Origin of the sequence: Plantactinospora solaniradicis (genome assembly GCF_042658085.1) — a bacterium.
In the GTDB taxonomy this organism is placed as follows: Bacteria; Actinomycetota; Actinomycetes; order Mycobacteriales; family Micromonosporaceae; genus Plantactinospora; species Plantactinospora solaniradicis.
In genome coordinates this window covers 67,348-123,993 of record NZ_JBHSPR010000068.1, presented here as the reverse complement: position 1 = coordinate 123,993, position 56,646 = coordinate 67,348, and the positions used below count along the sequence as shown (strand labels likewise).

Genomic DNA, 56,646 nt, shown 5'->3' with positions numbered 1-56,646 from the left:
TTCGGCCCCAGACGACGCACCGGTTCTCGCATCGCCGAACGGAGCTGGTCAGCGAACGATGCGTAAACGGTAAGACGTCGCAACGAGGCTCGAACGGAAGGAACTTCCGCGTCGGCCGTGGGTGCTGTGGCTTCAGGTGTGGCCGTGGTTCCGGCAGCGGTATCCCGCCGCACACCGGAGGATCGGCCGGCTGTACGTCTTCGGCGGCGTCCTGCCCGCCGGGGTCACCGGGCTGGGTGGTCGGCGCGATCAGTCCGTTCGGGCCGGCGGTCCGGGTGAGCAACGTGTTGCTGGCGCTGCTCTGGCTGGCCTGCACCGTCACCGGGTACCGGATGGCGCGGCAACGGCGGTTCGTCGACCACCGGCGCTGGATGATCCGCAGCTTCGCGCTCACCGCCTCGATCATCACCAACCGCATCTACGGCGCGATAACCGCCGTCGTCCTCTGGCCGCAGCTCTCCACCACCTTCGGCGGTGACGAGGACGCACTGGTGCGTACGGTCGCCACCATCGGCGCCTGGTCCGGCTGGGTCATCGCGCTGCTCGTCGCGCAGTGGTGGCTGGAACGCGGCGACATGGCCCGACGGCGAGCGGCCGCGCAGCGCGCCAACCGGCCTGTCCGAACCAACCGGTGACCTGCGAGACTTCCTGGTGCGCTCGGCCCGCTGCGCCGCCGCGACCGGCCGCCGGTCGTCGCCCCGCCGCCGGAACTCTCGTCGTTCCGCATAGCGGGTGAGCCCGGTCATCAGGCTGGATGGCCGTGACATGCTACGACGGATCGGGATCGAGATCTTGAGGAGGCAGCGTGAGCCAGGAAGTGCGCGGGGTCATCGCCCGGGCCAAGGGTGCGCCGGTCGAGGTGGCCACCATCGTCGTACCGGACCCGGGCCCGGGTGAGGCCGTGGTGCGGGTGCAGGCCTGCGGCGTCTGCCACACCGACCTGCACTACCGCGAGGGCGGTATCAACGACGACTTTCCGTTCCTGCTCGGTCACGAGGCCGCCGGGATCGTGGAGCAGGTCGGCGCCGGGGTGACCGACGTCGAGCCGGGCGACTTCGTGGTGCTCAACTGGCGGGCCGTCTGCGGAAACTGCCGGGCCTGTCGACGCGGTAAGCCGTGGTACTGCTTCGCCACTCACAACGCGGCGCAGAAGATGACGCTGACCGACGGCACCGAACTCTCCCCGGCGCTCGGCATCGGCGCGTTCGTGGAGAAGACGCTCGTACACGCCGGGCAGTGCACCAAGGTGGACCCGGCGGCCCGTCCGGCCGCTGTCGGTCTGCTGGGCTGCGGTGTGATGGCCGGGCTCGGCGCGGCGGTGAACACCGGTGGGGTGACCCGGGGCGACTCGGTCGCGGTCATCGGCTGCGGCGGCGTCGGTGACGGCGCGGTGGCCGGCGCGGCGCTGGCCGGAGCGACGACGATCATCGCGGTGGACACCGACCCCCGCAAGCTGGAGTGGGCCCGGGGATTCGGCGCGACGCACACCGTGAACGCCCGGGAGACCGACCCGGTCGAGGCGATCCGGGAACTGACCGGAGGCCACGGCGCCGATGTGGTGATCGAGGCGGTCGGCCGACCGGAGACCTGGAAGCAGGCCTTCTACGCCCGCGACCTCGCCGGCACCGTCGTCCTGGTCGGGGTGCCCACCCCGGAGATGAAGGTTCCCGACCTGCCGCTGCTCGACGTCTTCGGCCGGGGCGGTGCCCTCAAGTCGAGCTGGTACGGCGACTGCCTGCCGAGCCGGGACTTCCCGATGCTGACCTCGCTCTACCTCCAGGGCCGGCTGGACCTGGACGCCTTCGTCACCGAGGAGATCGCGCTCGACCAGGTGGAGGACGCGTTCGGCAAGATGCATCACGGCGACGTGCTGCGGTCGGTGGTGATCTTCTGATGGCGGCCCGGATCGACCACACGGTCACCTCCGGCACCTTCTCGCTCGACGGTCAGACCTTCGACGTCGACAACAACGTCTGGGTGGTCGGTGACGACGACGAGTGCGTGGTCATCGACGCCCCGCACGACGTGGACGCCATCGTGGCGGCGGTCGGTGGCCGACGGGTCCTGGCCATCCTGGCCACGCACGCGCACGACGACCACGTACGGGTGGCACCGGCGCTGGCCGACGTCACCGGTGCGGAGGTTTTGCTGCACCCCGCCGACCGGGTGCTGTGGGACATGGTCCACCCGGACGTGACACCGGGTGCGGAACTGCGGGACGGGCAGACGATCGAGGTGGCCGGCACCACGCTCCGCGTACTGCACACCCCGGGGCACAGCCCGGGGGCCTGCTCGTTCCACGCGCCCGAACTCGGCGCGGTCTTCACCGGTGACACGCTGTTCCAGGGTGGGCCCGGCGCCACCGGCCGCTCGTTCAGCGACTTCGGCACCATCGTCGACTCCATCCAGCAGCGCCTGTTGAGCCTGCCGGGGGAGACGGTGGTGCACACCGGGCACGGCGCGAGCACCACGATCGGGGACGAGGCGCCACATCTGGACGAGTGGCTGACCCGGGGTCACTGATCCCGGGCCACTGATCCTGGGCCCCTGACCCCGGGCCCCTGACCCCGGGGCGCCGCCTCGCCGGACCCCGGTCGCCATCCGGCGCGCCCGGTCGGACCTTCCCCGGCCCGACCGGGCGCGGTCGTCCCGCCGCCGACGGCCCCCGTCCCGCCGGCTGCCAGCGGCCGTACCGCCGGCTGACAATTGTCATGGTCAGGTCGTGACGGCCGGGCCGGTGGGGCGGGGCCGGCGTTCCGCAGCATTACCCGTATGCCGACAAGCACTCCCGCGGTCGAACTGACCGGTCTCACCAAGACGTACGGCGCGGTGACCGCCGTCGACGGCCTCAGCCTGCGTATCGAACCCGGTGAGGTGGTGGCCTTCCTCGGTCCGAACGGGGCAGGCAAGACCACCACCATCGACATGCTGCTCGGGCTGGCCCGGCCCACCACCGGCAGTGTCCGGGTCTACGGCGAGACGCCGACGGACGCGGTGGCACTCGGCCGGATCGCGGCCGTGATGCAGACCGGTGGCCTGTTGAAGGACATGACCGTCGCCGAAACCGTCCGGATGACCGCCAACCTCTATCCGCACGCCCGGCCGGTCGCCGAGGTGCTGGACCGGGCCGGCATCACCGACATCGCCGGCCGACGGGTGGCCAAGTGCTCCGGCGGACAGCAGCAGCGGCTGCGCTTCGCGATGGCCCTGTTGCCCGATCCGGACCTGATGGTGCTGGACGAGCCGACGACCGGGATGGACGTCGAGGGACGGCGCGACTTCTGGACGGCGATCCGCCGGGACGCCCGAGCCGGCCGTACCGTGCTCTTCGCCACCCACTACCTCGAGGAGGCGGACGCGTACGCCGACCGGATCGTGCTGATCCGGCAGGGCCGGATCGTGGCCGACGGCACCACCGCCGAGGTCAAGAGCCTGGCCGCCGGCCGGCTGGTCCGGGCCACCCTGCCCGGCGCCGACCAGGTCTCGCTGGCCGGACTGCCCGGCGTCGAATCGGTCGAGGTACGCGGGGACACCGTCCTCGTGCAGGCCGGCGACTCCGACGAGGTGGCCCGTTACCTGCTGAACCACACAGCGGCACGCGACCTGGAGATCACCTCCCGCAATCTCGAGGACGCCTTCCTCGCCCTGACCACCGGTACGGCCACCGACGAACTCCAGGGGAGCACCCGATGACCACGACAGTGATGCCCCGACAGCGCCCGGCGATGGGCGGGTTCAACCTGCCGAACCTGCTGCTGGAGATCCGCAGGGTGCTGCGCAACCGCCGTACCCTGTTCTTCATCCTGGTCATGCCGGCGGTGTTCTTCCTGCTCTTCGGCCTGCCCAACCAGGGACAGTCGCTGGACAACGGCGCCCCGGTGACCGGCTACATCATGATCAGCCTCGCCGTGTACGGCGCGATGGTCGCCACCACCAGCGGTGGCGGGATGGTCGCGGTCGAGCGGGCCCAGGGCTGGAGCCGACAACTGCGGTTGACCCCGCTACGCCCGGCCGCGTACGTCGCCACCAAGGTGCTCACCGCGATGACGCTCGGGCTGCTGGCGGTGCTGGTCGAGTTCGTGGTCGGCGCGGTCAGCGGGGTCAGCATGCCGGCCCACGTCTGGCTGCTCGCCGGGTTGGCGGCCTGGCTCGGGTCGCTGGTCTTCGCCGCGTTCGGTCTCTTCGTCGGCTACCTCGCCCCGGCCGAGAACGTGATGCAGTTCCTCGGCCCGATCCTGGCCATCCTGGCGATGTTCGGCGGGCTCTTCGTACCGCTGGAGGTGCTGCCGGACGTCATGCAGCAGATCGCCAAGTTCACCCCGGTGTACGGGGTGGGTGAACTCGCCCGGAGCCCGCTCACCGGCACCGGCGCCACCGTCGGCGCGGTCGTCAACGTGGTGCTCTGGACCGTGGCCTTCGGCTTCGGCGCGGCCCGGCTGTTCCGCCGGGACACCCAGCGGGTGTGACCGGGTTGCGGGTCGGGCGGATCGGGGCTGGCCGCTCGACCCGGCCGGTTAGCGTGGCCGGTGTGACGGATCCGCGCCGGAGCGTCGGCTTCGGTTCCAGGTTCGGCTGGCTGGTCGCCGTGGTGTGGCTGGTCTACCTCGGGCAGCCGGTGGGCACGATCTGGAACCACCCGCCCGGCCTGGCCCGGGACCTGGGGCTCGCCGCGATCGTGGTCTTCGGAGCCGGCTATCTGGCCCTGTTCCTCCGGTTCCGGGCGGCGATCTGGCGCCGTCGCTCGATCCCGACCGGCCAGTCGGCGGCGGTGCTCGGCGGACTGCTCGCGGTCGGCACGCTCACCATTCCGTCGGCCGGCGAGGACTGGATGGTCACCCTGGTCTACGTCTCGGCCTCCGCGGTGCTGATGCTGCCGACCCGTCCCGCCCTCGGGATCGTCGCCGTGCTGGCCGCGATCCCGGTGGTCGTGCCGCAGTTCGTTCCGACCTGGGAGCCGGAGTCCGGGGTGGCGTTCGCCGTGCTGCTCGCTGCGGTCGCGGTGTTCGGGTTCAGCCGGCTGGTCGAACGGCAGACCCAGCTGCTCGACGCCCAGCAGGAGATCCACCGGTTGGCGGTCGCCCAGGAACGGGCCCGGACCGCCCGGGACCTGCACGACATTCTCGGACACTCGCTTACCGTCATCGCGGTCAAGGCGGAGCTGGCTGGCCGGCTGCTCGAGGTCGATCCGGGTCGGGCCGGTGCCGAGGTGGCGGACCTGGAGCGGCTGGCCCGGGACGCGCTCGCCGACGTCCGGTCCACCGTCGGGGCGTACCGTGAGATCACCCTCGCCACCGAGTTGGCCAGCGCCCGAACGGCACTGCGGGCGGCGGGCGTGGCGGCGGAGCTGCCGACCTCGGACGTCGAACTGCCTCCGGCGCGCAGCGAGCTGTTCGGCTGGGCGGTCCGGGAAGGGGTGACCAACGTGGTACGGCACAGCGGTGCGCGGCGCTGCGTCATCCGGGTCCGACTGGACGAGGTCGAGGTGCTCGACGACGGTCGGGGGCCGCTGGTCGACGGAGCGGACGGACCGCACCCCGGTCACGGCCTGCTCGGGCTGCGGGAACGGGCGGAACAGTTGGGTGCCCGGGTCGTCGTCGGCCGTGGGCAGGGCGGACGCGGATTCCGGCTCCAGGTCACCTTCGCCGGGGGGACGCCGTGACCGTGCCGATTCGGCTGTTGCTCGCCGACGACCAGGCCCTGGTCCGGGGTGCCCTGGCCGCGCTGCTCTCCCTCGAACCCGACCTGACGGTGGTGGCCGAGGTCGGCCGCGGTGACGAGGTACTGGAGGCGGCCGGTCGGACCCGGCCGGATGTCGCGCTGCTCGACGTGGAGATGCCGGGCCTGGACGGGATCGCCGTGACCGCCGCACTGCGGGGGGAACTGCCCGACTGCCGGGTGCTGGTGGTCACCACCTTCGGGCGTCCGGGCTATCTGCGCCGGGCGATGGAGGCCGGCGCGGGCGGCTTCGTGGTGAAGGACACCCCGGCCCGGCAGCTCGCGGACGCGGTCCGGCGGGTGCACGCCGGGCTGCGGGTGGTCGACCCGACGCTGGCCGCGGAGACCCTGGCCAGTGGGCACAGCCCGCTCACCGATCGGGAGACCGAGGTGCTCCGGGCGGCCCGCGGCGGGGAGCCCGCCGGAGCGCTCGCCCGAGCGTTGCACCTGTCCGAGGGGACCGTACGCAACCACCTTTCCGCGGCGATCGGCAAGACCGGGGCGCGGACCCGGGCCGAGGCCGTCCGGATCGCCGAGGAGAACGGTTGGCTCCTCGGCGATCCGGAAGACTAGATCGGCCCTCGGCCCTCGGCCCTCGGCCCTCAGGCACGGAAGCGGGATGACGGCGACGGTCAGGCGAAATAGCGCAGCCAGACGTACAGCCAGGCGATTGCGGTGCTCAGGATCGTGACGATGATCCCGTACTTGGTGAACTGCCAGAACGAGATCCGGTGCCCCGTCCTGGCGGCGATGCCGATGGCCACCACGTTGGCGCTGGCGGCTACCGCGGTGCCGTTGCCGCCGAAGTCCGCACCGAGGGCGAAGGCCCACCACAGCGCCCGACCGGTTCCCGGATCCGGTGCCTCGGCCACCAGCCCCTCGACCACCGGTGCCATCGTGGCGACGTACGGGATGTTGTCGAAGAAGGCGCCCAGGATCGCGGAGCCGAAGAGCAGTGCGGTCGCCGCGGCGAAGAAGTCGCCGTCCACCTGGTCGATCACCCACTCGCCGAACGTGGTGATCACCCCGGTGTGCACCAGGCCGGAGACCATCACGAACAGGCCCATGAAGAAGACCAGGGTCGGCCACTCGACCTCGTGGAGTACGTCGGAGACGTCCAGCTTGGACACCAGCAGCATGGTTCCGGCGCCGACCATGGCCACCACGGACGGGTCGATGTGCAGCACGGAGTGCAGCCCGAAGCCGACGACGACCAGGCCGAGCACGATCAGGCAGCGGACCAGCAGGCGTACGTCGGTGATCGCCCGCCGCTCCTGCAACGCCATCACGGCGGCCACGTGCTCCGGGTTGTACTGGAAGGATTTCCGGAACAACACCCGGGTGAAGGCCACGAAGACCGCGAAGATCACGACCACGATCGGCGCCATGTGTACCAGGAAGTCCCCGAAGGTCAGCCCTCGGGAACCCGGTCGTCGCCGACCCAGGCGCTGTTCCGTCGGCTGTTCGTGCTGAACGGCCTGGTCTTCACGGTCGGCACGCTGGTGCTCGCGCTGTCTCCCGCCACCGTCTCGTCGCCGGTGCTGCTCGCCGAGATCCCGGTGCTGACGATCGGCCTGGCCCTGATTCTCGCGGTGAACGCATTCCTGCTCCGGGCCAGTCTGGCGCCGCTCGATGCGCTCACCACGCTGATGCGGCGGGTGGACCTGCTGCGCAGCGGCGATCGGCTGGTCGACAGCGGGAACGGTGACCTCACCAACCTGATCGAGACCTTCAACGCCATGCTCGACCGGCTGGAGGCGGAGCGCAGCGCGAGCAGCGGGCACGCGCTCGCCGCGCAGGAGGGCGAGCGGCAGCGCATCGCCCGGGAGCTGCACGACGAGATCGGGCAGAGCCTCACGGTGGTACTGCTCGGGCTGAAGCGGGCCGTGGACCGCGCGCCGGAGGAACTCCGCGAGGAGCTGCACGGCGTACAGGAGACGCTGCGGTCCAGCCTTGACGACGTGGGACGGGTCGCCCGCCGGCTCCGCCCGGACGTGCTGGAGGATCTCGGCCTACTCAGCGCCCTGAATGCCCTGGCGACCGAGTTTTCGCAGGTCAGCGGGATTCCGGTGGTGCGAAGATCGAAGCCGGACCTGCCGCTTCTCAGCGCCGAGAAGGAGCTGGTGATCTATAGGATCGCCCAGGAGAGCCTGACGAACGTCGCCCGGCACGCATCCGCCACGAAGGTCGAGTTGTCGCTGTTGGCCGAGGCCGGAACCGTGGTGTTGCGGGTCGCGGACGACGGCCGGGGCGAGGTACGCCAGGAGGGGGCGGGAATCCGCGGAATGCGGGAACGGGCGCTGCTCATCGGGGCGCGGTTGCACATCGCCGCCGTTCCCGGGACGGGCACCGACGTACGCCTGATCGTGCCGATGACGGCCGAGAGGAGTTGAGGGCGGTGTCCGTTGCCAAGACCAGGATCCTGCTGGCGGACGACCACGCACTGGTCCGCAGGGGGCTGCGGCTGATTCTCGATGCCGAACCCGACCTGATGGTCGTCGCCGAGGCGGCCGACGGCGCCGACGCGGTGGAGGCGGTGCGGAAGACAGAACTGGACCTGGCGATCCTGGACATCGCGATGCCCCGGATGACCGGGCTCCAGGCGGCCCGCGAAATCGCCCGGCGGGCGCCCGCCGTACGGATTCTGATGCTCTCGATGCACGACAACGAGCAGTACTTCTTCGAGGCGCTCCGGGCCGGGGCGTCCGGTTACGTACTCAAGTCGGTCGCCGACCGGGATCTCCTGGAGGCGTGCCGCGCGGCGATGCGCGGCGAACCCTTCCTCTATCCGGGCGCGATCACCGCATTGATCCGGGACTACCTGCACCGGGCCCGGCAGGGGGAGCGCCTTCCGGAGAGCATCCTGACGCCCCGGGAGGAGGAGATCATCAAGCTGATCGCCGAGGGGAACTCCGCGAAGGAGATCGCCGAGGCGCTGGTGATCAGCGTCAAGACGGTCGACCGGCACCGCGCCAACATCCTGCAGAAGCTGGGCATGCGGGACCGGATCGACCTCACCCGCTACGCGATCCGAGCCGGCCTCGTCGAGCCGTAGCGGTGTAAGGAAGGGCCCCTTCTTATCGTTTTCTGTATAGAAAGGGCCCCTTCTTAACACCTCAACCGCGCACCCGGACGACGGTACGCACGGTGGCCTGGTCGATGTCGGAGGTGCGTACGGTGAACCGCAGCTCCCAGTCCCCGGCGATCGGGAAGTTCACCGCACCGGCGGCGTGGTGAGGCTCGATCCCCAGCATCGGAACGGTCGCCGGCTCGACACCCTGCCCGGGAAGCGCGGTGGTCAGGCTCCACTCCACCGCCGGCAGCGGCTTGCCATCCAGCGTGTAGACGTACGCGTGCACGGTGTTGTTCTCGCCGAGCTGCACCGGATAGATGTCGAACTGCAGGGTGTAGAGCGGGGAGTTGAGCGTCTGCGCGAAGGTGTCCGAGGCGGCGACAGTGGCCTCGATCCCGGCGTTGCGGCCCGGAGTGGTTTGCACCAGTACGGCGCTCACGGCGAGCACCAGCAGCCCGACCGCCACCTCCAGCCCCACCATCCGGCGCAACCGACCCGCTGCCGGAGCCGCCGATGGGACTGCTGCCGGGGCCGCCGCCACAGCAACTGCTGGGGCCACTGCCGCAGCCGCCGATGGAGCAGGTGGAGCCGCCGCTGGAGCCGCCGCAGCGGCCGCTGGAGCTGCCAGCGGGGGCGCTGGGGCCGCTACCGGGCCGGCCGGGTCGGGTGCGGGCGCGGGCGGAGACTGTCGGAGCAGTCGGCGGGCCTGGGCGGCGGTGCCGAGCAGCACCGCGAGCAGCGCCACCTTCGCCAGGACGAGCCGGCCGTAACCGGTGCCGACCAGCGCGGCCAGCCCGCCGATTTCGATCACCGCCTGCACCACCCCACCGGCGACGAGCCAGAGTACGGCGATGGTCGCCCAGCGGGACCACACCGGCAGAATCACCGCCAGCGCCCGGGGATGGCCGGCCCGGAGCAGGTAGCCGAACAGGGTCACCAGGCCGCCGAGCCAGACCGACATGGCGGCGAGGTGTACGACACTCGCGATCCCACTCGCCAGCGGCGTAGGCGACGCAGCGGCATGACCGCTCATCGGCCAGGTCGCCAGTCCGGCAATCCCAAGCAGTATCAGCAGAGTGGTTAAGAGGGGGCCCTTCCTATACAGAATGCGATAAGAGGGGGCCCTTCCTTGCATCTGGGCCTGGAGCATCGGTGGGAGCAGCACGGCGAGCAGCAGCAGGATGCCGAGCCGGGCGGAGAGGGTCAGCCCGAAGTCCGAGCCGAGGACCTGCCACAGTTCGGCGGCCGAGACGTCGAGCAGTCCGGCGCCGCTGGTGTAGGGGGCCTGGACCCACAGCCCGGCCAGGGTGCTTGCCGCCACCAGTGTCAGGCCGGTGCGTACCAGTAGGATCGGGCCGCGCCGGGACAATCGGCGGGGCCAGAGCAGGGCCAGGAACAGCGTCGGGCCGATCAGCAGGACGAGTCCGGCGTAGCCGAGATATCTGGTCGCCGGTACGGCGATCCGGACGTCGGCCCGGACCGTTTCGTCGGCCGGCTCCGGAGCGGTCGCCGACTCGGCGCCGACGGCGAAGGTGAAGCTACCGGCGACCGGGTGACTGTCGGCGGAAATCACCCGGTAGCTCACCAGATAGGTGCCGAGTGGCCGGTCGGCGACCCGGATCGGAATCCGCAGGGTGGTGTCGCGGACCGAGGCGCTGCCGGTGCTGATCCGCTTGCCGTCCGGGGCGAGCACCTGGGCCCGACCCGGCACCAGGGCCACCGGCTCGCTGAAGGTCACCGTGACCTCGGTGGGGGAGAAGCCCAGCACGGCTTTCTGCTGTGGCACGGTGGAGACCACGGCCGCGTGTGCCGCCGCCGGGGTCGGCGGTCCGAGCACCACCGCCAGACCACCGAGCAGTACGGCGAGGGTCGCGAGCAGCACCGACGGTCCACCGGCCCGGGGCCGCCCCACCTGACAACGTTCCACCTCAATTAGATCGTTTCGTGAGGTCGAAAGGTTCAATCTGCCATCTGACTGAGCGGTAAGTTTGTTTACTGGATGTGGTAGGAACTTGCCCGTGTTACCGGATTTGGACGATGAATTTCGATGGCTTGAGGCGCTGTCCGGCGCCGATGCGACAGCCTGGGTACGGGCCCGGAACTCGGAGAGCCTCGCCGCGCTGACCGACGACCCCCTGTTCGCAGGGTTGACCGCCGCACTGCGTCAGGTGCTGGATTCCGCAGACCGAGTGCCGATTGTGCATTGGGATGGAACCTACCTCTACAACCTCTGGAAGGACGAGGCCCACCCCAGGGGGCTGTGGCGGCGGACCACCCTCGACGAGTACCGGCGGGCGAGTCCGTGCTGGCAGGTACTGCTCGACGTGGACGCGCTGGCGGCCGCCGAGCACGAGCCCTGGACCTGGCAGGGCGCGATCGTCGCGCGTCCCGGGCACGAACGCTGCCTGGTCCGGCTGGCCCGGGGTGGCGCCGACGCGAGCGTGGTGCGGGAGTTCGACCTGACCCGGTGCGAGTTCGTCGTCGACGGGTTTGTCCTGCCTGAGGCCAAGAGTGACGTCGGCTGGATCGACGCCGACCATATCTACGTGGGCACCGACTTCGGCCCCGGATCGCTGACCGCCTCCGGCTATCCCCGGATCGTCAAGCGCTGGCGCCGGGGTACGCCGCTGTCCGAGGCCACCGTCGTCTACCAGGGCAGGGACAACGACGTCGCCGTGTACGCGGTGCACGATCCCACCCCCGGCTTCGTCCGCGACTTCCTCGGCCGCCGGCTGGACTTCTTCCGGCGCGAGGAGTTCCTGCGTACGGTCGACGGCGAACTGGTCCGGATCGACGTGCCGGAGGACGCCGAGACGGACGTACACCGGGAGTGGTTGCTCGTCGCGCTCCGTTCCGACTGGACCGTCGCCGGTCGGACCTATCCCGCGGGTGCCGTCCTGGTCACCCGGCTGGACCGGTTCCTCGCCGGAGAGCGGAACCTGACCGTCGTCTTCGAGCCGGGCCCGGAGACGGCGCTGGGTCGGCACGCCTGGACCCGAAACCATCTGATCCTCAGCAGCCTGTCGGACGTACGGAGCCGGACCGAGGTGCTCACGCCGGACGAGGACGGTTGGCGGCGGGTGCCGCTTCTGGAGACCGTCGCTTCGGGGGAGGAGGAGCGGCACGTCGTCATCGTGGACACCAACCCGGAGCACAGCGACGAGTACCTGCTCGCCAGCACCGGTTTCCTCAAGCCCACCGCGCTGCACTACGGCGTCGTCGGCACGGCGGCAGAGACCCTGAAGCGGGACCCGGCGTTCTTCGACCCGACCGGGATGAACGTCCGGCAGTTCTTCGCCCGTTCCGCCGACGGCACCCGGGTTCCGTACTTCGTGGTCGCCCCGCCGGGTGAGCCGGCCGGCCCGACGTTGCTGACCGGGTACGGCGGCTTCGAGATGGCCTGGACCCCGAGCTACAGCGGCATCATCGGGCGGGGCTGGCTGGCCCGGGGCGGCAGTTACGTGGTGGCCAACATCCGGGGCGGCGGCGAGTACGGCCCGCGCTGGCACCGGGCCGCGCTGCGGGAGAACCGGCCCCGGGCGTACGAGGACTTCGCCGCCGTCGCCACCGACCTGGTCGAGCGGGGCATGACCGTACCGGCGCGGCTCGGCATCGAGGGCGGCAGCAACGGTGGCCTGCTGATGGGCGTGATGCTGACGCGCTATCCGGAGCTGTTCGGCGCGGTGGTCGCCCGGGTGCCACTGCTCGACATGCGGCGCTACCACCTGCTGCTGGCCGGTGCCTCCTGGATGGCCGAGTACGGCGACCCAGACGACGAGGACGATTGGGCCTTCCTGCGGGAGTATTCGCCGTACCACAACGTCCGCCCGGGGCGGTCGTACCCGCCGGTCCTGTTCGTCACCTCGACCCGCGACGACCGGGTGCATCCCGGCCATGCCCGGAAGATGGCCGCCCGGATGCGCGGGTACGGCTACGACGTCTCCTACTACGAGAACGTCGAGGGTGGGCACGGCGCGGCCGCCGACAACGCGCAACTGGCGTTCAAGTGGGCGCTGATGCTCCGCTTCCTCTGGCGCCGCCTCGCCGACTGACGGCTCAGGCGTCGTTCCCGAGCCGGCTTTGCCGGGTGTGGTGGTCGAGGACCCGGGTCAGCAGCCGGGTCAGTTGGTCGCGCTCGTCCGGGGCCAGTGGGGCGAGCAACTCGTCCTGGATCTGGGCCAGCCGCTTCGTCAGCCGGCGACGCTCGCGTCGGCCGGCCGGGGTGATGGTGATGACGTTGCGGCGCCGGTCCGCCGGATCCGGGGCGCGCTCGACCAGCTGCCGGTCAACGAGTTCGTTGACCGCCGCCACGACGTCGCTGAGGTGGATGCCGCTGCGTCGTCCCAGGTCGGCCTGGCTGACCGGACCGAACTCGTCCAGCGTCATCAGCAGCCGGTAGTGGTAGCCGCGCGAGCCGACGCTTCCCAGTCCTTCGCTGACCAGCCGGTGGGCGTGTCGGGAGGTCTGGTTGATCAGCCAGCTCGGTTGGCTGGTCAACCAGGCCGTGAGGCTGTCGTCGGTCGGCGTCTCCACCTGGCCAGCCTAACAAGTTCGTTGGTCCGACCAACGGTTCTTCCAGTCGTTCGCCTCACTAACGTTTGTCATACTAACGTTTGCTCCACTAACGTTAGGCGGGCTAACGTTAGTGGGCCTAAGAGACTCTTTCGAAGACCGTGGGGAGAAGATCATGATCAAACCGTTTCGCGTCGACATCCCGCAGGCCGACCTGACCGACCTGACCGACCGGCTGGGGCGTACCCGGTGGCCGGGCGAGTTGCCGGACGCCGGCTGGGACTACGGCATTCCGCTGGCGCGGGTCCGGGAACTGGCCGACCACTGGCGCACCGGGTACGACTGGCGCCGGCACGAGGCCGCGCTCAACGAACTGCCGCAGTACACCACCGAGATCGACGGGCAGAACGTGCACTTCCTGCACGTCCGGTGCGCCGACCCGGACGCCCTGCCGCTGATCCTCACGCACGGCTGGCCCGGCTCGATCGTGGAGTTCCTCGACGTGATCGGTCCGCTGTCCGAGTACTTCCACCTGGTGATCCCGTCGATCCCCGGCTACGGGTTCTCCGGACCGACCCGGGAACGGGGCTGGGACGTACACCGGATCGCCCGCGCCTGGGCCGAGCTGATGCACCGGCTCGGCTATCGGCGGTACGGCGCCCAGGGCGGCGACTGGGGCTCGGCGATCTCCCGGGCGCTCGGCGCGTACGTCCCCGACAACGTCGTCGGGGTGCATCTCAACTACCTGCCCACGCCGCCACCCCCGAACTGGACCGGCGACGACGAACTGTCCGAACAGGACCGCGAGCGGCTCGCGGGAATCCGGCGGTACGTCGCCCAACGCCCGGGGTACCAGGTGTTGCAGTCCACCCGGCCACAGACAGTGGCCTACGCGCTCACCGACTCGCCGGTCGGACAACTCGCCTGGATCGCCGAGAGGTTCACCGAGTGGACCGATCCGCGATCGACGATCCCGGTGGACCGGCTGCTCACCAACGTGATGCTCTACTGGCTCACCGGCACTGCGGGATCATCCGCGCGGCTGCACCGGGAGAGTCTCATCGGGCCGCTGCCCTGTCCGGTGCCGGTGGGCGTGGCCGTCTTCGCCCACGACATCACCCTGGCGGTCCGGCCCTTCGCCGAGCGGACGTACCCGATCGTCCGGTGGACCGAGTTCGACCGGGGTGGCCACTTCGCCGCCATGGAGATGCCGGCGGAGTTCGCCGACGACGTACGGGCGTTCTTCTGGGGTCTGCGCTGACCTATCGGCGTCCGCGCTGACTTACCGGCGTCCGCTCGGTCGATCACCGCCCCGTACGGCGCTCCCGGTCGCCGGGCCCTCGGACCCCGGCGACCGGGAGGTCGGCGGACCTGACATCATCCGCCGCCGCCACCCCCGCAGCCGCCCCCTCCTCCGCAACCGCTGCCGCCGCTGCTTCCCCCGCCGCAGCTACCAGCCCCGCCGGAGTCACCGGCCGGCCCGCCGCAGTACCCCCCACTCGAACTGCCGCCGTCGCCACCGCCACCGCCTGAAACGGACGATCCGCCGGAGTTGGCGCCGAGCCGCTGCTGGATCTCGGCCTCGGCGGCGAACTCGGGGTCCGCCGTCCAGAGTGCCGCAGGGCCGAACACCGCGACCCCCATCGCGGCGCCGGACGGTCCGTAGGTGCTCCAGGACGGCTCGTAGACCGGGGCGAGGTGGATGTGCTGCTGGCGCAGGTCGGCGAGCGCGCGGGTGCCGGCCCTGGTCCGTTCGGGGTGTTTCCGCAGCACGGTGCTGGCCACGGAGAACGGCACGAGGATGAGCATCCCCGGCAGCAGCGATCCGCCGTTCGCGAACCCCGCGAGCAACCAGAGCACGCCCAGGAGCAGCACGGCGAGCAGCGCCCGTGACCACATGCGGAGGCCCCGTCGGACCTCGTCGCCCGGCAGCAGCCCGGCCCGCTCCAGGTCGGCCCGCAACCGGGTCAGTTCGGCAGAGACCCCGCTGTCGTAGCCCACCTCGCGGACCGACAGCCGTTGACCGGCGGCCCGGTACACGGCCGTCTCAAGGGCGCTCGCGTCGATCGGCCGAGCGCCGGCGACCACCAGATGGCGGTCCGGTGCGGGGCCGATCGCGACCGCACCCGCCTGCCGCAGTGCGGCCAGCGCCGAGACGACGGCCAGTCGGGCACCGCCGCCGAGGTAGGCGGCCTGCGCGGCGCTGAGGTCCGCGACGCGTACGGTGGCCGGGCCGGCGAGCAGCCGACGGCGCTGTACGACGGCGAGCCCGAGGACCGCCACCGCCAGGGCGAGATAGAACGCCAGGAACGTCGTCCCCCCGACTCCCCACGTCGTACCTGCCGCATACAGGTTCATGACCCCTCCCCGTCCACTCGGGTCGCCGAACGTCCTTCGATTGTGCGACCGGGACGCCAGTCCACCGCCGTCGATCTGTCTTTCTTGACCGAAACTTGCGGCGCGACCGACGCCCCGGAGTTCGGCGCCGAGCCGGTCGTGGCACCGCGCTCGGCGGTACCCGCCGCTCGCCGATTCCCCCACGCGTCCGCTCGCCCGAGGTCCGTGGCGATGGGGATCCGTTGATCGTGGTCACGGGGGTTCGGGACGACGGGTTCCGTGGTTGCGTCGGAAGGGGAAGGTGGCGGCACGATCCGGGTGGCGAGCACCACCGCGAGCGGAATGGCGACGAGTACCGCGCCGGGTAGGAACGGCAGACCGTCGACCGGCCGGCCGTACCCGGCGGCACGCATCAGCGGCTCCCCGGCCGGCGACGCCAGGACGAACTGGGCGTACATCAGCGGCAGGCCGAACACGACGGCGCTGAACCCGACCACGGCCCAGCGCAGGACGGCCCGGGGGCGTCGTCTCATCGTCATGACGGCCAAGACGATGGCCGCCAGCACCGGGCCGAGGGCCGCGGCGTAGCCGATCTCCCAGGCGATCCCGCCGGTGAGCCCGCCGAGGGTGACCATCAGCAGCACGGGCGTGCCGACCACCGGTACGGCGATCGCGAGCGGCAACCGGCTTCCGCGTACGGCGAGCGCGGTCACCATGGCCAGGACGGCGAACATGCCGACCGTGATCGCGGTGACGGCCGGGTACCCGACCGGGGTCAGCGCTTCCGGCCCACTCGCCCGGCTCAGCAGCGCGGGTGCGCACAGGGCGGCCACCGCCGACACCCAGGCGAGCCGGCGCCGCGTCGCCGGATCCACGTCCCCGCCGGGCGTGGCCGGGTGACCGTCCCCGCCGGGAGTGGCCGGGTGACCGTCCCGGCCGGGAGTGGCCGGGTGACCGGTTGGGTCGGCGAGTGCGCCGCTGAGCCACCAGCCGATCGCCAGTACCGCGACGCCGATGCCGAAGGTGCCGGGCACCGTGCTCGGCCCGGTGAGGTCGGCGGCGTCGAGGAACGAGTCGAGCGGAAGCAGTGCGGCCCCCAGCAACCCCGGCAGGAGTACCGGCCCACGCCCGGCCGCCGCGACGAGCAGCCCGAGTACGGCGAGCACGACACCGCCCTGCCGCAACTCCTGCGCCCACAGGTGCAGTTCCCAGCTCTGCACCTCGTCGACGGCGGCCACCTCGGCCAGGCCCGGTGTGAGAACCGTCAAGCCGTACGTCCACAGTCCGAGTCCGATCGCCGCGACCGCCGCACCGAAGCGCTGGAGGCGTACCGCCGATGTTCCGTCGGCGGCCACCGCAGCCGGTGGTGCCGTCGGTGCCGGTCCCGGCGGGGATGCGGGTGCGGGTGCGGCTACCGGGGCCGGTGAAGGTGCCGGAGCCGTTGCGGGGTTGAGCCGGCGACCCGCCGACACGCCGTAGCAGAGCACGAAGGCGGTGGCGGCGAGGAGCGGATGCAGCGTGTTCGCGACGATCATCACGACGGTCTCCGACGCCACGTACCCCTGCTCGACGCGGCCGAAGCTGACTCCACTGCCCTCCCGGTCCAGCAGGGTCAGCGGGAACCACCACGGGGCCGTGCCGAAGGCGACGTTCTCGGCGACCGCCGCGTGCCAACCGGCCACGATCGCGGTCAGGTCGAGGGCGACCAGGCCGCCCACCACGGCGCCAGCGATCGCCAGCACCCGACGCCGTCCACGACGGACGAACCAGGCGACGGCGACGGCGCCGGCGAGCGGGGCGATCAGCACGACCCAGAGCAGCACCGGAAGCACCGGTTCGGACTCCAGGATGGTGACGCCCTCCTGCGGGCGCAGGTCCGACTGGGCCCGGCCAGCGGTGTACAGGGCCAGTGCACCGCTGGCCATCACGACCGGGGCGAGTACCGCCGAGCCGGCCACGCCCAGCCGGGTACGGTGCGCCCAGGCGACGGGCAGGCGACGGCCCAACCAGGCACCGAGCCAGCCGGCCGTACCGGCCGCGACCGCGAGACCGGCCAGGGAGACGGCGTTCGCGGCCCAGTCGACACCGGCTCCGCCGTCGGGGCCGTAGCCCGACGGGTAGCCCCGGGCCATCGACAGCACCGTCGAGCCGAGCATCGGGAAGACACCGGCCAGGATGCCGCAGAGCAGGGGCGCGCCGAGCAGCATCAGCAACGGTTGCAGCGCGCGGCCCGCACCGGGCAGGAACTCGCGCCAACCGCGCGGTACGCCGTACTCGTCCTCGACCGGGGGTGAGGCGGCCAGGCTGATCGCGAACCGTAGCTGCCGGACGGCCCGTACGACCGGGTTCCGGGTCGGGCCGGCGCCGATCGCCACCAGTTCGGCCTGCCATTCCTGGAGCATCTCGGTACGCAGTTCGGCTGGCCACCGGCGGCCGGCGATCCGCAGCAGCGCGGTGGCGAGCGGCGGAACGCCGCGGGCCCCGGTCACGCCGACCTGGCCGGAGTCGCCGCTGCCCAGTCGCCGAGCAGGGTGGACGGTGCGCTCATGGTCGCGGGCCGTGGTTTCGTGCCGCCGGGTCGGAACGCCGTGCCGGCGGCCCGGCCGAGTTGGTCGTAGAGGGCGGCCAGTTCGGTACGGGCCCGGACCAGGCCGTCCGGGGTGAGCCGGTAGTAGCGACGGGCCGGACGCCCGGCCGCGACCGGGTCGACGTCCTCCCAGGCCGAGTCGATCCAACCGGCGCGTTGCAGCCGGACCAGGATCGGGTAGAGGGTGCCGCTCGCCAGTCCCGTGCTGGCGATCAGGTCCAGACCGTAGCGGTCCGTCGCCGGATCTTCGAGAAACGCCGCGAGCACCCTCGCCACGGCCGTGGTGACCCGTACCTCGCTACCCATACTCTGAACTCTACATAGGGTCTGCCAGTCGGTCGTCGTCGGGAGGGAATCCGAGGCGTCGACGGCGTGCACCGGCCGGCCGAGCCCGCTGAGCTCGGCCGGCTGGTCCAGATCGCGCTCTGCCTGATGGACGATCAGGAGGAGTCCATCCGCAGGTCGTACGGGCCCACGGTGCTCAGCCCGTCGGCCGAGCCGGCCCGGCCCCGTCAGCCAACCTCCGTCCTCCCGTCGCAGAACACCTCCGTGACGAGCTTCTCCAGCTCCTTCGGGAACACCTGTGCCGGATCGATTGCGGCGTCTCCGGTGGTCACCGAGGCGGTCAGGGTCCTACTGCCGTCGGGTGTGCCGTACATCAGCGCCCCGTAGCCTCCGGGGGCACTGCCGTTGTGGTGAAAAATGGTGCCGACGCAGTTCGGGCCCGTGTCCTGCACGAACAGCCCGAGGCCGTAGCGGTAGTCGCCGCTCTTCGGGTGCGGCTTGCGCATCTCGGCCAGCAGCGGGCCCGGCAGGAGCTTGCCGCCCATCAGCGCGGAGAAGAACGTCTGGAGATCCTTGGTGGTCGAGATCATGTCACCGGCGGCGGACAGCAAGGAGGGGTTCTGGCGGGTGACGTCGACCGTCTTCCACTGGCCGGCGTCCTGGTAGCGGTAGTAGCCGTGGGCGTGCGGCCCGGGGAACCCCAGCCGGGCGCCCGGCACCACAGTGCCCGACAGCCCGAGCGGCCGCAGGATCCGCCGCTTCATCTCCTCGGCGTACGAGCGGCCGGTGACCTTCTCGATCAGCAGCCCGGCCAGCGTGTAGTTGGTGTTGGAGTAGCTCCAGTCCGTCCCCGGCTCGAACCGCGCCGGCTTGGACAACGCCAGCCGTACCAACTCCTCGGGCCGGTAGGTGTGGAACCGGTTGTCCACCCATTCCTTTCCCGCTGCGGGGATTCCCGGCGCGACCGTCCCGTCGGGGTAGTACTCGCCGGTGTAGTTGAACACCCCGCTGGTGTGCTGCAGCAGCATCCGCACCGTGATCCGCCGGTCCAGCCCGAACCGGGGCAGGTAGTCGACCACCGGGCTGTCCAGCCCGATCCTGCCCTCGGCCACCAGTTGCAGCACCAGGGTCGCGGTGAAGGTCTTGGTGACGCTGCCGACCCGGAACCGCCCGTTCGTCGGCGGCTTCGCGGCCTCGTCCAGCTTGCGCACCCCGGCGCTGCCGACCCAGTCGCCCAGCTGATCGTGCACGCGCAACTGCACCCCGGCGAAGCCGGAATCGACGAATGCCTGGATGGCCTTCTGTAGCTCCGGGCGATCCTGCCCGGCGGCAGCCTTCGGCAGGGCCACGCTGTTCGCGGTGGCTACCCCGGGTGCGGCCACCCCGGCCACCCCGGCCACCCCGGCCAGCAGCGTGACCGCAAGCGCCGTGACCCCCACTCGCCGGACGACCTGCGGCATCCGACCCTGTTGTTCCTGGTACCCCTGATTGTTCCTGGAACCTCCCGGTCGACGCCGCCGAGCACGGGCCTGTCCTGGGAAGCCTTGCGCAGCCCCGAGGCCGCGATCGCTGAACTGATCATGGCGATCACGATGACCCGGCGCCCTGACGCCGAACGGTCACCGCACTGACACCGCCCTGACACGGCTCGAACCGCTCCGCAAACGCGTGCTGCCTACATCGTGGACCAGTTCACGAGACCAGTGACGAAACCTCAACCGGCGGCGGTACGAATGCCGAGGCCGACCAGGATCGCGCCGGTCAGCCGGTCGAGCGCCCGCCGGACCCTGGCCGTACGCAGCAGCCGGGCGGCCGCGCCCGAGATGGCGGTCCAGCCGGCGAGCCAGCAGGTGTGCAGCGCCGCGTGTGCCGTGGCCAGCACCAGCATCGGGACCAGCACCGAACGGTGGGAGTCGAGGAACTGCGGGGCGAGGGTCAGGTAGACGGCGGCGGCCTTGGGATTGAGCACGTTGCCGAGTAGCCCCTGGAGATACGGATGGTGCCCCCGCCACGGCAACCGCCGAGGCCCGGACGCCGCCGGCTCGGTCCCCGCCGGCTCGGGCGGGTGGGAATGCCGGTGGCGGGTCGCCGACCAGAGCAGCCACAGCCCGAACCCGACCAGGTAGGCGGCGCCGACCAGCTTCACGGTCCAGAACGCCTGCGAGGAGCGCAGCACCAGCGCGGCGAGGCCGACGGCGGCGAGGGTCGCGTGCACGTAGATCCCGGTGACCGTACCCAGGATCACCCACCAGCCCTGCCGCCGTCCGCCGGCCGCGACCCGCGAGACGACCAGGGTCAGGCTGGTCCCCGGGGTCGTGGTGATCGGCGCGACGGCGACGAGGAAGCCGAGTACGGAGACGCCGTGCACGCTCAGACGACCACGCGGTAGTGGGTGGTCAGCAGTCCCGTGTCGTCGTAGACGTGGAACGCCACGCCGGGCGGCTGCCGGAAATCGAGCAGCGGCCCCTCGCCCTCCCACGGCATCCGGAGCGTGGAGGCGACGCCGGGCGCGATCAGCAGCGGCCGGCCGGCGAAGGTGCTCGCGGCGGCGGTGTGGAAGTGCCCGGTCAGCACCGCCACGACCTGCGGATGGGCGGCGAGCAGTTCGGCCAGGGGCTCGGCGGGCAGCAGCCGGATCGGGTCGGCGACGGGATGGTGCAGTTCGACCGGTGGGTGGTGGAAGGCGACGAAGACGGGCGCCCCGGCCGGCACCGAGCCGAGTTGGTCGGCGAGCCAGCCCATGGTCTCGTCGTCGAGGTGCCCGGCGTCCTCGCCGGGGATCGACGAGTCGGCGAGCAGGAAGACCGCGCCAGCCACGTCGTACCGGGTGTTGATCGGGCCGGTTCCGCCGCCGTCCTCACCGAGCAGACCCTTGCGGTACGCGTCGCGGACATCGTGGTTTCCGGGGCAGACCATGACCGGTAGTGGCGACGCGAAGAGCTTGGCCGCGGTCCGGTACTCGGCAACCTCGCCATGGTCGGCGATGTCCCCGCTGATCAGGATCGCGTCGACGGGACGCGGCAGGGCGTGCAGGTAGTCCATCACCCGGGCGGTCCGCTCGGCCGAGCGGGGATGGCTGTCGACATGTGTGTCGCTGAGGTGTGCGATGACGAGCACTGACGTCCCCCTAATGGCTTTTCCCGTCGTAGGCATTAGGGACGCTACACTTGGCTCAGTCGGCCGGACAAGCAGGTACCAGGTACCAGGAGGAGACCGGATGTCCCAGCAGCTCGTGCTCGCCCTGGCCAGCACCATTCGGCACGACGGCAACGGTGGCGTCGCCGACGACCTCGCCGACGTCGGCGGGCTGGCAACCTGGCTCCGGGAGCAGGCCGAGCCGCTGCGGGAGTACGCCGCCGAGCCGCTGCGGTTCACGTCCGAGTCCGAGTCGGAGTCCGACACGGCGACGCCCGACGAGCAGTTGCGGCTCGACGTGGTCGCGTTGCGGCATGCCGTGCGTACCCTCTTCGCGCGGGCGGTCCGGCCCGGACCGCCGAGTCGGGCCGACGCCTCGACGCTGCTGCCCGTGCCGGACGCGGTCGACCAGCTCAACCGGGCCGCCGGGCAACTGCCGGTCCGGCCCGTGCTGAGCTGGCCGGACGAGGCGACGCCGACGGTCAGTTGGCACGGCGAGGCGGCCGATGCCCGGCGGCGGCTCACCGCCGGACTGGCCCGGGCCGCGATCGAGTTCCTGGCCAGTCCGGCCCGCGACCAACTGCTCGCCTGCCCGGCGCCGCGCTGTGTGCGCTACTTCGTCAAGGACCATCCGCGCCAGGAGTGGTGCAAACCGTCCTGCGGCAACCGCGCCCGGGTCTCCCGCCACTACCAGCGCCACGCGGCGAACCGCTCGTAGCTCGGGTCACTGGTCGAGGTAGGCCAGTACGGCGAGTACCCGGCGGTGGCCACTGCCCGACGGCGGCAGGCCAAGCTTGGCGAAGAGCGTGTTGATGTGATTGCTGACCGACTTCTCGGTGATGACCATGTGTTCGGCGATCGCGGCGTTGGTGCGCCCCTCGGCCATCAGCCGGAGCACGTCCCGCTCCCGTGGCGTGAGCGTGTTTCCTGGTCTACCTCTTCTTCGTACTGGCCACCGCGGCGAGCGCCGTCGGACCCGTGCTGATCGGCCGGCCGGTAGCCTGGCTCGTCCTACAGTTCCTCGCCGTCGCGGCCGTCGTCGCCACCGTCGCGACCGCGCTGTCATGGCGACGTCACCGCCGCGACCTCACCTACTCCGATCGGCTCCGACTCGGCCTGCTCACCGTCGGCGGCCTGGTGTTCCTACCCTGGGCGACCTACTGGGGGCTGCTCATGCCGTGACGGCGACTGTCGGTACGGGGGCGACGCCGAGTCACCGGAGGATTCTGGGCGACTCGGCATTCGCCGTCGTCCGTATGCAGGAGATCGGAGCCTCTTGGCGCCGGATGAGACCCGTCGGTGGGGTCACGACGGCTGATCGGCATCACGAAGTGTCGCCACTTGACCACTATGGATGATCTAGTCCTGGGCCAAGACTGCGTCGGTGACCTATCAACCGAATGACCCGTCCGCGTACCCGCCGGGACAGTGGCGATCGATGCATCCACCGGCGGCCGGAGCGCCGTCTCAGGTCGGGGTATCCCGATCGCGAACGGGTCTGCTCGGTCGACTCGGTCCAGGGCAGAAGGCCGCGCTCTTCGTCGGTGGGCCGGTGCTCTCACTCCTGATCTGCTGCGGCGGGCTGGCGGCGATCGGGAACAGCGTTGATCCCGAGACCGATTCGGCAAGCACTTCCTCGTCGGCGGATTCGCCTGGTCCGGGCGCGCCGTCCTTGTCTTCGAGTGCCGAAGCGACTGACGCCTCGGGGGTCGCGAGTCCCGCGCCCACCTCGGCAAGCCCCACGGCTGAGAAGCGGAAGGTCACGGAGACTCGCAGTATCCCGTTCGGTGAGCGGACCGTGAAGGACTCTTCCCTGGCCAAGGGCAAACGCAAGATTCGGACTGCGGGAGTGAAGGGATCGAAGACCCTCACCTACGAGGTCACGTACGTCAACGGCGTGCAGACCGGCAAGAAGCTCGTCAACGAGGTGGTGACCAAGCAGCCCGTTACCCAGGTCGTGGCGGTCGGCACCAAGGAGAGCCGGCAGTGCGATCCGAACTACAGCGGCTGCGTGCCGATCGCCAGCGATGTCGACTGCGCGGGCGGTAGCGGCAATGGTCCCGCATACGTCAGCGGCCCGGTTAGGGTTATCGGTGACGACATCTACGACCTGGATCGTGATGGTGACGGTTACGGATGCGACGACTGAGGTCGACGCTGGATGACCAGCGTTGGAGATGTCGTTGCCGTCCTGACGGTGGGGCTCGGGCGAGTCCGTGACAGCCGTAACCTTCTCGTCAAAGCGGCTGAGTCTCTGGCCTAGGCGCATGCCCGGTTTGCCACAGCGGTAGGGAGGTCGAGCGACGCACGGGCCGACGCCGCCGTGAGTCTGCTCACCGACGCCCACGGTCGCCTGCAACGGGCCGACTCTGCCCTCAGCCAGGCCCTGGCGAGCGTGACGCTCTACATATCGGCAGTGGGCGCTGACCCTCCCGCCGTAGACGTCGGCCAGGTTGCCAACCGATCTTGGCCTTCCTTGGCCTCCTCGTCACCCGGCGGACCAGTTCCCGGTTTCGTTGCCCGGGCAGCCGAACAGCTACAAGAGTTGCTGCCACGCGGGGTGAAGACGGTCGGCATGTTGGCGACCTCGGATGGCGCTGTCCGGAGCAAGCCCGTCTGGAGCGGCGAGGAGGGCCCCGCGGCGGGGGCGCCGGGTCTGCGACGGGACTCGCCCCGGCGGTGGCATCAGAACGCCGCCGCGACCCAGCATGTCGAGGGGCATGTCGCAGCGATCATGCGGCGACCCGAGGGCCCACGACATGCCGTCCTCGTCGTGTCGAAGCGCCCGTGTCCCGGAGAGCTGGGTTGTCATCGGCTACTGCCTGAGCTGCTACCGAAGGGTGCGACACTGACGGTGTATGTAGCCGGAAAAGACGCCAGTCCCCGACTGTGGAAGACGTATCTCGGGACCGGGGAAGGGGTACCGACGTGAGCAGGTACATCGTCACGTGGGGCCTGGACGAACAGGCCGACGACACCTACCGCGTGATCGTCGGCAACGTTGACGAACTGGACCGGGTCCTCGACACCATCGAGCGAACCAGCGACGACGACAACGCGGCGTACGTCGTCACGATCCTCGCCGAGGACGACCCGGATGCGCACCGGGCCATCCAGATCGGTGTAGGGCGGTCAGACCGTGGCTTCCTGCTGTATCTCGGAGAAGACGGCGGCTACGGCTACGAGCCAGGGCTGTCACCATGGCCGGAGACCGTCGTGTTCGACTACAACGGCGAGGCCACCGAGTACAAGCCGGCGAGGACCAGGATCACGCCAGCCGTTGTACGGGCCGCAGCGCGCGGCTACCTTACCGCCACCCGCCCGCAAACGATCGCCATCGACCCGAACGCCTGATCCGATCCGTCGGCCAACGGCCCTGCCTCGACACAGTTGGCGTTGCCGTCGGCGCTTCGGCTGCTGATGTACCAGGCCACCGGCGGCAGGGTCTCGCTCATGGCAGTTCCTCCGCGATCGTCGCGATCAGCTTTGCCGACTCGCGCGGGTCGAGTGCGTCCTCCCGGACCTGATCTTACGCCTCCCGGAACCGCTCAGCTTTTGCCGATTCGAGGTACATCTGCCGGCTCGGCCCTCCTGACCGGACCCCGGCCGGAAGCTCGCCCGACCGGCCGGCTACACGCCTGATCCCGGTCACCCGCCCTCGCCGGGTATAACGAACCGGGCCTGGCCCTTCTCCCACTCGGCGGCGGGACTCGGCGCTCCGCTCCGGCCACCACGGGCGTCCGGATAGAACGCGGTGTCGCTCCAACCGATGACGATCTCGATCTCGGCATCCGGGCCCAGTTCGTGGCGCTCCAGTTCGACCTCGTCGGTAGGGATCTCGGAAACCCGCATCCGGACGATCTCCTTCGGGATGCGTAACGAGAGCACCGCCGTGCTGGCCGGGTCCACCTGGGCGAAGCGGGGCAGCGCCCCGGTCGTCGACGGGATCAATTCGCGGCCCTCGTCGGTGAGGCGTACCAGAAAACGCCCGGTGGCGTCGTCGAAGACGATGGCCCGGAGGTCCGAGATGTAGTGCACGGCGCGGTCCGGGCTGGGATTGCTAAGCTCCACCGCCAGCTCGATCACTCCCGTCCGCCGGGAGATTCCTGCCATCCTGGCCTCCAGGCGTGGTTCTCGTTCCCCGCCGCCCGAGGGCTCGGACTCGCTGTGAGTCATGTTGGCACTCCTTCGCTCCGTTCGGCGGCTCTACCTCGTTCGGCGGGTTCCCTCCGCCCGCCGGGTTCGCTTCGCTCGGCGACCGCTCTCGCGATCGCGGTCGCCGTCGGATGTCTCTCGGCGAGCCGGCGCAGGAAGACCCGCCGTGGCCCCGGGTTGCGCAGCAACGTGGACTCCAGAATGTCGAGTTCGCGTCGGGCGGTAGCGAGGTCGAACGCTCCCCAGCAGGTGTCGATGGGCAGGTTGCCGGCCCAGTCGTCGACGGCCTCGGTGAACCAGCGCCCGACCGCGGCCGACGGTGCGCCGGTGCGGACCAGCCGGAGAAGCAGGTGGTACAGCCGTACCGGCTCGATCAGCCCCCAGGAGACGTGCGGATCGGGTAATGCCCGACCGGCGAGCAGGCTGGCCACCGTCTGCTCTGCCGGACTCAACCCGGCGGAACCGTGATCCAGGATGATCGCGAGCGCACGGACCAGCGCGGAGCGCGCCGCGCTGGTCTCCGCCGGATCGTCGAACGCGGCGACGCAGCGCCGGCCAAGTTCGTCCGGATCGAGGCCGTCGATCGCGTGGTCGCGGACCAGGCGCAGGATCCGGATCAGCGGCCGGACGAACCCGTTCAGGGCTGTCGCGCGCACGTCCAGATCGGTGGCCATGATGCCGATGACCTGCGGGCTGAACCCGTAGTACGCGTAGTGCAGCGAGTCGAAGAAGGCGTGGCCCACCTCGCTCCGCCGGAGGAACTGGTCCCGCAGCGTACGGAGTTCGGCCACCTCGACCGAGAGCGGTGAGCCGGACGAGACCGACGCGACGATGCAACAGTTCCCGTTACCGCCTCCGCCGCAACTCCGGCCGCAGTGAATGCCGGGATCCCTGAGCACCACCGGTTCGCCGTTGATGGCCGCGAGTTGGATGCGCATGTCGTTCTCGTCCGTGATCGCCGCTCGCTCCTCTGGCGACGACGGATTGCAGGCGGGGGTCAACTGCCGGACGGTGCCGGTGACGATCCGGAACGCGTGCGACAGCTCGTGGTACGCCATCACCGGCAGCGACAGTCGCAGGTCAAGCGTGCCGCGGCTGCCGGCCCTGGCCAGGCAGTATCCCTCGCCGTCCTTGTCGCTGGTGTCGTAGATGACCACGCACGAGACAGTGCCGTTGAGCGGGGCGCCCGGTCCGGTCGTACCGGCGGGTGCCAGGGCCGTACCACCAACGGTGGTGATCAGCGTGCCGTCTCTGAGTGTGAAGTTGGGGCCGACGGCCAGGACGATGATGTCGATCCCGGCCGGGTTGACGGCGAAGTTCGTGTTGACCAGAGCGGCCAACCGGGTCGGCGGGATTCCCGGATCGGTTCGCGCGTACGTGACCTGTTGGAGATTGCCGGTCGCGGGGGCGAGGCCGATGCCGGTGTCGAGGTTCGCGATCACCGTCAGGTTCGCCATCGCCAACTCCGGCTGTACGGTGCCGGCACCGACACCGGCCGCGTCGTTCTGGATGAACAGCGTCACCGCGGTCCCCCGTTCGAGTCGGGCGGATCGGCCGGCGTCCAGTCCTGACCGTCCGGCTCGTACGGCTCCAGCGTCGGCACCGGGCACGCCTCGGGGCACGCCTCCGGCTCCTCGGGATCCGGCGGGCAGCACCTGGCGAGATCGTTCCTGACGTCCCGCAGCCGGTCGAAGTCACCGGCCGCGGCCGGCTGGATCCGCTCGGCGATTCCCTCGACGCGTTCCGCGATCCTGGCCACGGCCTGCCCGATCCTGATCTGGGTGGTCATCTTGCGGGTGATTCCGCAGAGCAGTTCGTTGGTGTTCTCCAGCAGGCAGATTACGGTGTCGTGCTGCTGGCTGTGGTGTTCCGCCTGGACCAGCGCCGCCTTCTGGACCTGCCAGATCGCGAACAGCCCACCGGCGAGGTTGGCAAATCCCTCCCGTAGGTGGAGGTCGAGAGTGGACACCGCGCCGTTCAGGGTGACCAGCTCGGTCCGGATCGCACCGCAGGCGTTGGCCGTCGCGGCGGTGTTGACGTTGATCTCGTCGAGCTTGGCGTTGATCTGGTCGGCCACGTCCTGGAGTGACGGCACGGCCCCTCCTCGGTTAACGCCGGCCCGGTCGTGTCACGGGCGCGGCTTGTCCCCCCAGTAAAGGCCGACGATTGGCCGTACAAAATGCGTAAACCATGACGGATCAACGACCCGAAATGGGCTCTCTTCGGGCGGTCGGGCCGCAGCGGCTATCGGATCTGAGACAACCCCGACCGGAGGGCCCGAAGACCTGTGAACAGCGTCAGCGGCGGCGACGCATGACGGCGTAGACATTCGAGGTGTTGAAGCTGGACATCGTCACCAACTCCCAGCCGGCCGCTTCGAGCGCCTCGGCCGCGGCCATCGCGTACGTCGCCGGGTCGAACCGGAACCGGGGCTGGGCGACGATCGCGAGGTACCGATGGGGGTACGTCGTCAGGTCGAGCCGGCCATCGAAGACCGCGGAGGCCCTGACGGAACGCGTACTGGCAATCGCCTCGGGACTGTCGGGTGCGGCCACTCGGAAAGGATAGGTGAGGGCTCCGGGAGCGGTGACGAGCGAGGCGGGCCCGAACGGGGGGACGTCGTGCGGGTCCTGACCCCCACGATGTCCCCCGTTCACGGCGTGTCCGGGCCTACTGCTGGAAATTGCCGGGGCCGAGGATCTGCCAGGTCGGGGTCTTCGGGTCGGTGATCGAACGGTGCGGCACGGTGAAGCTCAACGCCTGCTTGCTGGAGCGCTTGATCGCCCAGAGCTTGGACCGGTCGCCCGAGTGTTCCCAGGCGATGCCCTGACCCTCGACGGCGGGCAGGGTGACGGTGCCGACCCACTCCAGCTCCGCACCACCGGACGGAAGCCTCATCACGTACGCCTCGCCGAGGTCGTGGCCGGTGAGCCAGAGCCGGCCGTCGGGGCCCCACGATCCACCGGAGTTGCTCATCGGCGTGAACCGGTCGAGGATCCGCTTCGGGATCGTCCAGGCCTCGACGACCCGGAACTGGTCGTCCAGCTTGACGACCTGGGTGTTGTACGTCCCGCCGTACGGCTCGGTTTCGCCGTCCGCGATCTCGTCGTAGTTGGCGAACCCGGCCCACCACGCGCCGTCGTGCCGGTCCAGCCAGGTCAGCGAGCCCCGGAAGATCCCGAAGCTGTACGTGTCGAGGTGTCGCATCGTCCTGGTGTCGAAGACCTCGATCGAGCTTTCCATCGGCGACTCGTCGTAGTTGGAGTGCCCGGCGTACAGCTTTCCGTTGACGACGACGCCGCTGTCCAGGTGGATGATCGGACCGTCGGGGTTGGACACGAACTGCAACAGCGCCCGGCCGGTTGCCTTGTCGTGCTTGGTGATGCTGCGATTGTCGACGACGTAGAAGTACTTGTCGTCGACGGCGATGCCCTGGTTCGCGTCGAACGCGTCGTAGCTGCGGGCGAGGGTGGCGGTGTACACCGGCGGTTCGGCCGCTGCCGCGCTCACGCCCGCCTCGGGCACCCGGTTGACGGGCGTCGGTCCGGACGCCTGGGCCGGCACGAGGCCGGCGGCCAGGGCCACCGCGCCGGCGGCAACCGAGGCACCCAGCCCGGTCACGATCCTGGTACGGGTCGGCATGATCTTCCTCCAGCGAAGTCGGACGTACGGCTGACGCCGGCCGGGGCGCGTCGTCGTGCCGGTACCGGTCCGGCCCGGCGACGACGGGCACCCGGCGTGGCCCCGGGGAGAGCTTCGGTGGCGGACTCATCGGTCACCCGAACCAGCTCGGGCGATCCGATGAATTGATCATGAAGGGCGGCCCGAAGGGATCAGGAGGGGAGGCCGGACGGCGCCTCCGGCGGAAGGATCCGCTCGACGAGATCGGCGATCAGTTCCTCGCGCGGAAACGGTGCCAGTACCTCCGGCACGGTGAGGTCGTCGACCAGCAGGCCGCTCATGGCGAGATAGAGCACGAGCACCGTGGTCTGGTCGCCGGGCAGTTCCGCGTCGAGATGGAACCGGATGCTGTCCTGGAGGTTCGCGCTGAACACCTCGGTCAGTGCGGCCTGGAGTTCGGGCCGCCGGGTGGCTTCGAGTCGTAGTTCCAGCATGGCGAGGTAACTGCTCCGGTCCCGGAGCATGCGCCCGTGCAGTTCCCGCATCAGTTGGGTGACCAGGGCGCGGTTCCGTGGTGCCCGCATGGTGGCGGCCACCTCCGCCTCGACCGGGGTGAGGCGTTCCCGGGTCCGCCCGGTCACCTGGCCGAGCAGGTCGTCCCGGTTGGTGAAGTAGTTCGACGTGGTGCCGCCCGGCACCGCCGCCTCCGCGTCGACGGCCCGGAAGGTCAGCCCGCGTGAGCCGTCGCGGGCGAGCACCTCGATGGCGGCGTCGAGTAACGCCCTACGTCGAGCCGGGTTCTGCCGCATGAGGTCCCCTCGTCGTCTCGGGTTGACACCACTTCGAGTGTAGTACTACGGTCAAATCACTCCATCTGGAGTACTTTAACAAGAGTGGTTTGAGGGGAACAGGCAACAGATGCGCAAGCTCAGTTATTACGTCGCCACCACGATCGACGGGTTCATCGCCGGTCCCGACGGACAGTTCGACTTCTTCCCGCTTGAGCCGGACATCCTGGCCATGATGAACGCCGAACTGCCCGAGACCGTACCCACGCACTTCCGGCCGGCGGTCGGGCTGACCGACGCCCCGAACCTGCGGTTCGACACGGTCCTGATGGGCCGTGGCACGTACGAACCCGCCCTGCAGGAGGGGATCACCAGCCCGTACGCCCACCTGCGGCAGTACGTGTTCTCCCGCACCCTGAGCAGTTCCGATCCGGAGGTGGAGATCGTCTCTGTCGACCCGGTGCCCTTCGTCCGGCAGCTCAAGCAGCAGGCCGGGCTGGACATCTGGCTCTGCGGCGGCGGCAACCTGGCCAGCCAGTTGCGCGGCGAGATCGACGAGATGGTGATCAAGCGGTATCCGCTGGTCATCGGTGCGGGCATCCCGCTGTTCGACGGTCCGTTCGACCCGACCGGCTTCACCGTCACCGGCACCCGGACCTTCGAGTCCGGCACGTCCGTCACCACCTTCACGCGGACGTGAACCGGATCGGTGCGGCGATGGGCCTGCCGGGCCGATCGGGAAAACGCTGTGGCCATGCCTTGGACGCTGCGGGGAAGATGGCCCGGTGCGGATTCGAACGGCTCGGCCGGCGGAACTTTCCGCGCTGCGCGACATCGAGCGGGCCGCCGGGCAGATGTTCCGGGATCTCGACATGCCGGAGATCGCCGATGACGAGCCGCTGCCCGTCGACGAACTCGCCACCTACCAACGTGCCGGCCGGGCCTGGGTCGCGGTCGACGCCACGGACGCGCCGGTCGGGTACCTGCTCGCCGATCTCGTCGACGGCGGTCTGCACGTCGAGCAGGTGACGGTTCATCCCCGCTTCGCGCGGCGGGGAATCGGCCGACTGCTTCTCGAACACCTCGCCGGGTACGCGAGGACGGTCGGCGTACCGGCGCTGACCCTCACCACCTTCGCCGACGTGCCGTGGAACGCCCCGTACTACGTGCGGTGCGGGTTCGTGGCGCTGGACGACGACGACCTCACCCCCGGACTGCGCGCGATCCGGGCCCGGGAGGCGGCGCATGGCCTGGAGCGGTGGCCCCGGGTGTGCATGCGCCGCTGGCTGTAGCGATCTGTTCGGGCGAGCACGGCAATGGGGTTGGTCTCCGGCCGAGGGGGTACTTGCCGCCGTGGAGTCCCGGCCAGATCCCCGCTACCAGGCACCCCTTGCTGCGCTGGGTAAGCACGTGCGTAGCGCGGTGACCGGCGGGCGGCAACGGGGCGACCGGGCGGGGAAGTTGCGGATCCGTCAGTTGGAGGTCATGGCGGTGATCGCGGTGCAGGCCGGTGTCGCCGCGGCGCTGGCCGCGTGGCTGGCGCGTGATCTCCTGGGTAATCCCAACCCGGTCTTCGCTCCCACCGCCGCGGTCGGCACGATCGTCGCCGCCATCGGCCAACGAACCCGCCGCACCATCGAACTGTTGATCGGCGTGGGGCTGGGACTTGTCGTCGGGGATGGCCTGATGTTCCTGATCGGGACCGGGCCATGGCAGACGGGCGTGATCGTGACCCTGGCCGTCGGCATCGCCCTGGGCCTGGTGGGACACGGTGGGACCGTCGTCGGCCAGGTGGGCGGCACGGCGGTGCTGATCGCGACGCTGTCCCCCGTCGAACGCAACCTGGAGATACCCCGTGTCGTGGACGCGGTGACCGGCGGCGTCGTGGGCCTCGCCGTGGTTTCGCTGCTGCTGCCCCTCAACCCGATACGGATCGTGAACCGTGCGGCCGGTCCCGTCCTGCACACCCTGACGACGCAGCTCCGCGAGACCGGGAGGGCGCTGCGCGACCAGGATTCGGACCGGGCGTGGCGCGCGCTGACGGCGCTGAGGTCGATGTCGCCGGACGTGGAACGGTTGGGGGAGGCGATCAGCGGCGCACAGGAGGTCGTGACGATCGCTCCCGCGCGTTGGAGCCGGCGGCGGGACTTCGAGTACTACGCCCAGGGAATCGAGCACCTGAAGCGGCTGATCAACGACTGCCGGGGGGTGGCACGGCGGGCGGCAGTCTCCATGCGGTACCGGGAGCCACTGCCCGACTGTCTGTCCGACGCCGTCGAGGTGCTGGCCGATGCGGTGTGGCGCCTGCATCGGCAACCGGGCAGCGGACGTACCCGGGAGATGGTCCGTCGCCGGGCGTTGAAAGCGGCGGAACTCGTCGGCCGAGCCCGCCGTGAGGGGGTGGGAGCCTACGGTGACGCCATCGTGACGCAGGTTCGGATCGCGGCCAGCGATCTGATTCGGGTGACCGGCCATCCCGCCGACGATGCCGGCCGGTTGGTGGGGAACGCCGCCCAGCGAGGTGAGTCGAACGGCCAGGCCAACGAGGACCGCGATCCGTGAACAGGCCGGTTCCGGTTCCTGACCGGAACCGCGAGGGCAAGGACAGCGGTCAGCCTGCCGGCGCGGGGATCGGGCCCGGACCGGGCAGCCGGTTCGGCGCGGGGAACTCGTCGAGAACCAGCAGTTCGGTGCCGGGTGGCACCTCGGCGAGCAGGAGTTGCTGGCCCTTCCTGGTCAGCCGGATGCAGCCGTTGGTGGTGTTCCGGCCCAGTTCCCGGTCGTGGTACCAGGTGTGCAGTCCGATGTGGGCGCCGCGCAGGCTGGAAGGGACGGATTCCGCGTCGTGCGGTACGGCGCCGAGGGCGAAGACCTCGGTGTCCGCGTACACCTTGCCGGGCAGGGCCGATCTGCCGAGGATGAAGGTGCGGCCCAACGGGGTGGGAGTGACCCTCGTGCCGAGGCTGACCGGCCACGACCGGACCAGTGTGTCGTCCCGGTACCAGTGCAGCCGGTGGGTCCGGCGGACGACGACGATCAGGTCCCGTAACGCCGTGGTGGTCCACGGTCCGGGTGGTATCCACGCGATGCTCCGGTTCACGGAGGGGAGTAGTACGGCGACCCAGCCCGACCGGCGGGCGACGATCGGCATCGTCAGCTCGACTCCGCTGATGGTGGGGGCGAGGAAGGCCCGGGGCCGGCCGCCGGGCGCGTCGTACGCGGCGACCCGGCGGATCGGTCGCAGGCCCTCGCCGAGTCGTACGGCCGACATCGGGGCAGGGTCCCGGGGAAATCCGCGCGGCGCCGGTCCGTAGTCGACCACCGGCAGGTCGGCCGGTGGCGGCGGCACGGTCAGCGGCGGCTCGGGCTGCGTGGTGAACCCGGTCGGTTGGATCGGCTCCGCGCCGGCGGGCGGCTGTTCGGTCGACCGCCGTGGCGGGGGCGAGTCGCTGAGCACCACCGTCAGGACGAGGGCGCCACCGAGTACGGCGAGCGCGGCGCCGGTCCAGCGGCGTGCCCGTCCCGGGGCTAACGGGTTTATGCGGACAAAAGCCACCCAACCACTGTAGGTGATCGACTGCTCTCGCCCGGTGACCCGGGGCCCGCGTGTCCGGGCGGCCGTCATCCGGCGCGGACCACCGCAGCCGGTCGCGTGCCAGACTGGCGTGATGGATGATCATCCTCAGGTCCGCCAGCTCCGGCTGGTGGTCACCGCCGACGACTACGACGAGGCACTCCGGTTCTACCGCGACGTGCTGGGTCTGCCGGAACGGGCCGCCTTCTCCTCACCGGACGGCCGGGTCAGCATCCTGGAGGCCGGTCTGGCCACGCTGGAGATCGCGGATCCCGGGCATGCCGAGTACGTCGACGAGGTCGAGGTCGGCCAGCGGGTCGCCGGACACATCCGGGTCGCCTTCGAGGTCGACGACGCGCCGGCGGTCACCGCCACCCTGGCCGATGCCGGTGCGACGGTGATCGCCGAACCGCGCCGTACCCCGTGGAACTCGTTGAACTCCCGGTTGACGGCGCCGGGGCATCTGCAACTGACCCTCTTCACCGAACTGGGGGAGTGAGCCGGCTGGACTGTCGCCGGGGTGGTCAGAGCCGGATCGGCATCAGGATCGAGAAGGCCCGGTCGTCGTCGAGTCGGCGTACCGCCAGCGGTCTGATCGGGCCGTCGAGTTCCAGGACCAGTTGTCCCGAGCCAGCCGCGTCCAGCGCGTCGAGCAGGAATTCCCGGTCCACCCCGACCCGCACCACGTCCGGATCGATCGGAGCGCCGGCACCGGCGACCGTCAACGCGTTCCCGGCGTCGACCGTGAGCACGCTGACCGCGCACTGCGCGCCGTCCTGCTCGCGTACCACCGTCCGGGTCTCGGCGGCGGCCAGCCGCTCGCGCAGCCCGGCCACGTCGACGGTCACCCGGCGTCGACCCGGACCGCCGGTCGTCTCCCGCAGCAGCCGGCGGTGGTCCGGGAAGTCGTGGTCCAACGGGGTGCCGGTCACCCGCCGATCGCGGAACCGCAGGCTGATGCCGTCGGCGCCGAGGGCGAGCGTGGCCGGCCCGACCCCGGTCAGCAGTGCGCGTGCCTCGTCGACGAACCCGACCGGAGCGAAGACGGCGGCGGGGCCGCACCCGTCGGCCGTGCCCTCCAGGTCGGCCGGGTCACCCCCTACCTCGGAGAAAGCCATCCGGTACCGGTCCGTCGCGACGAGCCGCAGGATGCTCCCGTCGACCTCGAATTGGATGCCGCCGAGCATCGGCAGCTCGGGATCGTCCCCGACCGCGAAGCGGACGGCGTCGACCGCCGCCGCCAGGTCCCGACCGGGTACGGTCAACCGCCTCCGAGCCCCGGTAGTCGTCCCCGCCGACGGGTCGAAGAGTGCCCGGAGCCGGTGGACCTCCCGGCGGGCGTCGGTGAGACCGTCCTCCAGCCGGCGTAGATGCGCGTCCAGCAGTTCGGGTACGGCGGCCGGATTCGACGCGCGGAGATCGAGCAGTCGGGTGATCTCGGCCAGTGGCATGCCGACCCGGCGCAGCCCGGCCACCAGTCGGGCGGCCGGAACCTGCTGCTGGGCGTACCGCCGGTAGCCGCTCCCGGGGTCCACCAGCGCGGGCGCCAGTACGCCGGCCCCGTCGTAGAACCGCAGCGCGCTGACGCTCAGCCCGCTGGCCCGGGCCATCTCGCCGATGCTGAGCAGCTCAGTTCGCACGTCCACGTCGGGGAATTCTGCCGCCTCGACCAGGTCGAGGGTCAACCCGCTCCGTCCACCCGTCACCGGGGTGCGTCCGGCACCCCGGCGCCCTGCCGCCGGACAAGGGTACGAGAAACGCGTACGCCGCAATCCCCGTCGCCGTAACGTGCATGCTCCTCGGACGTTACCGATCAGTTGCGATAATCCCCCGGATTCGTGCTGGCAGGAACTGGTTGTGAGCGGCATCCGTGCGTGTTACGGTATCGGCACACTTCGATGGCTTGGCAATGCGAATCCTGTTTCTCCACCAGAGACCACGTACGGGGGCGTCGTGCGTGTGAGAAAGTCGCTGTTCGGCGCCGCACAAAGATGTGCCGCAGGGGAACCCGACCGATGATTCGCTGAGATGTCGCGGACCACGGCCACCGCCGTTCCGGTCCGCAGTGCCGTTGCCGATCAATGGACCGGCGACCGCCCAACTGTCACGAGCTGTCTCCGCCTCCAGAGCGCCATCAGCGCCGGCCGGAGTCGCGCACCGTCCGCGACCGTAGGTTCTCCCTGGTCAGGTGGGGTGACTACGAATCGCGACGCCCTGCTTCCGCCATCGGGTATACCCAGCGCCTCCGGCCGCCGCCGTCACGCTGTCATTCGTCAGAAAGGGAGAGAAAACACCATGCGCGGATTCCGAGTCAACCACAGTAAATCGCTACGGATTCTGGTGGCGCTGAGTTCGGCGGCGATTATGGCCGCCGCGTACGCCGGCGCTGCCGCAGCCGCTCAAACGGCACCGAACACGGCGCCGGAAGCCGGACAGTGTGAGTTCTCTCAGACATTGTGTCTATTCGAGGGAACTTCGTACGCAGGCGCCCGGTTCACCGTCTCGGCGCTGAATCCCACCGTCGGCGTCTGTGTCGACCTGGTCGCCCACGGCTGGGCAGACCGTGCCCGTTCGGGGATCAACACGAACAGCCGCGCCGCCCGCCTCTACTCCGACGACGACTGCACCGGCAGTTCAATCTCGATCTCCGGCAGCAACCCCGGCTTCACGTTCGGGGCGGAGAGCGTGTACGTCTACTGATCGCCTGGTCAGCCAGCCGCGCCGACTCCTCGGCAGTCGTGCTGACGCCACCGGTCCGGCCAGGCCGGCGTGGGCCGGACCGGTGGCGGTCGGTCGTTCCGCGGCTTCGTCGGACGCCGCGGGGTCGGAGTCCAGGTGCTACGGGGTCAAGACGACCCGGACGCAGCCGTCCGTCCGGTCCCGGAACAGGGTGTAGCCGCGCGCCGCGTCGTCCAGCGACAGCCGGTGCGTGGCCAGGTACTCGGGCCGCAACTGCGCCCGTCGCATCCGGTCCAGCAACGTCGGGACGTAGCGCTGGCCGTGTTGCCGGGCGCCCCGCACCGCCAGCCCCTTGTTCAGCACCGCGCCGAGCGGAAAGGCGTCGACGAATCCGGCGAAGGCGCCGAGGACCACGACGCTGCCGCCCTTGCGAACGGCGTACACCGCCTCGCGTACCGTGATCGGCTGGTCCGCCCCGGGTCGCGCCGGTCGGTGGAGCGGGCCCGCTGCCGGATCCTCCGCCCCGATCCCGACCGCCTCGATGCAGACGTCCGGTCCCCGGCCGCCGGTTCGCTCGCGTAGCTCCGCGCCGACGTCGACCCGCTCGTAGTTCAGCGTCTCCGCCCCGGTGTGCCGTTCGACCAGGGCGAGCCGGTCGTCGATGCGGTCGACACAGATGACCCGATCCGCCCCGAGCGTCACCGCTGCCCAGGCTGCCAACTGACCCACCGCGCCACAGCCCCAGATCGCGACCACGTCACCTGGGCGTACGCCGCCCAGGTCGGCACCCATCCAGCCGGCCGGCGCCGAGTCCGAGGCGAACACCGCACGCTCGTCGGTCACCTCGTCCGGCACCCGGAACGCACCGTGGTCGGCGTAGGGCACCCGCACGTATTCGGCATGGCTGCCGGCGAAGCCGCCGAGTGCGTGGGAGGAGCCGAAGCATCCGGCCGGGACCGCCCCCCAGGCCAGCTCCGCCGTTCCCGGATCGGTGTTGCTGTTGTCGCAGCAGGAGAAGAGTCCCTGCTGGCAGTACCAGCACCGGCCGCAGGCGATGACCGAGCAGACCACGACACGGTCGCCGACCGAATGCCGACGTACCTCCGGCCCGACCTCCACCACCTCACCCAGGAACTCGTGGCCGAGTACGTCGCCGGCCCGCATCCCCGGAAAACGGCCACCGATCAGGTGCAGGTCGGAGCCGCAGGTCATGCTCTGCCGTACCCGCACGATCGCGTCCTGGGCGTTCACGATCCGCGGATCCGGCAGCCGCTCCACGGAGATCTCGTCGGGGCCCTGCCAGCAGAGGGCCCTCATCGCTCATCACGCTCCTCGGCTGCGATCCGCCCGTCCTCGCCCGTCCTCGCCCGACCCCGCCGGTTCTCGCCCAGTCCCGGCTGATCCGGCTGGTCCCGCCCGCGTCCCGAGCCGTCATCTTCCGGAATCGGCGGGTGAACCCGGCTCGTCCGCAAGGGGTGAACCGCGACGGTCGGGGTATCCGCGCCTCGGGCAATGACCTGGGTGGGCCGGAGGGGGGACCGTTGTCGACGGAACGGATCGAGGATGTCGCGACCGCGCCACCGCCAACCGGCGCGACGGTGCTGACCCGCCCGGACGCCGGTCCGACGGCGCCGTTGCTCACCGCGAAACTGGCCGTCGTCGCGCAGCCCGGTGCGGTTCTGCTGCCCCGGCCCAGACTGTTCGACCTGCTCGACGCGGGGGTGGCCGGTCCGCTGACCCTGGTGTCGGCGTCCGCGGGGTGGGGCAAGACGGTGTTGCTGAGTTCCTGGTACCGGGCCCGCGGCGCAACGGAGAACCGAACCCTGGCATCGGCGGATCCTCCCCGGCTGGGCTGGCTCTCGCTGGAGCCGGGAGACGGCGGGGACCGGCTCTGGTCATATCTGGCCGCGGCGTTGGGATCGGCCACGAGCGGACAGGAACCGGATGCCGGGAACCAACCGGCTTCCGGGTACGGACTGGAGCAGCTCGCCGACGAATTGACCCGACGGGCCGAACCGGTCACCGTGGTCCTCGACGACCTGCACCAGGTGGACGACCCCGAGGTGTCGAGCGGGTTGGAATTCCTGCTCCGGCACACGGCCGGCCGGCTCAGGCTGGTGGTCGGCTGCCGCAAGGACCCGGGGCTCGCCCTGCACCGCTGGCGGCTCAGCGGCGAGTTGACCGAGATCCGCGCCGCCGACCTGGCGTTCCGCCCCGAGGAGGTCGCGGACCTGTTCTCCGCGTACGCGGTTCCCCTGCCGGCGGAACAGATCCGGGGGCTGCACGGTCGTACCGAGGGGTGGCCCGCCGGCCTGCGGTTCGCCGCTCTCGCCATGCCGGGACACCCCGATCCGGCCCGGTTCGTCGACGAGTTCACCGGAGAACATCCGGCGGTCGCCGACTACCTGACCGAGGAGGTGCTCGCCGGTCTGTCCACGCAGGCCCGTGACGCGCTGTGCCGGGCCTCGCTGGTGGCGGGGTTCTCGGCGGACCTGCTCGACGCGTTGACCGACCGCGCCGATGGCGATCGGCTGCTGACCGAGCTCGACCGGCACGGTGGGTTCGTGCTCCCGCTCGGCGGCCGACCGGCGGCGTACCGCTGTCATCCGATGCTCGGCGAACTGCTCAGGGCCGAGTTGACCCGGCGTCCTGTGGAGCAGGTGGCGCGGCTGCACCGTCGGGCAGCTACCTGGTTCGCCGCCAACGACCTGCCGGGCGAGGCCCTCCGGCACGCGCTCGCCGCCCACGACCGGGCGTACGCGATCACCGTGCTGCTCCGGCACTGGCCGGACCTCGTCCCGTACGGCCAGTGCGGTCCGGTCCGGCCGGTTCCGCCGGCACCTGTCGCCGAGCCGGCCCGGACCGATCCCGAACTCGGCCTGGCGTACGCGGCCGAGCGGCTGGACGGACAGGATCCGATCGCCGCGACCGGTCACCTGGACCGGGCGTCCGAGTACGCGGAGCTGCTCGACGACGCGCGCCGGGGCCGGTTCCGGCGGATCGCCGCAGCACTGCGGCTGGCCGTCGCCCACGCGGCGCCCGACGAACCGGCGGTCCGGGCCGGCGTCGTCGACCTGCTCCGGCCGGCCGGAACCGGGCCGGCCGGAACCGAGCCCGACGGAATTGGGCCCAATGGAACCGGGCCCGACGGAACCGGGCCCGATGGAACCGATCTGGAACTGTGGGGGCGGACCGTGGCGCGGATCGTCCCCGCCGCGCTGCGGTTCGGAACCGGGCAGGTGGCCGCCGCCGAGGTGGACATCGCCGACGGGATGGCCGAAGCGAGCCGCGCCGGGCTGGCCCGGACCGCGCGGCTGTGTCTCGGGCGGCTGGCACTGGCCAGGGCGATCCGGGGCGAGTTGACCGCCGCCGAGCAGGCGGCCCGGGCGACGCTGGGCGCGACGCCGTTCGGTGGACTGGTCCGGCCCGCCGATGACGTACATGCCCACCTGGCCCAGGCCCTCGTCGCGTTGCACCGGGACCGGCCCGACGACGCCGAGTCCAACGTGGTGCGGGGCACGAGGGCCGCCGAGGACACCGACGAACCGTTGGTCATCGGGCTGATCGGCATGCTCCAGGCGGAGTTGCTGCGCGATCGGGGCGACCTGACCGGGGCTCACCAGGCGTTGACGGACAGTCGGCGGCGGCTGGGCGACCGGGCGGAGGCCCCACCGCTGGCGCACTGGCTGTCGGCCGCCGAGGCCGGGCTACGAATCGCGCACGGCGATGTCGAACTGGCCCGTGAACTGCTGACCCCGGCCCTGACCCGGGGCGCCGCGCCGGTGGTCGTCGCGCTCTCCCGGACGTACCTGCGGGCCGGGGATCCGCGCGGCGCGGCGCGTACGCTGCCGGACTGGGATTCCCCGGACGGAGCCGACTGGCCGTTGCCGGTCCGGCTGGAGGCCGGCCTGCTCGACGCGGAGGCGGCCCGGCTGACCGGCGACCGCCGTCGGGCCGCGCGGGTCCTGGAACGGGTACTCCAGTTGGCGGAGCCGGAAGGCTTCCGGCGGGTCTTCACCAGGGCCGATCCGCCGGTACGGGAGCTGCTCGCCGCCCATCTCGACGCGGGAACGGCGTTCTGGCCCCTGGTCAGCGAACTGGTCGGCGCCATCGACCGTGCGGGCAGACCGTTGCCGACGCCTGCGCCGCTGCTCGGCGAGCCGCTCACCGAGCGGGAACTGACCGTGCTCCGCTACCTCCAGAGCATCCTGTCGAACGTCGAGATAGCGGCTGAGATGTCGCTCTCGGTGAACACCATCAAGACGCACGTCCGCAACATCTACCGCAAGCTCGACGCGACCCGACGCCGGGACGCCGTACGCCGGGCCCGCGAGCTGAACCTGCTCTGAGAACGGCCGGGCGAGCCGTCACAGCCGTACGGTGATGTGGTTGTCCACGGTGGTCACACCGGGAGCGGACCAGGCGACCCGCTCGGCCTCCTCGCGTTCCAGCCAGGATCGGACGGTGCCGGCCAGGATCACCGAATCGCCCTCGATCTGGATGTCGATCCGGGCCGCATCGGTCTCCACGCTGCGCAGCAGGGCACTGCGGATCCGTTCGGAGATCTCGTCCGACGCCGGCTCCTCGCTCGGCCGTACCGAGATGCCGTTGGTCAACCCGCGTACCCCGGACAGTCGGCGTACGGCCTGCTCGGCGGCGCGCCGCTGGTACTCCCACTCGACCTCGCCCCGCAGTACGACCCAGCCGTTGGAGACGGTCACGTCGATGGCCGCCACCGGGACGAAGGCGTCCCACTCCAGTGCCCGGGTGGCGGCCGCCGCGATCTCCGGGTCGGTGCGCTCCGCGGAGGTCGGCAGTCGTACCTCGATGTCGTTGGCGATCGCCCGTACCCGGTTGACCCGGTGCGCCGCACGCTCCGCCGACCACTTCTTGGCGTAGTTGTCCACCCAGCCGCTGAGAGTCACCACGCCGTCCCGGACCGCGACGCCGATCTCGTTCGGTTGCACCCGGGGCTCCCAGCCCAGTTCCTCCAGTACGTCGCGCTGGATCTCCTCGTCGCTGCGGATCGTCGTCCGGGTGGCCATGGTCGTTCCTTCCCACGGTCGAGGTTCCAGGTGGCGGGCGATATCGGGGCACCGTGCCGGGAGCGCGACCCGATCGGATCCCGCGCCCGGTAGGCTGCGGCGCGCCGGTCACGCCCGTCGACTCGACCCTCGCTCGTGCTCGGGTGAGGTCTCCTCACCCGTGCCGGATGAGCCGGGGGGAGCGGGAGTGACAGCCTGAACCACATCAGGAATCATCAATGCCGGTGTGCTGCGGGTGGACAGGGCCCGAGCCGGAAGGACATGGCGGATGACGATCGAGCGGCAGACAGCGCCGGCCGGGCAGGACGAGCGGACCGGTAGCGGGTCGGAGGCGTCGGCCGGGCCGGACGCGTCGGCTGGGCAGGACGCGTCGGCCGGGCAGGACGCGACGGCCGGGCAGGACGGGGCCGGTACCGGACGGACCGGGTCAGGACGCCGGGTCCGGGCGGCTTTCGTACGCCTGGTCAGGCACGAGTGGGTGCTCGCCGTGCTCGGTGGGCTGCTGCTCGCCGTACTGCTGACCTGGCCGACGCTGCGGGACATCACCTCGACGATCCCCCAGGACATCGGTGACCCGACCCTCCAGGCGTGGCAGATCGCCTGGGGCGGGCACGCGCTGCTGCACGATCCAACGCAGTTGTGGCATTCGAATACGTTCTATCCGGAGCCGTACACCTACGCCTACTCCGACACCCTGCTCGGTTACGCCCCGGCGGGCATGATCGGCGAGGGTCCGGTCGCGGGCGTGGTGCGCTACAACATCCTGTACGTCCTGGTGCACGCACTCGCCTTCGTCGGGGCGTACGCCCTGGTTCGGCAGCTCGGCGCGGGCCGGATCGGCGCCGCGGCGGCCGGGGTCGCCTTCGGGTACGCCCCGTGGAAGCTGGCCCAGGCCGGCCACCTGCACGTGTTGTCGATCGGCGGCATCGCGCTGGCCCTGGCGATGTTGGCCCGGGGACACGGCTGGTCGCTGCGCCACGGGTACCGGCCGGACCGGCGACGCCCCGGTTGGGCCTTTGCCGGCTGGTTGGTGGCGGCGTGGCAGATGACGTTGGGCTTCGGCATCGGGCTGCCCTTCGGCTACGTCCTGGCGCTGGTCTGCCTGGCGGCGGGTGCCGGTTTCGGCTGGTCCTGGTGGCGTCGTCGGAACCGTCCGGTGTTCGGGCGCCGGCTGCTCACCGCCGACCTGGCCGGTGGGGCGGTGTTCACCGGGGTCACGCTCTTCATGGCGTTGCCGTACCTGGAGGTGGTGGCCCTGCACCCGGCGGGCCGGCGGACGCTGGCGCACGTGGCGCAGTTCTCGCCGCCGATGCGGGGCTTCCTGACCGCGCCGCCGGAGAACTGGCTCTGGGGCGAGCGGCACGCCGCCGCCCGGGAGGGGCTCAGCTTCGCTGGCGAGATGACCCTGCTGCCGGGGGTCGTGCTGATCGGGCTCGCGTTCGCCGGACTCTTCTTCTCGGTGTGGCGGCTGCGGCACCGGGTCCTGCTCGGCGTCGGGGTACTGGTCAGCGTCGCCCTGGCCAGCGGCACCAACTTCGGTGGCGACGGTAACCCCGGGTACGCCACCCTGGTGCTGCACGCTCCCGGCTGGGACGCGATCCGTACCTCGGGTCGGCTGGTGATCTGGACCACGCTGCTGCTCGGCATTCTGGCCGCCGGGGCGCTCACCGCGATGACCGCCCGCCCGCCGGCCGCCGACCCCGACGCTCCCGCCGGATCCGAGGCTGGATCCGACGCCGCCCACGCGCCGGATGCTGCCCACGCGCCGGATGCCGCCCACGCGGCGGCCGCTGGCGGCGCGGTGGATGCTGGCGACGCGGCGGCCGGGGACGCTCCGTCCGGCCCCGACGATCCAGCGGTCCCGGCATCGTCGAACGTTCCGGCACAGTCGCGCGCGGTGGTGACGGAGACGGTCCCGGCCGGACCGGCAGCGCCGGTGGACGGGCCGGTGCCGCTGCTGCGTCCGGCCGCGTACCAGCCGCCGCCGGACCTCGTGGAAGCCGACCGGAAGGCGCCGGCCGAGCGGGCCGCAGACTTCAGGAAGACCCTGGTACGGCTTCTCGCGCTGGTGCCACTCGCCCTGATCCTCCTGGAGGGCGTCAACACCACTCCGCACGCACCGGTGCTGCCCCAGCCGGCGGCAATGCGTACGGCCGAGGGACCGCTGCTGGTACTGCCGGCCAGCGGAACGCTGGAGTTCAGCGTGATGCTCTGGTCCACCGACAACTTCCCGAAGATGGTGAACGGGCTGGCCGCCTTCACCCCGGAGTCCCAGGCGCGGACCCACGCCATGACGGCGGCTTTCCCCGACCAGGGCAGCGTCGCCTATCTGCGTGACCTGGGCATTCGTACCGTCGTGGTGCTGCCGGAATATCTGTCGGGTACGCCGTGGCAGGACGCGTTGATCCGGCCGGTGGACGGGCTGGGCATCTCCCGCGAGGAGGTCTCCGGCTCGGTGGTGTTCCGGCTCGGCTGACCGCCGAGAAGCGGCGCCTGTCGCGAGCGGGCGGCAGCTGTCGCGAGCGGGCGGCAGCGGTCGACGGCGCCGTCCGAAGTGGAGTCGGGACGACCGGACCCTCCCGATTAGTTTGGGTGCGCAACTATTGACAGTGAGCGCAGGCGTGTGTGAACGTCTGCACGAGGCCGTCGAGGGAGCCAGGACGACGCCACGGGAGCCCAGGGCAGCTCCTGATCGCAAATCTCACGTCCACGCACGCGACCGGCGGGACCGGACGGCTCGCACCGTCTCCGGCGACACCTGCGGAACGCTCGCCGTGCCTGGCGGTTGTCCTCTCCGGCGTGCCGTTCCCCCGGGCACGCCGATTAGCGCAAGCTCTTCGACACAGGGAGCCGTACATGCGTAGAAGTCTCGCCAGTGCGCTCGCGGCCGTACTGGCCGCCGGCGCGGTGGCCGTGGTGGCCCAGGTCGCCGTCAGCCCGTCCGCCGCACCGGCCTCGGCGGCCGCGTCCGAGCCGTACTCGTGGCGGAACGTCCGGATCGACGGCGGCGGCTTCGTCCCGGGCATCGTCTTCAACCCCACCGAGCGGAACCTGATCTATGCCCGTACCGACATCGGCGGCGCCTACCGTTGGGAGCAGTCCAGCCAGTCCTGGACCCCGCTGCTGGACTGGGTGGGCTGGGACCGGTGGGGCTGGAACGGCGTGCTCAGCATGGCCACGGATCCGGTGCAGACCAACCGGGTGTACGCGGCCGTCGGGATGTACACCAACGACTGGGACCCGAACAACGGCGCGATCCTCCGCTCCACCGACAAGGGCAACACCTGGCAGGCGTACCAGTTGCCGTTCAAGGTCGGCGGCAACATGCCGGGGCGGGGCCAGGGCGAGCGGCTCGCGGTCGATCCCAACCGGAACAGCACGATCTACTACGGCGCCGAGGGCGGAAACGGGCTCTGGCGCAGCACCGACTACGGGGCGACCTGGGCCAAGGTGACGAACTTTCCGAACGCCGGCAACTACGCCCAGGACCCGAACGACCCCAACAACTACCTGAACGGCAACCAGGGGGTCACCTGGGTGAGCTTCGACAAGAGCACCGGCACCGCCGGCAACGCCACCCAGACCATCTACGTCGGGGTCGCCGACAAGGCCAACCCGGTCTACCGCAGCACCAACGGCGGTACGAGCTGGGAGCGGATCGCCGGGCAGCCGACCGGCTACCTGGCGCACAAGGGCGTCGTCGACCACGTCGGCGGGTTCCTCTACATCGCCACCAGCGACACCGGCGGCCCGTACGACGGGGCCAAGGGCGACGTCTGGAAGTTCAACCGGGCCACCGGCGCCTGGACCCAGATCAGCCCGATCCCGTCGAGCAGCGCCGACGCGTACTTCGGGTACAGCGGGTTGACCATCGACCGGCAGAACCCGAACACCATCATGGTCGCCACCCAGATCTCCTGGTGGCCGGACGCGATCTTCTGGCGCAGCACGGACGGCGGCGCGACCTGGACCCGGATCTGGGACTTCGGGGCGTACCCGAACCGGACCAAGCGCTACACCATGGACATCAGCTCGGTGCCGTGGCTCTCGCTCGGGGCGAACCCCGCCCCGCCGGAGGAGTCGCCGAAGCTGGGCTGGATGAACGAGTCCCTGGAGATCGACCCGTTCGACGGCAACCGGATGATGTACGGCACCGGCGCCACCATCTACGGCACCACCAACCTGCGCAACTGGGACAGCGGCGGGACGCTCACCATCCGGCCGATGGTCCGGGGGCTGGAGGAGACCGCCGTCCTCGACCTGATCAGCCCGCCCTCCGGCGCCCCGCTGGTCAGCGGGCTCGGCGACATCGGCGGTTTCCGGCACGCCAACATCGACGCCGTACCGCCGATGATGTTCCAGCAGCCGTACTTCACCAGCACCACCAGCCTGGACTTCGCCGAACTGAACCCGGGCATCATGGTCCGGACCGGCAACTTCGCGGACTCCGAGCGGCCGAACGACAGCCACGTCGCCTTCTCCACCGACGGCGGGGCGAACTGGTTCCAGGCCCAGGAGCCGGGCGGGATCAACAACGGCGGTACGGTCGCCACGGCGGCCGACGGCAGCCGGTTCGTCTGGGCGCCCGGCGACTCGGGGCAGCAGGTGGTCTACTCGGTGGGCTACGGCAACTCGTGGAGCCAGTCCAGCGGCATCCCGGCCAACGCCCGGATCGAGTCCGACCGGGTGAACCCGAACAAGTTCTACGGCTACTCGGCCGGCCGGTTCTACGTCAGCACCAACGGCGGGCAGAGCTTCACCGCCACCGCCGCCACCGGACTGCCCACCGACGCCAAGTTCAAGGCGGTGGCCGGCGCCGAGGGCGACATCTGGCTGGCCGGGGACACCGGGCTGTTCCGGTCGACCGACTCCGGTGCCAGCTTCACCAGGGCATCGAACGTGAGCAGTGCGGTCAACGTCGGCTTCGGCCGGGCGGCACCGGGGCAGACGTACCCGGCGGTCTTCCTGGTCGGCACGGTCGACGGCGTGCGCGGGGTGTACCGGTCGGACAACGCCGGCGCGGTATGGGTCCGGATCAACGACGACCAGCACCAGTACGGCAACATGGGCGAGGCGCTGACCGGTGACCCGAGGGTCTACGGCCGGGTCTACCTGGGCACGAACGGCCGGGGAATCCTGGTCGCCGACCGGCTGGGCGGGCCGACCGGCACGCCGACCACGCGCCCGCCGACGACGCCGCCCACCACCCGGCCGCCGACCACGCCACCCACCACCCGGCCGCCGACCACGCCACCCACCTCGGCACCGCCGAGCGGTGGCTGCTCGGCCACCTACCGGGTGACCGGCTCCTGGCAGGGCGGCTTCCAGGCCGAGGTGACGGTCCAGAACACCGGCACGTCGGCGATGACCGGCTGGACGGTGAGCTGGAGTTTCGCGAACGGACAGACGATCAGTCAGATCTGGGGTGGCGCACACACCCAGACCGGTTCGTCCGTCTCGGTGCGCAACGCGGCGTACAACGGCAACCTGGCCGCGAACACGTCCACCACGTTCGGCTTCCTCGGAAGTTGGACCGGCACGAACGCCGTACCGGCGACGGTCGGCTGCGCGCGGAGCTGACCGCACACGAACCGGGGTCCGCCGCGAACGCGGCGGGCCCCGGTTGGCGTACCACCGTCGGCCGGGCGAGCCGGTCGACGGGTCGGAACGGATCAGGTGGTGTCGACCCGGATCGGTGAGTCGGCCCGGTCGACGTCCACGTACTCCAGCCGGTCGCTGGCGGGCAGTTCCCGCTCGGCCCGGGCCAGGGCGGCCCGGGACGCGGTGGTGGCGGCCCAGGCCAGCGCGGCCCCGACCAGTCCGGCCCCGATCAGCCAGGCCCAGGGCACTCCCGGGCGGCGGCCGGCGAGGGCGTCGTACGCCCGGTTGGCCCGCTGCCATGCCTCGTCGGTGACGGCACCGACCCGGTCCCCGGCCTGTCCGGTGAGGTGGGAGCTGGTCCGTCGTGCCGAGCGGGCGGTGTCGCGAGCGACGTGCCGCACCGAGTCACCGGCCGAGTTGACGACGTTGGTCAGGTGTTCCCACGCCTGGTCGGCGACCCGCTCGGGCTTGCTCTGGTGTTTCAGCAGGTTGGTTCCGAGCATCGTGCTACCTCCTCGGTTGCCGAAATCAGCGGCCACTTCGGACAGAGGCGTCTGTTCGGCGCGGTTGCGGCTTGCTACACGGGAGGTGCCCAGGCGTCTTTCCTGGCAAACCCGGGATCACGCTTCGAAGTGTGCCGGAACCGGACGGCGCCCGCTGCCGATACGACCCAAGTGCTCAGCGGATCAGGACAATCGACGCAGGCTTGGCGAAATCGTCGTCGTCATCGTCGTCGTCATCGCCCCCGCCGCCGAACCCGCACGCCAGTACCAGAGCCAGCAGCGCGCCGACGCCGGCCAGTCCGATCAGTTTCCTCAGCATCAGGTGTCCCTTCCCGAACGTGGAGGGCCGTCCTGCGCGCGACGGCGCTACGCCTCATGCTAAGTGCTCCGCGACACACCCGCCCGTCTCGTCGCATCCGCACCAGCCGCTGGCGAAGGTTCGCAAACGTCCCCGGCGCACGGTGGGCCCCTGGAGTGTGCGGGATCACCACCGTCGGCGAAGGGGCGGGTGAGCGAGCGGGAGCGGTGGACCGGATGGCCGTTCGCCTGCTCGTAGTGCGGGTCGGCACGGAGCCCGAGCGGCACGGGAAGCCTCGGGGCGGTCCCCGCGGCCCGAGCGGGCCACGACACAGTGTGCTGGTGGAGCGACGCTGCCCCGTCGACGGCTAGGCTGACGGCTGTGGGTGGCGAGGGTAGTTATGATCCCGGTACGGGCAGGAAAATTTAGCGTAGTTTGCCCCGTTACCGGGCTGGTTTGTCGGCTCGTTGAATAGATTGCCCGTCCGGAAGGGTGGCGATCGGGGCCGTCAGAGGAATACTCTCGGTCGCGGCCCGCGTACTGATTAGGCGCCCGGACATGGGCGAGTGGAGGTGCTCGCGTGAGCCTGTCGATCGTCAAGTCGGTCCTGCCCGGTGGAGTAGTGGAGATCGCCCCTCGTGGAGAAATCGACGTCGATACGGCGTACGAGGTTCGTGAGGCGATCGCCGGGGTGTTGACCAAGGGGCGGCCGTCACGGATCGAGCTCAACATGCGACTGGTCAGCTTCATCGACTCGGTCGGCATCAGCGCCATGGTCGCCGGCTTCCAGACCGCAGAGGTCAGCGGCGTCAAGCTCGTGGTCACCGAACCGAGTCGGTTCGTCCACCGGCAACTCTGGGTCACCGGGCTGCTCGGCCTGTTCGGCGCGCCGGAACCCTACTTCGCGGGTGCCGCGTCCGCCGCCGAGGAAGTAAAGGTCCCCGGCGCCTGACCGCGATCCGGTCAGCGACCCAGCGTCGTCTACCGGACCACCCACCAACCTCTCACCGTGGATCGTCCAGGCCGGACAGATCCACGTCGGACGCCTCGGTGACCGCCCGGATCGCCGTCACCGAGGCGTAACCCTCCGCCAGCCAGGCCACGTCGGTGCCCGGCACGACGCGCTCGCCGGACTCCTCCAGGGCCGTACGCACGAACCCCTTGCCCGCCTCCGCCACGGTCATCTGCACCTGCCCGAACCCGGCCAGTGAGCCCCGCCGGACCCCGCGCAGTCGCTCGTACGGCACGTCGGGGGCGTTCACGTTCAGCACGGTCTCGGTAGGCCCGGCGGTCAACCGGGGCAGGAGATCCAGGGCCACCCGGGCCGGCGTCGCCCAGTGCCGTCGCTGGTCCCGGTCCGGATGCGGAACCGCTATCGCGGCACCCCCGCTGCCGGCGCTCGCCTCGACCGGGGAGAGCACGTCGAGCGAGACCGCCATCCCGTGGCAGCCGTTGGCGGCGGCGGTGAACGCCGCACCGACCGTCCCGGAGTGCAACACCGCCCGGCCGGCGTTGGCGCCCCGGTTGACCCCGGAGAGCACCACCGCCGGTGCCGGGCCGAACGCCCCGTGCAGGGCGATCAGGGTGATGAGCCCGGGTGAGCCGGCGACCCCGTACGCCCGTACGCCCGGCAGTTCCTCGATCGAGTGTTCCTCGACGACCACCCGGCCGTCCCGCTCGACCGCGCTCATCGCGGCGCTGGCCCCGCTGGCCTCCTCGCTGGGCGCCGCGACCACCACGTCCAGCCCCCGGGCCGCTGCCGTCCGGGCCAGCCAGCGGAGTCCAGGGGCTGCGATGCCGTCGTCGTTGGTGATCAGTACGCGGAGTGTCATGGGTTGGTCGTCCGGTGCGCCAGTTCGTCGGGTGTCATCCGATCCTGCCGGTCGGTGCCGATCGGTGCCAGTCGAACCCGGTCGACCAGGCCCGCGATCGCGTCCGGTCGGCCGGTGCCGAGCCCGTGCCGGGTGACGTTCAGCGCCCCCGCCGCGGCCCCGGTGCGGACCGCCAGCCGTACGTCGCCGCCCTGGGCCAGCACCGCCGCCACCCCCGCGGTCATCGAGTCGCCGGCACCGCGTGGGTCCGCCACCTCCAGCCGGGGCATGTCGAGTTCGGAAACCTCGCCGTCGATCAGGACGAGTGCGGGACTCTCGGCCCGGCTGAGCACCACCGACTCGGCGCCGTTGGCATGCAGCGCCCGGGCGACCCGGACGAGTTCCGCCCTGCTGTCGTCGGCGGCCCAGCCGTCCCGGATCAGCTCCTCGTGGCTGACCTTCAGCACCGACACGCCGCTGTCCAGCACCGCGGCCAGGTGCGCCCCGGAGAGGTCGGCGATCACCCGGCTGCCGTTGCGGCCCAGGTCGGCGGCGAGCCGGCGGTAGATGTCCGGTGCGACCAGGTTCGGGTGGCCGGGGCCGCTGAGGATGCTCACCTCGGCGCCCAGCCCTTCGCCCAGGGCCAGGTTGTAGAGCTCGTCCAACTCGTGCCGGTTGAGCGGATGGCCGGGCACCGAGGCGATCTCCTGGCGGGCCCCATCGCGCCGGTCGTGCACGTAGCCACCGCTGCTGGACTCCCGGTGGATCACCCGGAGGTCGACTCCCTCGCCGGACAGCAGGGGTTCGAGGACCTGCCCGATCTCACCGCCGAGCCCCGCGCAGAGCACCACGGACGTACCCAGACACTTGATCATCCTGGCCTGCCAGACGCCCTGGCCGCCCGGATGCAGGTGGATCTCGGTCTCGTCCGCCGGTTGGTCGATGGTGACCGTGAGCTGCGGGTCGGGGGCGAAGACCATGACATGTCCACTCATGCCCGTTAGATACCCTATTGGCCGCTATTCATGCAATCAAACAAGGCAGAAGCCCCACTTATGCCGTCAAACCAACGGATCGACATCGACCGGCGGACCGTCGGCATCGACGGACGGACCATCGGCATCGAGTCGCGCCCGGAGCGCCACGGCCAACTCGTCCCGGCGATCGTCGTCGAGCAGCTCGTCGACCGGCGGATGCAGATATCCGAAGATCCGGGGCCCGCGCCGTTCGGCGGGAAGGTCCGGCATCCGGGGTACGACGTGGAAGTGGACGTGGTGGAAGCCGTCCTGCTCGGCGAACTGGATCACGTACGTCTTCGCGCAGCCGGTGACCGCCTCCAACGCCCGGGCGAGCCGAACCTGCCACAGGCCGAGCGTCGCCGCCTCCGCGTCGGTCAGCTCGGCGATCGAGGTCACGTGGCGGCGGGGGACCAGCACCAGCCAACCGGGCAGCGACGTGTCGAACGCGTGCGCCACCCGCCAGTGCGGATCCTCGGCCACCCGCTCCCGGGGCGGCAGCACCGAAGACAGATCATTGTTCCGGCAGGCGAGGCAGTCCACGATGGGAGTCTATTTTCCTCACGGATCCGGCGCCGACCACTGTCGCGGGTCCGACGACCCGGGGAGGCGACGGGTGCCACGAACAGGCTCGTTCCGGTACAGCGCGCGGGCCCGGTGCGAACTGGCCGACGCCGTACGGCTGCTCGGCGACGTGGAGCGGCAGGCCGAGCTGCATCCGCTGATCGTCCGGGTCCGCTCCCGGCCGTCCGGGCCGGGGATCCTCCGCAGCCAGCTCGTCACCGACCGACTGACCTGGGGACCCCTCCGGTTCCGGATCACCTACCAGACCGACACCCTTCGGGTCGGCCCGGAGGAGGTGGAGATGGTGGCTCGGCAGTGGCCGCGTACCACCGTGCACAACCACACCCGGCTGACCCGGGAACCCGACGGACTGGTCCGGGTCGACGTCGAGATCACCCTCTCCGCGCCCGCACCGCTGTTCCCGTACGCCCTCCGGCAGGCCCGCGCCGCCCACCTGGCGCTGGCTGCCCGGCTCCCCGCCGCGCTGGAGAGGTAAGGAAGGGCCCCTTCTTATCGTTTTCTGTAGAAGAAGGGCCCCCTATTAACCGCTGACCCCGGCGTAGCCGGCCCCATGGCTTGTATGTGGAGAGGATGGTGGCGATCGTCAGCAGGGTGGTGGAGACGATGGGTGCCATCAGCAGCCCCGTTCGAGCATCGGCGGGGGTTGCCGCGCCCAGTTCGGCGGCGGTACGCAGATTCGGCAGCAGGGCGAAGAGGACGGCGCCGAGCATCACGGTGGTGATGATCAGTTTGACCGCCACCCATCGGTGCCGCAGCAGCCCCCACGGAGTGCACAGCGCGCTGACGATGCCGACCAGCCAGGCCAGCACGCTGAGCGGGACGAAGAGGATCATGCCGATCAGGCCGATGGCCGGATAGACCACGTCCGGGGCGGCGCCGCGCGCCCCGGCCACGCCGAGCGTCAACAGCACCACGTCGACACCCAACCAGCCGACGGCGGTGACGACGTGCAGGGTGAGAAGGGCCTTTCGCCAGGGCGGAGAGAGCTTCATACGGGCAATGCTCCCGAGCGAACGCCGACGACGCGTCGTGCGAGTGTGTACGACCCGGATACGTCACCGGGCGTACGCGCGGGCGCCGCCGGCTGACCGGCGGCGCCCGTTCGGCAGTTGACCGGCGGCGCCCGTTCGGCAGTTGACCGGCGGCGCCCGTTCGGCGGTCGCGGAGCACCCGTCACGCGGTTCTGCGGTTCCGGATGCCGGCTCAGCGCCAGGTGTCGGTCCAGGTCGTGGCGCAGGGAGCGGTGGACGGCGTGTTCCGGGACCGGTTCGGGTCGCTCTCCCAGATCACCTGACCGCCGTTCCGCTTGACGTACTTGTACTGCACGGCCGCTCCGCCGGGCAGGCCGACGGTGGCCCGCCAGACCGGGTAGCTCGCCGAAGAGAGCGGAACAGCGTTCGTCGGGTCCCAGTTGCCGAGTGCCGGGACGTTGCCGACGACGTAGACGTTCTGCCCCCACACCGTGCTGGCGTCGACCTCGAAGGTGGTGGCGACCGTACCGCACGGTCCGCCGGTCGGCGGCGGTGTCGTGGTCGGCGTCGGGCCGGGGGTGCCCGAGGTGCGGGCGTTCACGTGCAGCGCCAGCGCGCCGTTCGCCGGAACCGTCGCGGTGACCTGGCCGGCGCTGTTGACCGGGTACGTCGTACCGGTGCAGGCGCCGCCGGTGAAGTCACCGTTCATGACGTCGCAGTACGTGCCGGCCGGCAGGCTGGTCTGGAAGGTACGGGTCAGCGCGCTGCCGTTGCGGTTGAACGCGGCGTACCCGGCACTGCCCCGCCCGAAGGCGACCTGGTTGGAGCCGTTGCTCCACCAGTTCGTCACGCCCGCCCCGGCGGCGGCGTTGCGCAGCCCGACCATGTTGGCGGTGGTCCGCCAGCGGTGCTCGCACGCCCAGCCGCTGGCGCAGTTGACCGCGCTGGTGGTGCCGTTGCCGTTCCTGGGCGGCCCGGCCTCCGGGTCGCTGAACGTGAAGCTCGACATCACCTGCGGTACACCGTACGGCCAGGCGATCATGAACGCCTCGGCGAGCGCGTACGCCGAACCGTTCTTGTACGTCAGCCGGGCCCGCCCGTTGCGCTGGGTGTCGTGGTTGTCGACGAACGCCACCGCGTCGCCGGAGCCGAGCCGCATGGACGAGGCGAGGTTGTTCAGGTTCGTCAGGTTGCCGCCGGAGAAGGCGTTGCCCACCACGTCGCCGTAGCGGAACTCGGTGACGTCACCGATCCCCGCGTACTCCACCGGGGTCGGCTCGCCGGAGCCGCCCTCGATCACCTCGGAGAAGACGTACGGGCTGCCGGTCACCGGGTCGACGATCGCGGCCAGGTCGGCGGCGGAGAGGTGCTTGGCGGCGTCCACCCGGAAGCCGTCCACGCCGAGCGAGACCAGGTCGTTCAGGTACGCGGTGAGCCTGCCGCGCACGTACGACGCCTCGGTCCGCAGGTCGGAGAGGTCGACCAGTTCGCAGTTCTGGATCTCCCAGCGGTCACTCCAGTTGGCGATGTCGTCGTTGCCGTTGCGTCCACAGTGGTGGAAGTCGTCGTTGCCGTACGGCACCGCCGGATAGCTGTACTGGCTGTACGTCGAGCCGCCGCTGCCCGAGCCGGTCGACGCGCCGCCGGCCATGTGGTTGACGATCGCGTCCACGTAGATCTTCACGCCCGCGTTGTGACAGGTCTGGACCATGCCGGCGAACGCGGCCCGGTCGCCGCGCCGGGTGATCAACTGGTAGCTGACCGGCTGGTAGTCCTGCCACCACGGGTAGCCCCGGCCGGGCAGTACGACGTGTTCCTGTGGTGGCGACACCTGCACCCCGCCGAAGCCCTTCGGGCCGAGGACGGTGGTGCACTCGGTGGCGATCGAGGCCCAGGGCCACTGGAACAGGTGGACGATCACGTCCTTGGCGCCTGGACTGGCCGGGCTGGCGATGGCCGGCTCGGCCTGCCGGGCGGCGACGCCACCGGCCACGGTCACGGCGACGGCGAGTACGGCGGTCAGGATGGCGGCGAGGGTACTTCGGGTACGCATCGGAACCTCCTCTGCGCGGAGCGAGCGGGGCGGGGTTGCCGGGCGTGGAGCGCCGTCGGCCGGGTGGGGGCGGCTGGGCGGTGCAACGGCCTCGGCCTGCAAGTTCTTGCAAATGTTGCCGGGAAGCTATCACCGCCTTGCGAGGCCGTAAAGCATCACTCTGCTTGGATGTCTGTGCGGGGTTGTCGCCATTTGTTGGCTTATCACTTGCAGAGAACCGGCCGCTGCGTTGGTCACCGCTGGACATCGCCGCAGGTCCCGGCCGAACGCCTCGGGTACGCATCTTGCAGAACTTTCAGGTGTGGTAGCCGCGGGACGTCGATCAGCCGCGCGGGGCGTACATGATGATCGCGACGCCGAGCAGGCAGACGGCGGCGCCGGTCAGGTCGTAGCGGTCCGGACGGAACCGGTCCACCAGTACGGCCCAGCCGAGCGAGCCGGCCACGAATACCCCGCCGTAGGCGGCGAGCACCCGACCGAAGTTCGGATCCGGCTGGAACGCCGCGACAAACCCGTACCCGGCCAGTGCCAGCATGCCGGCGGCCACGAACAGCAGGCCGCGCTGCTCTCGGATGCCCTGCCAGACCAGCCAGGCCCCGCCGATCTCGGCGACGGCGGCGAGCAGGAACAGCAGCAGCGAGCGGGCCACGGTCATCCGGTCATTGTGGCCGCCGACCGGGGTGGACCCCGCCCGGCCGGCTCACCGGCTCGGACCTCCCGGCTCACCCGGTCGAACCTCGCGCGGCCCGACCGGACGGCCGATCAGTTGCAGGCATTGATATCGGTCTCTAAGCTGAGCCGGGCGTTCGGCACTGGACGATCCGGGCCCGGGCTGGCCGGAGATGTCGTGTCCGAACTCGTTCGATCGCGGGAGCCGATCGCGGGAGGCGTAGGGCGGCCGTACACGGGGTGTCGTGTGCCGGCCGACCGTCGACCCAGCAGCAGCACTGCCGGCCCGCGTTCGGCGGCCCGGCAGTTGTCGAGAGGAATCCCATGAGGGTCTCCGCACCGTACCGCCGCGTGTCCCTGGCTGTCGCCCTGGTGACCGCACTCGCCGCGAGCGTCGTCGCCGTGGTCAGCCTGACCCTGGTGCCATCCGCCCAGGCCGCCGCCGGATGTCTGGTCGGCTACCAGGCGAATCAGTGGACCGGTGGCTTCACCGCCGCCATCCGGGTGACCGCGGGGGACACCGCGGTCAACGGCTGGACCGTCACCTGGACCTATGGTGGCGACCAGCGGATCACCAGCAGTTGGAACGCAGAGGTCAGCCAGTCCGGCACGGCCGTGACCGCCCGGAACGTGGCATGGAACGGCTCACTTCCGGCCGGCGGGTCGACCGAGTTCGGCGTGCAGGGTACCTACGCCAGCAGCGCGGCGGCCCCGACCGGGTTCACGCTCAACGGCGTACCGTGCAACGGCGCCGAACCGACCACCCCACCGCCGACCACGGTCCCGCCCACCACGGCCCCGCCGACGACCGCCCCGCCGACCACGGCTCCACCCACCACGGCTCCGCCGACCACCAGGCCGCCGACCACCGGGCCGCCGACCGGCTGTGGCGGCGCCGCACTCTGCGACGGCTTCGAGAACCAGACCGGGTCCGCGCCGTCCGGCGACTGGAGCCTGAACTACCCGGACTGCCAGGGGACCGGGACCGCCACCATCGACACCGCGGTCGCGCACCAGGGCAGCCGATCGGTACGGGTCAACGGCACCGCCGGCTACTGCAACCACGTGTTCGTCCGGTCCAACCGGGACCTCAGCGGGCTCGGCGCGGTGCGGTACGCCCGGCTCTGGGTCCGGCACACCACCGCGCTGCCGGCCCAGCACGTGACGTTCCTGGCCATGCGGGACGCCAACGACGGCAACCGTGACCTGCGGATGGGCGGCCAGAACGGTGCCCTGCAATGGAACCGGGCCTCGGACGACGCCACCCTGCCCGAGCAGAGCCCGAACGGTGTCGCGCTCAGCGTTCCGTTGCCGGTCAACCGCTGGACCTGTGTCGAGTTCATGGTCGACGGCACCCAGGGCCGGTTGTCGACCTGGGTCGACGGCTCGGCGGTGACGGGGCTGACCGCCGACGGCACCCCGACCCACGACGTCGACGGACAGTGGCTCAACCGGGCGAACTGGCGGCCGAACCTGACCGACCTGCGGTTGGGCTGGGAGAGCTACGGCGAGGGCTCGGACACGCTGTGGTTCGACGACGTCGCGCTGGGCTCGTCCAGGATCGGCTGCTGACCGGCACCGACGCCGGGACTTACGGTTCGGCGTCCGTCGCCCGGAGAAACACCGGGCGACG

55 protein-coding genes are annotated in these 56,646 nt (G+C 70.8%); 27 read left to right on the top strand and 28 right to left on the bottom strand.

Translation table 11 applies throughout. The annotated features are described in order from the left end of the window. Positions 1-275: 275 nt before the first annotated feature. From ACFP2T_RS42585 to ACFP2T_RS42555, 7 genes are all read left to right on the top strand, one after another. Positions 276-635 carry a DUF2306 domain-containing protein gene (locus ACFP2T_RS42585; RefSeq protein ID WP_377432648.1) on the top strand — a complete coding sequence of 120 codons (360 nt, stop codon included), beginning with the start codon at positions 276-278 and terminating at the stop codon, positions 633-635. A 170-nt stretch (positions 636-805) separates the two neighbouring features. After that, entirely contained in the window at positions 806-1,894 is a 1,089-nt protein-coding gene (locus tag ACFP2T_RS42580; RefSeq protein ID WP_377432646.1) for an S-(hydroxymethyl)mycothiol dehydrogenase, read from the top strand. Then, positions 1,894-2,523: an MBL fold metallo-hydrolase gene (locus tag ACFP2T_RS42575; protein WP_377432644.1), complete on the top strand. Its 630-nt coding sequence runs from the start codon at positions 1,894-1,896 to the stop codon at positions 2,521-2,523. Before ACFP2T_RS42580 ends, ACFP2T_RS42575 begins: the two co-directional genes overlap by 1 nt. 249 nt (positions 2,524-2,772) lie before the next feature. Beyond that, positions 2,773-3,693 carry an ABC transporter ATP-binding protein gene (locus ACFP2T_RS42570; RefSeq protein ID WP_377432642.1) on the top strand — a complete coding sequence of 307 codons (921 nt, stop codon included), beginning with the start codon at positions 2,773-2,775 and terminating at the stop codon, positions 3,691-3,693. Then, positions 3,690-4,466, top strand: a complete 777-nt coding sequence (locus tag ACFP2T_RS42565) for an ABC transporter permease (protein WP_377432640.1) — start codon at positions 3,690-3,692, stop codon at positions 4,464-4,466. Before ACFP2T_RS42570 ends, ACFP2T_RS42565 begins: the two co-directional genes overlap by 4 nt. A gap of 62 nt (positions 4,467-4,528) precedes the next feature. Continuing rightward, positions 4,529-5,659, top strand: a complete 1,131-nt coding sequence (locus ACFP2T_RS42560) for a sensor histidine kinase (protein ID WP_377432638.1) — start codon at positions 4,529-4,531, stop codon at positions 5,657-5,659. Continuing rightward, entirely contained in the window at positions 5,656-6,288 is a 633-nt protein-coding gene (locus ACFP2T_RS42555) for a response regulator (protein WP_465264297.1), read from the top strand. Before ACFP2T_RS42560 ends, ACFP2T_RS42555 begins: the two co-directional genes overlap by 4 nt. Before the next feature lie 59 nt (positions 6,289-6,347). On the opposite strand, the gene ACFP2T_RS42550 is transcribed toward ACFP2T_RS42555, so the two are convergent. Then, a complete protein-coding gene (locus ACFP2T_RS42550) occupies positions 6,348-7,103 on the bottom strand; it encodes an ArsB/NhaD family transporter (RefSeq protein WP_377432636.1) in 756 nt (251 codons plus the stop codon). Here ACFP2T_RS42550 and ACFP2T_RS42545 point away from each other — a divergent pair, their 5' ends adjacent. Together ACFP2T_RS42545 and ACFP2T_RS42540 are read left to right on the top strand one after the other, a co-directional pair. Continuing rightward, entirely contained in the window at positions 7,104-8,108 is a 1,005-nt protein-coding gene (locus ACFP2T_RS42545) for a sensor histidine kinase (RefSeq protein WP_377432634.1), read from the top strand. It abuts the gene before it with no gap. Positions 8,109-8,113: 5 nt separating this feature from the next. Further along, entirely contained in the window at positions 8,114-8,770 is a 657-nt protein-coding gene (locus ACFP2T_RS42540; RefSeq protein ID WP_377432632.1) for a response regulator, read from the top strand. Between the two features lie 61 nt (positions 8,771-8,831). On the opposite strand, the gene ACFP2T_RS42535 is transcribed toward ACFP2T_RS42540, so the two are convergent. After that, on the bottom strand, positions 8,832-10,700 hold the full coding sequence (locus ACFP2T_RS42535) for a copper resistance CopC/CopD family protein (protein ID WP_377432630.1): 1,869 nt from the start codon (positions 10,698-10,700) through the stop codon (positions 8,832-8,834). A 106-nt stretch (positions 10,701-10,806) separates the two neighbouring features. Between ACFP2T_RS42535 and ACFP2T_RS42530 the strand changes: the two genes are divergently transcribed. Further along, entirely contained in the window at positions 10,807-12,840 is a 2,034-nt protein-coding gene (locus ACFP2T_RS42530; RefSeq protein ID WP_377432628.1) for a prolyl oligopeptidase family serine peptidase, read from the top strand. 4 nt (positions 12,841-12,844) lie between these two features. On the opposite strand, the gene ACFP2T_RS42525 is transcribed toward ACFP2T_RS42530, so the two are convergent. Next, positions 12,845-13,321, bottom strand: a complete 477-nt coding sequence (locus ACFP2T_RS42525) for a MarR family winged helix-turn-helix transcriptional regulator (RefSeq protein ID WP_377432626.1) — start codon at positions 13,319-13,321, stop codon at positions 12,845-12,847. A gap of 154 nt (positions 13,322-13,475) precedes the next feature. On the opposite strand from ACFP2T_RS42525, the gene ACFP2T_RS42520 reads away from it, so the two are divergent. Further along, positions 13,476-14,561 (top strand): epoxide hydrolase family protein, encoded by a 1,086-nt coding sequence (locus ACFP2T_RS42520; protein WP_377432624.1) that lies wholly within the window; start codon positions 13,476-13,478, stop codon positions 14,559-14,561. Between the two features lie 116 nt (positions 14,562-14,677). Here ACFP2T_RS42520 and ACFP2T_RS42515 read toward each other — a convergent pair whose 3' ends face one another. From ACFP2T_RS42515 to ACFP2T_RS42490, 6 genes are all read right to left on the bottom strand, one after another. Continuing rightward, the gene (locus tag ACFP2T_RS42515) at positions 14,678-15,658 is read right to left on the bottom strand and encodes a TIGR04222 domain-containing membrane protein (RefSeq protein ID WP_377432622.1); all 981 of its coding nucleotides are present in this window, start codon (positions 15,656-15,658) and stop codon (positions 14,678-14,680) included. Beyond that, on the bottom strand, positions 15,655-18,126 hold the full coding sequence (locus tag ACFP2T_RS42510) for a hypothetical protein (protein WP_377432620.1): 2,472 nt from the start codon (positions 18,124-18,126) through the stop codon (positions 15,655-15,657). The genes ACFP2T_RS42515 and ACFP2T_RS42510 overlap by 4 nt, the downstream gene beginning before the upstream one ends. Beyond that, positions 18,123-18,530 (bottom strand): PadR family transcriptional regulator, encoded by a 408-nt coding sequence (locus ACFP2T_RS42505; protein WP_377432618.1) that lies wholly within the window; start codon positions 18,528-18,530, stop codon positions 18,123-18,125. Before ACFP2T_RS42505 ends, ACFP2T_RS42510 begins: the two co-directional genes overlap by 4 nt. Before the next feature lie 206 nt (positions 18,531-18,736). Beyond that, positions 18,737-19,969, bottom strand: a complete 1,233-nt coding sequence (locus ACFP2T_RS42500; RefSeq protein ID WP_377432616.1) for a serine hydrolase domain-containing protein — start codon at positions 19,967-19,969, stop codon at positions 18,737-18,739. A gap of 254 nt (positions 19,970-20,223) precedes the next feature. Beyond that, entirely contained in the window at positions 20,224-20,877 is a 654-nt protein-coding gene (locus ACFP2T_RS42495) for a LysE family translocator (protein WP_377432614.1), read from the bottom strand. 2 nt (positions 20,878-20,879) lie between these two features. Then, entirely contained in the window at positions 20,880-21,626 is a 747-nt protein-coding gene (locus tag ACFP2T_RS42490; protein WP_377432612.1) for a metallophosphoesterase, read from the bottom strand. Positions 21,627-21,726: 100 nt separating this feature from the next. On the opposite strand from ACFP2T_RS42490, the gene ACFP2T_RS42485 reads away from it, so the two are divergent. Then, a complete protein-coding gene (locus ACFP2T_RS42485) occupies positions 21,727-22,362 on the top strand; it encodes a CGNR zinc finger domain-containing protein (RefSeq protein WP_377432610.1) in 636 nt (211 codons plus the stop codon). 6 nt (positions 22,363-22,368) lie between these two features. Here ACFP2T_RS42485 and ACFP2T_RS42480 read toward each other — a convergent pair whose 3' ends face one another. Beyond that, a complete protein-coding gene (locus tag ACFP2T_RS42480) occupies positions 22,369-22,710 on the bottom strand; it encodes a response regulator transcription factor (RefSeq protein WP_377432608.1) in 342 nt (113 codons plus the stop codon). Between ACFP2T_RS42480 and ACFP2T_RS42475 the strand changes: the two genes are divergently transcribed. The 4 genes from ACFP2T_RS42475 (at position 22,623) to ACFP2T_RS42460 (ending at position 24,998) form a co-directional block, all read left to right on the top strand. Further along, entirely contained in the window at positions 22,623-22,826 is a 204-nt protein-coding gene (locus ACFP2T_RS42475; protein WP_377432662.1) for a hypothetical protein, read from the top strand. The genes ACFP2T_RS42480 and ACFP2T_RS42475 overlap by 88 nt on opposite strands. 370 nt (positions 22,827-23,196) lie before the next feature. Beyond that, positions 23,197-23,793 (top strand): G5 domain-containing protein, encoded by a 597-nt coding sequence (locus ACFP2T_RS42470; protein WP_377432607.1) that lies wholly within the window; start codon positions 23,197-23,199, stop codon positions 23,791-23,793. A gap of 174 nt (positions 23,794-23,967) precedes the next feature. Continuing rightward, positions 23,968-24,576, top strand: coding sequence for a DddA-like double-stranded DNA deaminase toxin (locus ACFP2T_RS42465; RefSeq protein ID WP_377432606.1), 609 nt, complete (start codon positions 23,968-23,970; stop codon positions 24,574-24,576). Beyond that, positions 24,573-24,998, top strand: a complete 426-nt coding sequence (locus ACFP2T_RS42460) for an Imm1 family immunity protein (RefSeq protein WP_377432605.1) — start codon at positions 24,573-24,575, stop codon at positions 24,996-24,998. The genes ACFP2T_RS42465 and ACFP2T_RS42460 overlap by 4 nt, the downstream gene beginning before the upstream one ends. 294 nt (positions 24,999-25,292) lie before the next feature. On the opposite strand, the gene ACFP2T_RS42455 is transcribed toward ACFP2T_RS42460, so the two are convergent. The 6 genes from ACFP2T_RS42455 to ACFP2T_RS42430 form a co-directional block, all read right to left on the bottom strand. Beyond that, positions 25,293-25,820 (bottom strand): hypothetical protein, encoded by a 528-nt coding sequence (locus tag ACFP2T_RS42455; RefSeq protein ID WP_377432603.1) that lies wholly within the window; start codon positions 25,818-25,820, stop codon positions 25,293-25,295. After that, a complete protein-coding gene (locus ACFP2T_RS42450) occupies positions 25,817-27,322 on the bottom strand; it encodes a hypothetical protein (RefSeq protein ID WP_377432602.1) in 1,506 nt (501 codons plus the stop codon). The genes ACFP2T_RS42455 and ACFP2T_RS42450 overlap by 4 nt, the downstream gene beginning before the upstream one ends. Beyond that, the gene (locus tag ACFP2T_RS42445; RefSeq protein WP_377432600.1) at positions 27,319-27,894 is read right to left on the bottom strand and encodes a hypothetical protein; all 576 of its coding nucleotides are present in this window, start codon (positions 27,892-27,894) and stop codon (positions 27,319-27,321) included. Before ACFP2T_RS42445 ends, ACFP2T_RS42450 begins: the two co-directional genes overlap by 4 nt. Positions 27,895-28,096: 202 nt before the next feature. Continuing rightward, a complete protein-coding gene (locus tag ACFP2T_RS42440) occupies positions 28,097-28,354 on the bottom strand; it encodes a transcriptional regulator (protein WP_377432598.1) in 258 nt (85 codons plus the stop codon). Between the two features lie 115 nt (positions 28,355-28,469). Then, a complete protein-coding gene (locus ACFP2T_RS42435; protein ID WP_377432596.1) occupies positions 28,470-29,441 on the bottom strand; it encodes a hypothetical protein in 972 nt (323 codons plus the stop codon). Between the two features lie 191 nt (positions 29,442-29,632). Further along, on the bottom strand, positions 29,633-30,229 hold the full coding sequence (locus ACFP2T_RS42430) for a TetR/AcrR family transcriptional regulator (RefSeq protein WP_377432595.1): 597 nt from the start codon (positions 30,227-30,229) through the stop codon (positions 29,633-29,635). A 109-nt stretch (positions 30,230-30,338) separates the two neighbouring features. Between ACFP2T_RS42430 and ACFP2T_RS42425 the strand changes: the two genes are divergently transcribed. The 3 genes from ACFP2T_RS42425 to ACFP2T_RS42415 all read left to right on the top strand — a co-directional run bounded on the left by ACFP2T_RS42425 (position 30,339) and on the right by ACFP2T_RS42415 (position 32,770). Next, positions 30,339-30,908, top strand: a complete 570-nt coding sequence (locus ACFP2T_RS42425) for a dihydrofolate reductase family protein (RefSeq protein WP_377432593.1) — start codon at positions 30,339-30,341, stop codon at positions 30,906-30,908. Between the two features lie 34 nt (positions 30,909-30,942). After that, the gene (locus tag ACFP2T_RS42420; protein ID WP_377432658.1) at positions 30,943-31,500 is read left to right on the top strand and encodes a GNAT family N-acetyltransferase; all 558 of its coding nucleotides are present in this window, start codon (positions 30,943-30,945) and stop codon (positions 31,498-31,500) included. 118 nt (positions 31,501-31,618) lie between these two features. Beyond that, complete coding sequence (locus ACFP2T_RS42415; RefSeq protein WP_377432592.1) at positions 31,619-32,770, top strand: FUSC family protein; 1,152 nt, start codon at positions 31,619-31,621, stop codon at positions 32,768-32,770. 49 nt (positions 32,771-32,819) lie between these two features. Here the strand turns inward: ACFP2T_RS42415 and ACFP2T_RS42410 are convergent, their stop codons facing one another. After that, positions 32,820-33,764: a L,D-transpeptidase gene (locus tag ACFP2T_RS42410; protein ID WP_377432590.1), complete on the bottom strand. Its 945-nt coding sequence runs from the start codon at positions 33,762-33,764 to the stop codon at positions 32,820-32,822. A 112-nt stretch (positions 33,765-33,876) separates the two neighbouring features. On the opposite strand from ACFP2T_RS42410, the gene ACFP2T_RS42405 reads away from it, so the two are divergent. Continuing rightward, the gene (locus ACFP2T_RS42405; protein WP_377432588.1) at positions 33,877-34,281 is read left to right on the top strand and encodes a VOC family protein; all 405 of its coding nucleotides are present in this window, start codon (positions 33,877-33,879) and stop codon (positions 34,279-34,281) included. A 25-nt stretch (positions 34,282-34,306) separates the two neighbouring features. Here the strand turns inward: ACFP2T_RS42405 and ACFP2T_RS42400 are convergent, their stop codons facing one another. Next, positions 34,307-35,392: a DNA polymerase III subunit beta family protein gene (locus tag ACFP2T_RS42400; RefSeq protein WP_377432656.1), complete on the bottom strand. Its 1,086-nt coding sequence runs from the start codon at positions 35,390-35,392 to the stop codon at positions 34,307-34,309. A 685-nt stretch (positions 35,393-36,077) separates the two neighbouring features. On the opposite strand from ACFP2T_RS42400, the gene ACFP2T_RS42395 reads away from it, so the two are divergent. Further along, complete coding sequence (locus ACFP2T_RS42395; RefSeq protein ID WP_377432586.1) at positions 36,078-36,482, top strand: peptidase inhibitor family I36 protein; 405 nt, start codon at positions 36,078-36,080, stop codon at positions 36,480-36,482. 138 nt (positions 36,483-36,620) lie between these two features. Here the strand turns inward: ACFP2T_RS42395 and ACFP2T_RS42390 are convergent, their stop codons facing one another. Beyond that, positions 36,621-37,778 (bottom strand): zinc-dependent alcohol dehydrogenase, encoded by a 1,158-nt coding sequence (locus ACFP2T_RS42390; protein WP_377432585.1) that lies wholly within the window; start codon positions 37,776-37,778, stop codon positions 36,621-36,623. Positions 37,779-38,002: 224 nt separating this feature from the next. Here ACFP2T_RS42390 and ACFP2T_RS42385 point away from each other — a divergent pair, with 224 nt between their 5' ends. Further along, positions 38,003-40,810, top strand: coding sequence for a winged helix-turn-helix domain-containing protein (locus tag ACFP2T_RS42385; protein ID WP_377432584.1), 2,808 nt, complete (start codon positions 38,003-38,005; stop codon positions 40,808-40,810). A gap of 18 nt (positions 40,811-40,828) precedes the next feature. Here ACFP2T_RS42385 and ACFP2T_RS42380 read toward each other — a convergent pair whose 3' ends face one another. Then, positions 40,829-41,506: a BON domain-containing protein gene (locus ACFP2T_RS42380; protein ID WP_377432582.1), complete on the bottom strand. Its 678-nt coding sequence runs from the start codon at positions 41,504-41,506 to the stop codon at positions 40,829-40,831. 268 nt (positions 41,507-41,774) lie between these two features. Between ACFP2T_RS42380 and ACFP2T_RS42375 the strand changes: the two genes are divergently transcribed. Both ACFP2T_RS42375 and ACFP2T_RS42370 read left to right on the top strand, forming a co-directional pair. Continuing rightward, complete coding sequence (locus ACFP2T_RS42375) at positions 41,775-43,982, top strand: hypothetical protein (RefSeq protein WP_377432580.1); 2,208 nt, start codon at positions 41,775-41,777, stop codon at positions 43,980-43,982. Between the two features lie 380 nt (positions 43,983-44,362). After that, complete coding sequence (locus tag ACFP2T_RS42370; protein ID WP_377432578.1) at positions 44,363-47,086, top strand: cellulose binding domain-containing protein; 2,724 nt, start codon at positions 44,363-44,365, stop codon at positions 47,084-47,086. A gap of 92 nt (positions 47,087-47,178) precedes the next feature. Here ACFP2T_RS42370 and ACFP2T_RS42365 read toward each other — a convergent pair whose 3' ends face one another. Both ACFP2T_RS42365 and ACFP2T_RS42360 read right to left on the bottom strand, forming a co-directional pair. After that, positions 47,179-47,610 carry a hypothetical protein gene (locus tag ACFP2T_RS42365; protein ID WP_377432577.1) on the bottom strand — a complete coding sequence of 144 codons (432 nt, stop codon included), beginning with the start codon at positions 47,608-47,610 and terminating at the stop codon, positions 47,179-47,181. A 175-nt stretch (positions 47,611-47,785) separates the two neighbouring features. Next, the gene (locus tag ACFP2T_RS42360; RefSeq protein ID WP_377432576.1) at positions 47,786-47,929 is read right to left on the bottom strand and encodes a hypothetical protein; all 144 of its coding nucleotides are present in this window, start codon (positions 47,927-47,929) and stop codon (positions 47,786-47,788) included. Between the two features lie 559 nt (positions 47,930-48,488). Between ACFP2T_RS42360 and ACFP2T_RS42355 the strand changes: the two genes are divergently transcribed. After that, positions 48,489-48,860, top strand: coding sequence for an STAS domain-containing protein (locus ACFP2T_RS42355; RefSeq protein ID WP_192771540.1), 372 nt, complete (start codon positions 48,489-48,491; stop codon positions 48,858-48,860). 52 nt (positions 48,861-48,912) lie between these two features. Here the strand turns inward: ACFP2T_RS42355 and surE are convergent, their stop codons facing one another. The 3 genes from surE to ACFP2T_RS42340 all read right to left on the bottom strand — a co-directional run bounded on the left by surE (position 48,913) and on the right by ACFP2T_RS42340 (position 51,278). After that, positions 48,913-49,740: a 5'/3'-nucleotidase SurE gene (gene surE / locus ACFP2T_RS42350; RefSeq protein ID WP_377432574.1), complete on the bottom strand. Its 828-nt coding sequence runs from the start codon at positions 49,738-49,740 to the stop codon at positions 48,913-48,915. Then, complete coding sequence (locus ACFP2T_RS42345) at positions 49,737-50,714, bottom strand: 1-phosphofructokinase family hexose kinase (protein ID WP_377432573.1); 978 nt, start codon at positions 50,712-50,714, stop codon at positions 49,737-49,739. Before ACFP2T_RS42345 ends, surE begins: the two co-directional genes overlap by 4 nt. Before the next feature lie 66 nt (positions 50,715-50,780). Then, a complete protein-coding gene (locus ACFP2T_RS42340) occupies positions 50,781-51,278 on the bottom strand; it encodes an HIT family protein (protein WP_377432571.1) in 498 nt (165 codons plus the stop codon). A gap of 73 nt (positions 51,279-51,351) precedes the next feature. Here ACFP2T_RS42340 and ACFP2T_RS42335 point away from each other — a divergent pair, with 73 nt between their 5' ends. Then, the gene (locus ACFP2T_RS42335; RefSeq protein ID WP_377432570.1) at positions 51,352-51,795 is read left to right on the top strand and encodes an SRPBCC family protein; all 444 of its coding nucleotides are present in this window, start codon (positions 51,352-51,354) and stop codon (positions 51,793-51,795) included. Here the strand turns inward: ACFP2T_RS42335 and ACFP2T_RS42330 are convergent. From ACFP2T_RS42330 to ACFP2T_RS42320, 3 genes are all read right to left on the bottom strand, one after another. Beyond that, complete coding sequence (locus ACFP2T_RS42330; RefSeq protein ID WP_377432568.1) at positions 51,692-52,312, bottom strand: hypothetical protein; 621 nt, start codon at positions 52,310-52,312, stop codon at positions 51,692-51,694. The two genes, ACFP2T_RS42335 and ACFP2T_RS42330, sit on opposite strands and share 104 nt — an antisense overlap. Positions 52,313-52,523: 211 nt before the next feature. Continuing rightward, entirely contained in the window at positions 52,524-54,344 is a 1,821-nt protein-coding gene (locus ACFP2T_RS42325) for a carbohydrate-binding module family 20 domain-containing protein (protein WP_377432566.1), read from the bottom strand. Between the two features lie 322 nt (positions 54,345-54,666). Continuing rightward, positions 54,667-54,999 carry a YnfA family protein gene (locus ACFP2T_RS42320; protein WP_377432565.1) on the bottom strand — a complete coding sequence of 111 codons (333 nt, stop codon included), beginning with the start codon at positions 54,997-54,999 and terminating at the stop codon, positions 54,667-54,669. 365 nt (positions 55,000-55,364) lie between these two features. On the opposite strand from ACFP2T_RS42320, the gene ACFP2T_RS42315 reads away from it, so the two are divergent. After that, positions 55,365-56,585 (top strand): cellulose-binding domain-containing protein, encoded by a 1,221-nt coding sequence (locus ACFP2T_RS42315; RefSeq protein WP_377432564.1) that lies wholly within the window; start codon positions 55,365-55,367, stop codon positions 56,583-56,585. Positions 56,586-56,646: the final 61 nt, after the last annotated feature.

What these genes read in the sequence shown, in the direction of transcription:
- ACFP2T_RS42575 (WP_377432644.1), top strand. Translation starts at nt 1,894, where the DNA reads ATGGCGGCCCGGATCGACCACACGGTCACCTCCGGCACCTTCTCGCTC.
- ACFP2T_RS42570 (WP_377432642.1), top strand. Translation starts at nt 2,773, where the DNA reads ATGCCGACAAGCACTCCCGCGGTCGAACTGACCGGTCTCACCAAGACG.
- ACFP2T_RS42565 (WP_377432640.1), top strand. Translation starts at nt 3,690, where the DNA reads ATGACCACGACAGTGATGCCCCGACAGCGCCCGGCGATGGGCGGGTTC.
- ACFP2T_RS42550 (WP_377432636.1), bottom strand. Translation starts at nt 7,103, where the DNA reads ATGGCGCCGATCGTGGTCGTGATCTTCGCGGTCTTCGTGGCCTTCACC.
- ACFP2T_RS42520 (WP_377432624.1), top strand. Translation starts at nt 13,476, where the DNA reads ATGATCAAACCGTTTCGCGTCGACATCCCGCAGGCCGACCTGACCGAC.
- ACFP2T_RS42515 (WP_377432622.1), bottom strand. Translation starts at nt 15,658, where the DNA reads ATGAACCTGTATGCGGCAGGTACGACGTGGGGAGTCGGGGGGACGACG.
- ACFP2T_RS42505 (WP_377432618.1), bottom strand. Translation starts at nt 18,530, where the DNA reads ATGGGTAGCGAGGTACGGGTCACCACGGCCGTGGCGAGGGTGCTCGCG.
- ACFP2T_RS42500 (WP_377432616.1), bottom strand. Translation starts at nt 19,969, where the DNA reads ATGCCGCAGGTCGTCCGGCGAGTGGGGGTCACGGCGCTTGCGGTCACG.
- ACFP2T_RS42485 (WP_377432610.1), top strand. Translation starts at nt 21,727, where the DNA reads ATGTCCCAGCAGCTCGTGCTCGCCCTGGCCAGCACCATTCGGCACGAC.
- ACFP2T_RS42480 (WP_377432608.1), bottom strand. Translation starts at nt 22,710, where the DNA reads ATGACAGCGCGGTCGCGACGGTGGCGACGACGGCCGCGACGGCGAGGA.
- ACFP2T_RS42455 (WP_377432603.1), bottom strand. Translation starts at nt 25,820, where the DNA reads ATGACTCACAGCGAGTCCGAGCCCTCGGGCGGCGGGGAACGAGAACCA.
- ACFP2T_RS42435 (WP_377432596.1), bottom strand. Translation starts at nt 29,441, where the DNA reads ATGCCGACCCGTACCAGGATCGTGACCGGGCTGGGTGCCTCGGTTGCC.
- ACFP2T_RS42430 (WP_377432595.1), bottom strand. Translation starts at nt 30,229, where the DNA reads ATGCGGCAGAACCCGGCTCGACGTAGGGCGTTACTCGACGCCGCCATC.
- ACFP2T_RS42425 (WP_377432593.1), top strand. Translation starts at nt 30,339, where the DNA reads ATGCGCAAGCTCAGTTATTACGTCGCCACCACGATCGACGGGTTCATC.
- ACFP2T_RS42405 (WP_377432588.1), top strand. Translation starts at nt 33,877, where the DNA reads ATGGATGATCATCCTCAGGTCCGCCAGCTCCGGCTGGTGGTCACCGCC.
- ACFP2T_RS42400 (WP_377432656.1), bottom strand. Translation starts at nt 35,392, where the DNA reads ATGGCCCGGGCCAGCGGGCTGAGCGTCAGCGCGCTGCGGTTCTACGAC.
- ACFP2T_RS42395 (WP_377432586.1), top strand. Translation starts at nt 36,078, where the DNA reads ATGCGCGGATTCCGAGTCAACCACAGTAAATCGCTACGGATTCTGGTG.
- ACFP2T_RS42390 (WP_377432585.1), bottom strand. Translation starts at nt 37,778, where the DNA reads ATGAGGGCCCTCTGCTGGCAGGGCCCCGACGAGATCTCCGTGGAGCGG.
- ACFP2T_RS42380 (WP_377432582.1), bottom strand. Translation starts at nt 41,506, where the DNA reads ATGGCCACCCGGACGACGATCCGCAGCGACGAGGAGATCCAGCGCGAC.
- ACFP2T_RS42375 (WP_377432580.1), top strand. Translation starts at nt 41,775, where the DNA reads ATGACGATCGAGCGGCAGACAGCGCCGGCCGGGCAGGACGAGCGGACC.
- ACFP2T_RS42370 (WP_377432578.1), top strand. Translation starts at nt 44,363, where the DNA reads ATGCGTAGAAGTCTCGCCAGTGCGCTCGCGGCCGTACTGGCCGCCGGC.
- ACFP2T_RS42365 (WP_377432577.1), bottom strand. Translation starts at nt 47,610, where the DNA reads ATGCTCGGAACCAACCTGCTGAAACACCAGAGCAAGCCCGAGCGGGTC.
- ACFP2T_RS42360 (WP_377432576.1), bottom strand. Translation starts at nt 47,929, where the DNA reads ATGCTGAGGAAACTGATCGGACTGGCCGGCGTCGGCGCGCTGCTGGCT.
- surE (WP_377432574.1), bottom strand. Translation starts at nt 49,740, where the DNA reads ATGACACTCCGCGTACTGATCACCAACGACGACGGCATCGCAGCCCCT.
- ACFP2T_RS42345 (WP_377432573.1), bottom strand. Translation starts at nt 50,714, where the DNA reads ATGAGTGGACATGTCATGGTCTTCGCCCCCGACCCGCAGCTCACGGTC.
- ACFP2T_RS42330 (WP_377432568.1), bottom strand. Translation starts at nt 52,312, where the DNA reads ATGAAGCTCTCTCCGCCCTGGCGAAAGGCCCTTCTCACCCTGCACGTC.
- ACFP2T_RS42325 (WP_377432566.1), bottom strand. Translation starts at nt 54,344, where the DNA reads ATGCGTACCCGAAGTACCCTCGCCGCCATCCTGACCGCCGTACTCGCC.
- ACFP2T_RS42320 (WP_377432565.1), bottom strand. Translation starts at nt 54,999, where the DNA reads ATGACCGTGGCCCGCTCGCTGCTGCTGTTCCTGCTCGCCGCCGTCGCC.